Below are 47,648 nucleotides of genomic sequence, written 5' to 3'. Positions count from 1 at the left end.
ACGAGGCCCGTGGCACGGCGTCCATGGCCCGCCCCATCCTTCGAGACGAGCGCTGCGCGCTCTCCTCAGGATGAGGCTAAGGACACGGAATGGCCTAACGGCGACGCCAGGGGAGGGGAGAAGCCCCCCTAATCCCCGCTGGCGATGCGGTCGACCAGTTGGCCGACGGTGGGAATGAACCCATCCTTGTAGAACGGGTCGGAGCCGAAGCGGAAGGCGTTGTGGCCGGCGAACATCAGCTCGTGCTCGACGTCGCCGCCATGGCCGATGTTCTGCAGCGTCTTCTGGATGCAGAAGCTGCGCGGATCGGCCTTCTTGCCGTTGGTGCCGGCCTCGTTCTGCGCCCAGTTGGAGAAGGCGCACATGGACAGGCAGCCCATGCAGTCGACCTGGTCCTTGCGGATTTCCTCGGCCTTGTCGGGGGCGACGAAGACCAGGGTGCTGTCGGGGGTGCGCAGCGCCTCGGAGAAGCCCTCGGCGATCCAGCCCAGGGCCGCCGCCTTGTCGTGGGGGGTGACCCAGACGATGCGGCTGCGGGCGCCGATGGGCAGCTCGGCGACATGGTCGCCGACGCTTTCCGAGGAATAGGCGATCTGGCGGTCCGAGCGTTCCACCAGCTCGCGGATGAAGCCGTTCTTCACCGCCGACGAATAGAAGCCGGTGGGGCTGAAGCGGTGCAGCAGCACGTCGCCCGGGGTCAAGGTCAGCAGCCGCCGCTTCCAGGCCTCCGAGATCGGGCTTTCGCGGGTCAGCAGCGGCCTTGTGCCGAACTGGAAGGCGACGGCGCCCAGCTCGGGATTGCCGATCCAGTCGCTCCATTCCTTCAGCGCCCACACGCCGCCGGCCATGAAGACCGGAACGGAATCGGACACGCCGCAATCGCGCATGGTCTTGCGCAGCTCGATGACGCGGCCCATGGGCGGCTCGGGCTTTTCCGGGTCCTCGGAATTGGACAGGCCGTTATGGCCGCCGGCCAGCCACGGATCCTCGTAGACGACGCCGCCCAGCAACTCGCCGTGCTTGTGGTAGGCGCGCTTCCACAGGGCGCGGAAGGCCCGCGCCGAGGAGACGATGGGGTAGTAATAGACGCCGAACCCGGCCGCCAGCTCGGCGACCCGATAGGGCATGCCGGCGCCGCAGGTGACGCCGTGGATCAGGCCCTTGGCCCCCTCCAGCGCGCCGACCAGGATGTCCTCGGCGCCGCCCATCTCCCACAGCACGTTCATGTGGACGCGACCCTTGCCGCCCGAGATGTCGTGGGCGATGCGGGCCTGGGCGATGGCGCCCTTGATGCCGAACGCGATCAGCTCGCGGTGCCGCTCGGTGCGGGTCTTGCCATGGTAGACCATGGGGATCAGCTTGCCGGTCTCGTCGTAGGTGTCGGCGTTGACGCCCGAGAAGGTGGCTACGCCGCCGGCCGCCGCCCACGCGCCGGAGCTTTCGCCGTTGGACACGTTGATGCCCTTGCCGCCTTCGACGACGGGAAGAACCTCGCGACCGGAGATGACGATGGGGTCGAGTCTGAACAACTGAAACGGCCTTTCCTGCGGGGCGAACGCTGATGCGCCATAGTTCTAGCGGGCATTTCGCCGCTTTGCCACCTCGGACGTGAAAAATTCATTACATTGTATTTTGCGCCGCCGAAATCCGGCCCGGCCGGTCGGAAAACACCGCCGCCACGCCACGCCGCCACAGCACCGCCGCCCGACCCGGATCGTTGACGGTATAGGCCAGCACCGCCAGCCCGGCGGCGGCGATGCGGGCGATGGTGGCCGCCCCCAGCCGGCGGTGGTCGGCGTGGATGGCGACGCAGCCCAAGGCCTCCGCCGCCTGCCGCCAATCGGCCGGCAGCCCGCCCACCAGCAGGCCGCGCGGCCAGGCCGGCGCCACTTGGCGCGCCGTCGCCAGGGCGACGCGGCTGAACGAGGACACCAGCGGGGGCGGCCGGTCGGACGGCCAGGCCCCGGCGGCGACCTCCAGCGCGGCCGCGGCGGTGGCCCGCTCGTCGCCCCGGTCGGGCTTGATCTCGATATTGACCGCCAGGCCCAGCTCCAGGCACAGGGCCAGCACCTCGGCCAGGGTGGCGACGCCCAGGCGCTGCAGCTCGGCCAGGCCGCGCGCCTTCACCGGCCCGGTGGCACCGGTGCAGCGTTCCAGGGTGTCGTCGTGGAACACCACCGGCACGCCATCGGCCGACAGCCGCACGTCGAACTCGACCATGCGGCAGCCCAGGGCGGCCGCCGCGCGGAACGAGGCGGGAGTGTTCTCGGGGGCATGCCCGGCGGCGCCGCGATGGCCGATGACGGGGGGGAGAATTAAACTCCCTCCCCCCTGGTGGGGGAGGGTTGGGGTGGGGGGGAGAACCGCGTCGGACGGAATCATGTGCGGCCTCACCGGAATTCCGTCGTTCCCGCGAAGGCGGGAACCCAGGGCCACGGAACAACTGCCGGCGCACCCCCTGGGTCCCCGCCTGCGCGGGGACGACGAAAAAGCCGTGTCACAGCCCGTACTTCTCCGCCATGGCCTGGTCCTTGGCGGCGACGGCGCGGGCGAGGTCGACCATGACCTTGGCCTGCTTCCAGGTGGCGTCGTCCTGCATCTTGCCGTCGATCATCACCGCGCCCGAGCCGTCGGGCATGGAGTCCAGAATCTTCTTCGCGAACAGCACCTCGTCCACGTCGGGGCTGAACACCGTCTTGGCGATGGCGATCTGGCTGGGATGCAGGCTCCAGGCGCCGGCGCAGCCGAGCAGGAAGGCGTTGCGGAACTGCGCCTCGCACGCCGCCGAGTCGGAGAAGTCGCCGAACGGGCCGTAGAAGGCCTTGATGCCGGCCGACTGGCAGGCATCCACCATGCGGGCCACGGTGTAGTGCCACAGATCCTGCTGGAACAGGGTGCGGGGCGCGTCGCCCCTGGCATCTTCCAGCACGCCGTAGAAGGGATGGCCGCCGCCGACCCGGGTGGTCTTCATGCCGCGGCTGGCGGCAAGGTCGGCCGGCCCCAGGCTCATGCCGTGCATGCGGGGCGAGGCCTGGGCGATGGCCGCCACCTGCTCGACCCCCAGCGCCGTCTCCAGGATGGCATGGATCAGGATCGGCTTGGTGACGCCGTGCCTGGCCTCCAGCTGGGCCAGCAGCTGGTCGAGGTAATGAATGTCCCACGGCCCTTCGACCTTGGGCAGCATGACCACGTCCAGCTTGTCGCCGGCCGCCGCCACCAGGGTGGTGAGGTCGTCGAGGAACCACGGGCTGTTGAGGCAGTTGACCCGGGTCCACAGGCCGCAGCCCGAGGACGGGTCCCAGGCCTTGGCCACCTCGACCAGGCCGGCCCGCGCCGCCTCCTTGGCGTCGGCGGGGATGGCGTCCTCGAGATTGCCCAGCAGCACGTCCACCTGCCGGGCCATCTCCGGCACCTTGGCCCGCATCTTCTCCACATGCGGCGGGAAGAAGTGGATCATGCGCTCGAGCCGCACCGGCAGCTCGCGATAGGGGGCGGGAGCGCCGATGGCGAGCGGCTCGAAAAACTTGCGGGGCGGCTTGATGCTCATGGCGCGCAATCCTCTTTCGGGGACGTTAGGGTTGACGCAATAATGATGCGTTATGCTGCGCCGCACAAGGGAGAAGGTGGCGGCTGGAAAGCCGTCGCCTTCCAGCGGCCATTGAGGCCGCGGCCAAGCGCGCGGAGGCGCGCGCCCGGCGAGGGCAGACCAAGACTCTATACAAATAGCATCGCCCCGTCCTTGCTGGCATCGGCCAGGAAGGTGACGACGCCGCCCTTGGCCACCGGCACGTCGGGGCGCAGGCCGTCGGGGTCCATGCCCAGGGCCTTCAGCCCCATCTCGCAGACCATCACCGTGACCCCCAAAGCGACGCAGGCGGACAGCAGATCCTCGAAGGTGGCGACGCCGCGTTCCCTGAACTGGGCGTCCATGGCCTCGGCGGTCAACCCGCCCTCCGACACCGGCAGGCGCTTCCAGCCCTGGTCCTTCTCCAGCGCGCGGCCGGCCCACATGGTGAAGAACAGGGTGACCGGGGTGTTGGAGGCGATGGCGGCGGCGGCCATCACCAGGGCGTAGTGAACGCGGTCGAAGGCGCCCGAGAACACCACGATGGACAGCTTCCGGGGCTGCTCAGCCGCAGGCATGGGCGGTGCTCCCATGGGACGCGAGGTCGGTGATGGCGGGATGGTCGCCGCACAGCGGGCAGCCGGGATCGCGCGGCACGCGGACGGTGCGGAAGGTGGTGGACAGGGCGTCGACGATGAGCAGGCGGCCGGCCATGGTCTCGCCGATGCCCAGCAGCTCCTTCAGCACCTCGGTGGCCTGCAGCGAGCCCATCACCCCGGCGATGGCCCCCAGCACCCCGGCGGACGAGCAGGTGGGCACGGCGCCCTCGGGCGGCGCCTCGCGGTAGATGCAGCGATAGCAGGGGCCGCCCGGCCGGAAGGTGGCGAGCTGGCCGTCGAAGCGCAGGATGGCGGCCGAGACCAGGGTCCTGCCCTCCAGCCGGCAGGCGTCGTTGACCAGGAAGCGGGTGGGGAAATTGTCGGAGCCGTCGGCCACCACCTGGTAATCGGCCAGGATGGCGCGGATGTTGTCCTTGTCCAGCCGCGCCCGGATGGGCACCAGGCGGACATCCGGATTGATGGCCGCCACCGCGTCCGCCGCGCTGTCGACCTTGGGCCGGCCGACCCTCTCGGTGGCGTGCAGCACCTGGCGCTGCAGATTGGACAGATCGACCACGTCGTCGTCGATCACCCCGATGGTGCCGACTCCGGCGGCGGCGAGGTAAAGGATCACCGGCGAACCGAGCCCGCCCGCCCCCACCACCAGCACCCGCGAGTCCAGCAGCCGCGCCTGCCCCACCCCGCCGACCTCGGGCAGGATGATGTGGCGGGCATAGCGCCGGATCTGGTCCTCGGTGAAGGTCATGATCGCTTCCAGGTACTCCCCTCCCCTTGATGGGGAGGGCCCTCCTTTTTTACTCCCCTCCCCTCGATGGGGAGGGGTGGGGGTGGGGTGAGGTCCGCGACTCCGTCCGACGCGGTTCCCCCCCACCCTGGCCCTCCCCCGCAAGGGGGGAGGGAATAAGGGAGGGGGGTGTTCGTTATTCGAACAGCGCCGTCGACAGGTAGCGTTCGGCGAAGCTGGGCAGGATCACCACCACCAGCTTGCCGGCCATGTCGGGGCGGCCGGCCACCTCCATGGCGGCGGCCAGGGCGGCGCCCGACGAGATGCCGACCGGCAGGCCCTCCAGCCGGGCCGCCTTGCGGGCCATGACGAAGGCGGTCTCGTTGCCGATCTGCAGGATCTCATCGACCACCGAACGGTCCAGGTTCTTCGGCACGAAGCCGGCGCCGATGCCCTGGATCTTGTGCGGCCCGGGGGCGCCGCCCGACAGCACCGGGCTGTCCTCGGGCTCCACCGCGATGATGCGCACGCCCGGCTTCTTCTTCTTCAGCACCCGGCCGATGCCGGTGACGGTGCCGCCGGTGCCGACCCCGGCCACCACCACGTCGACCTTGCCGGCGGTGTCGGTCCAGATCTCCTCGGCGGTGGTGGTCTCGTGGATGGCCGGGTTGGCGGGGTTCTCGAACTGCTGGCACATGACCGCGCCGGGGGTCTCGGCGACGATTCGCTCGGCCTCCTTGACCGCCCCGGTCATGCCCTTGGCCGCCGGGGTCAGCACGATCTCGGCGCCCAGATGGGCCAGCATCTTGCGCCGCTCCAGGCTCATGCTCTCCGGCATGGTGAGGATCAGGCGGTAGCCCTTGGCGGCGCAGACGAAGGCCAGGGCGATGCCGGTATTGCCCGAGGTCGGCTCGACCAGGGTGGCGCCGGGCTTGATGCGCCCCTCGGCCTCGGCGGCGGCGATCATGGCCAGGCCGATGCGGTCCTTGACCGAGGCCAGCGGGTTGAAGAACTCGCACTTGCCGACCACGTCGGCGCGGGCGCCGGCCTCGGCCGCCAGCTTGGGCATGCGCACCAGCGGGGTGGCGCCGATGGTGTCGATGATAGACTCGTAGATGCGGCCGCGAAACTCGGTCATGCTATTCCCTCGCGCCGGGTGTGGAATTCAGCAAAAATACAGTCTTGCACCATCGCGGCGCCGCGGCAAGCCGTCAGATGATGAAATCCAGCTTGGCGTGGGCCTCGGACGGGATACCCGTCTTGTAGGAGCGCATGCACAGATCGTCGATGGTGATGGCGTCCAGGCGGGCCATGATCTCGTCGGACAGCTCGCCCCACATGGGCCGGATGACGTTCTTGCCCAGATCCGAGGCGGGGATGTCCTGGTAGGGGTCCTCGGCGGTTTCCAGCTGGCGCACCACCCGGACGATCTCGCCCACCGAGATGCGCCGGCGCTCGCGGGCCAGGCGGTAGCCGCCCCGGGGGCCGCGCACGCCGACCAGCACGCCGGAGCGCACCAGCTGCTGCAGGGTCTGTTCCAGGTAGCGGCGCGGGATGCCCTGGCGGCGGGTGATCTCGCGGCTCTGCACCGGCTCGCCGCCGGCGTGGTAGGCGATGTCGAGCACCGCCTCGATGGCGAACAGCATCTTCTTGGACGGGCGCAGCATGCTCTAGCCTCCCTGCCGGCCGCTGCCGGTCGATCCGAAACCGCCCTCGCCCCGCCCGGTTTCGGGCAGGGCCTGGCTTTCCACCCACTCGGCCCGCGCCACCGGCGCCACCACCAGCTGGGCGATGCGCATGCCGCGGCTGACGGTGAAGGGGGCGTCGCCCAGATTGATCAGGATCACCGCGATCTCGCCGCGGTAATCGGCATCGATGGTGCCGGGGCTGTTGAGCACGGTGATGCCGTGCCGCGCCGCCAGGCCCGAACGCGGCCGCACCTGGGCCTCGAAGCCCTCGGGCAAAGCGATGGCGAAGCCGGTGGCAACCATCGCCCGCCGGCCGGGCGCCAAAGCGATGTCGGCCGGGACGCAGGCCATCAGGTCGAGGCCGGCGGCATGGGCGGTCTCGTAGCGCGGCAGCGGCAGGTCCTCGGCATGGGCCAGGCGCAGGATGGGGATGGGGATGGTCACGGGTGTCCTCCGGTCAGGGCGTCGGCGATGCGCCAGGCCAGCCGCTCGGCGACGTCGGCCTTGGAGCAGCGCGGCCAGTCCTCGACACCGGCCTGGCTGATCAGGTGGACGGCGTTGAAATCGCCGCCGAACGTGCCGACGGCCGGCGACACGTCGTTGGCGACGATCCAGTCGCAGCCCTTGCGCGCCAGCTTGGCCTTGGCGTGCTCGACCACCGTCTCGGTCTCGGCGGCGAATCCCACCACCAGCTGCGGGCGGGCCGAGCCGCGTTCGGACAGGGTGGCCAGGATGTCGGGATTGGGCGCCAGCTCGATCACCGGCGGCGGGCCGCCCGGCTGCTTCTTGCGCTTCTCCTTCGAGGCGTTGGAGACCGTCCAGTCGGCCACCGCGGCGGCACACACCGCCACATCGACGGGCAGGCGCGCCAGCGCGGCGCCCAGCATCTCGCGCGCCGTTTCCACGTGCACGGTGGTCACCCCGGCCGGATCGGCCAGCGCCACCGGGCCGGAGATCAGGGTCACCTCGGCGCCCAGGCGGGCCAGCGCGGCGGCCAAAGCGTGGCCCTGCTTGCCCGACGAGCGGTTGCCGATGAAGCGGACCGGGTCGATAGCCTCGTAGGTGGGGCCCGAGGTGACCAAAGCCCGCAGGCCCTTGAGCGGCCCGGCGGCCAGCCGTCCCTCGATGGCGGCGGCGATCTCGGCCGGCTCGGCCATGCGGCCCACCCCCGATTCACCCTCGGCCAGCGGCCCGGCATTGGGGCCGATCACTGCGGCGCCGCGCGCCTTGACGGTGGCCAGATTGGCCTGGGTGGCCGGATGCCCCCACATGCGGAAGTTCATGGCCGGGGCCACCAGGATCGGCTTGTCGGTGACCAGCAGCGCCGTCGAGGCGAGGTCGTCGGCCAGTCCGGTCGCCATCTTGGCCAGCAGGTTGGCGGTGCACGGCGCCACCACCACCATGTCGCAGTCGCGCGCCAGGGTGATGTGACCGATCTCGTGCTCGTCGGTCAGCGAGAAGGTGTCGGCGTGGACGCGGTTGCCCGACAGGGTCTGCACCGACAGCGGCGTGACGAAATTCTCCGCGTTGCGGGTCAGCAGGCAACGCACATCGGCGCCGCTTTCGCGCAGCCGGCGGATCAATTCCAGGCTTTTGTACGCGGCGATGCCGCCGGAAATGACCAGAAGGATGCGCCGACCGTCGAGCACGGGGGTAACCTCAGGCTAAATACCCAGGATCGGGTGTGATTAACCTAATGCCGACGAAGAAAAGGCGCAAGAGGGCAGTGATATCACCGGCCCGGCCGCGAGCTCAGGCCGCCCCCACCCGGCATTCTTTCAGGATCGCCGCCATCAGCGCCGCCTTGACGCCGCCGGCATCGCCGGTGGCGCACCAGCAGGTGGCCGACACGTCCACCGTCTTCTCGCCGAACTTGGCCACCGCGACGCCGGGGGCGGGCTCGGCGGCGATGCGGGAATCGGCGGCCATCAGGGCGCGGATGCGGGCCATGGATGCCTCGACCTCGGCGCCGTAGGGCAGCGGCACCACCACCTCGACCTTGCGGGTCGGCAGGTGGCTGAGGTTGCGGATGGCGGCGCTCCACACCGCCGAATTGGGGGCGATGACGCGGATGTTGTCGCCGGTCACCAGGATGGTGTGGAACAGCGACACCTGCGCCACCGTGCCGGCCAGGGCGCCGGCCTCGATGCCGTCGCCGACCTTGAACGGGCGGAACAGCAGCAGCATCACGCCCGCCGCCAGGTTGGACAGGGTGCCCTGCAGGGCGAGGCCGATGGCCAGGCCGGCGGCGCCCAGGATGGCCACCAGCGAGGTGGTCTGCACCCCCAGCTTCTCGAGCACCGCCACGCCGGTGAAGGCCAGCAGCGCCCAGCGGGCCAGCGAGGCGAAGAAGCCGCGCAGCATGACGTCGGCGACCCTGACCCGGGCCAGGCCGGACTCGACCGCCCGCTCGGCCCAGCGCGCCAGCACCCAGCCGGCCAGCAGGATGACCAGCGCCCAGGCGCCGCTGATGCCCCAGTGCATGACCAGGGTGGTGACGTCCTCGAGGGACACGGTGGAAAACTCGGGCATGGCAGGGCCTCCGAAGGGAATGGTGCCTGCCTTTCGTCTATCACGCCATGCGTTGGTAGTACATATTCTGGACGTGGTTGCCCTGGGCGAAGAACACCCAGCGTTCCACCATCAGGCCCACGTACTGGACCAGCGCCGCCAGCAGCAGCATGGGGTGCTCGCCGGTGGCCCAGCCCGCCGCCACCAGCGCCGCCGGCAGGGCGAAGGCGAGGAACAGGAACAGCACCACCAGCCCCCGGACCACTTCGGACCCGATGCCGTGGCGGTATTCGGTGGTGTTGTAGGAGCCGCCGAGGAAGCCCTGGGAGATCTGGCGGATCTGGCCGTGATGGACGCCGATGGCGGTCTTCATGCTGGAGCGGCACTTGAGCCGGGTGTTGCGCCACAGCTGGAAGATGCGGGCGGCCATGGCCGCCAGGGTCAGCGCCAGCGCGTCGCCGGCGAAGAACTCGGTGAGGCTGGAGCCGGCCAGGCTGGCATAGGCGGCGGCGATGGTGAAGCCCGAGGCCAGGCCCATCAGGGTGTAGTTGACCACCGTCCACGAGCTGGCCCATTCGCGGATGAACTTCACCGAGGCGTAGATCATGGCGGTGCACAGGAAGAGGGCCAGCGCCGCCCCGGCGGCGGCGAAGCCCACCGCCATGGACAGGTCCAGGGACTTCTGGTTGCCGAAGGTCCACAGCACCGGGGTCCAGCCGAACCAATGCACCACGCCGTAGAGGAACGTCGCCCCCATCACCGCCGGCAGCACGATGACCTCGCGGCTGAGCCACGAGGTGCGCCAGCGGGTGGCGGTCCGCCACGCCCGCTGCGGGTTGGCCAGGTGGAAGAACGAGGCCACCAGCCCGAGCACCAGCAGCAGCTCGGCGATGGCGGCGCCGCCGGCATAGAAGGCGCCGCTTTCCTGGTCGGGGGTGGCGCCGATGACGAAGTACCACTGGCCGGTGACCAGGGCCAGCAGCAGGCCCTGGCCGGCGCCGATCAGGGTGGTGAGGAAGATGACGGAGAACGCGGGATGCATGGTTGTCGTCCCTTCCTTACCAGCTCGACATGTCGTCGATGGAGGGCGCGGTGAAGTTGGGCTTGGGCAGGTCGGCCTCGAACTTCAGCGGGTTGTCGGCGCGCACCAGCTCGTCCTCGTGCAGGCGCATGTAGGTCTTGCGCCGCGGCAGGTAGTGGTTGGCCGGGCTGGTGCCCCATTCCGGCATCAGCTGGTAGCCGGCATTCTCGCGGATGGCCCTGGCGGCCTCGGATTCGGGGTCGTTGACGTCGCCGAACAGGCGGGCGCCGGCCGGGCAGGCCAGCACGCAGGCCGGCTTGCGCCGCTCGGGCTCGAGGCTGGTGTCGTAGATGCGGTCGACGCACAGCGTGCACTTCTTCATCACCCCGGCGATGGGGTCGAATTCGCGGGCGCCGTAGGGGCAGGACCACGAGCAGTACTTGCAGCCGATGCACTTGTCGTAATCGACCAGGACGATGCCGTCCTCCTCGCGCTTGTACGAGGCCCCGGTGGGGCACACCGGCACGCAGGGCGGCTCCTCGCAATGCAGGCAGGATTTCGGGAAGTGCACCGTCTCGGTGGCCGGGAAGGTGCCGCACTCGAAGGTCTGGACGCGGTTGAAGAAGACGCCGTTGGGATCGGCGTCATAGGGGTTCTGGTCGGGCAGCGGCCCCGACCAGCCCGAGGTGTTCCACTGCTTGCAGCTGGTCACGCAGGCGTGGCAGCCGACGCAGACGTTGAGGTCGATGACCAGAGCCAGTTGCTTCTTCGCCATGGTCGTTTTCCTCACGCCTTGCGCTTGCCGGCGAAATACGAGCGCACACGGGCGCCGAAGCCGGTCTGCCCGGGCGCCTTGGCCAGCGGGTCGAATTGCGGGAAGCTCTCGGCCGGCTCGTCGGCGCCGGCCTTGGTGATGCGCACGCGCACGTCGTACCACGCCGCCTGCCCGGTGACCGGGTCGGAATTGGAAACGTGGCGGCCGCCGATCATGTCGGGCAGTTCCTCGGAAATGACGTGGTTGAGCAGGAAGCCCTTCTTCGCCTCGTTGGCGTCGGGTCCCAGGCCCCAGGCGCCGGCGGCCTTGCCGATGGCGTTCCAGGTCCACACCGTGCCGGGCTCGACCGCCTCGGTGAAGCGGGCCATGCAGCGCACCTTGCCCCACGGGCTTTCCACCCACACCCAGTCGCCGTCGTCGAACTTGCCGGCGGCGCCCACCGACGGGTGCACCATGATGTAGTTGTGGGTGTGGATCTGGCGCAGCCAGGCGTTCTGCGAATCCCACGAATGGTACATGGCCATGGGGCGCTGGGTGATGGCCGACAGCGGGAACTTGCTGGTGTCGGTCTTCTGCCATTCCAGCGGCGCGAAATAGAAGGGAAGCGGATCGAAGAACGCCTCGACCCGGTCGCGCATGTGCTCGGGCGGCTGCTTGCCCTTCCACCGGCCCATGGCGGCCAGGCGGAACTTCTGCAGCACCTCGGAGTAGATGTGGATGTTGATGGGGTCGAGATAGCGCACCAGGCGATGGCGCTGGGCCCAGGTCAGGTAGCCCTTGTTCCAGTTGCGCATGTACTGGTAGCTGCGCGGCAGCTCGTAATGGAAATGGTTGTTGTTGCGGGCGTACATCTCCCACTGGCTGGGATTGGGCTCGCCCACCAGGAACTTCTCGCCCGACTTGCCGCGCCAGCCCGACAGGAAGCCGATGCCCGACCCCGGTTCGGTCTCGAAATTGACGATGAAGTCGGGATAGTCGCGGAACTTGCGCACGCCGTCCTTGGTGACGAAGGCGGGCAGCTTCAGCCGGGTGCCCAGCTCGATCAGCACGTCCTGGAACGGCTTGCATTCGCCCAGCGGCGGCATGACGGGAACGCGCACCGAATCCACCGGCCCGTCGAATTCCGAGATGGGACGGTCGAGGATGCTCATGACGTCGTGGCGCTCGAGATAGGTGGTGTCGGGCAGCACCAGATCGGCGAAGGCCACGGTCTCGGACTGGAACGCGTCGGCGACGACGATGAACGGGATCTTGTACTCGCCGTTCTCGTCCTTGTCGGTCAGCATCTTGCGGATCTCGGCCGTGTTCATGGACGAGTTCCACGCCATGTTGGCCATGAACAGGAACAGGGTGTCGATCTTGTAGGGGTCGCCGCGCCAGGCATTGGTGATGACGTTGTGCATCAGCCCGTGCACCGACAGCGGGTATTCCCACGAGAACCCCTTGTCGATGCGCAAGGGCTCGCCGTTCTCGTCCACCGCCAGGTCGTCGGGCTCGGCCGGCCAGCCCAGCGGGGTGCCTTCCAGCGGGTGGTTGGGGCGGATGGCGTGATTGCCCTTGGGCGGCTTCGGGCAGGGCGGGATGGGGCGCGGGAACGGCGCCTTGTGGCGGAAGCCGCCGGGGCGGTCGATGGTGCCCAGGATGCTCATCAGGATGGCGAGCGCCCGGATGGTGTGGAAGCCGTTGGAATGGGCCGCCAGGCCGCGCATGGAATGGAACGCCACCGGGTTGCCGGTGATGCTCTCGTGCTCCTTGCCCCAGGCGTCGGTCCACGAGATCGGCAGCTCGATGCGCTGGTCGCGGGCGGTCACCCCCATCTCGTGGGCCAGCCGGCGGATGGTGGCGGCCGGAATGCCGGTGATCCCCTCGGCCCATTCCGGGGTGTAGTCCTTGACCCGGTCCTTCAGCAGCTGGAAGGCCGGCTTGACCGGGGTGCCGTCGCGCATCTTGTAGGCGCCGAGCAGGCGGCCCTCGGTGCCCTCGGTGCGGGCCAGCACCGGCTTGTCGCTGGCGATGTCCCACCACATGCGGTCGGGCACGTCGAAGGTGTCGGGCCGCACCGGCACGTTGGCGTCGCGCACGAACATGCCGAAATAGTCGCTGTCCTCGTTCAGGTTCACCAGCTCGGCCGAGTTGGAGTACTGCATCAGGAACTCGCGGTCGAACAGGCCCTTCTCGATGATCTCGTGGATGAAGGCCAGCAGCAGGGCGCCGTCGGTGCCGGGGCGGATGGGCACCCACTCGTCGGCGATGGCGGCATAGCCGGTGCGCACCGGGTTGATGGCGATGAAGCGGCCGCCGGCCCGCTTGAACTTGCCCAGCTCGATCTTCAGCGGGTTGGAATGGTGGTCCTCGGCGGTGCCGATCATGATGAACAGCTTGGCGCGGTCGAGATCGGGGCCGCCGAATTCCCAGAAGCTGCCGCCGATGGTGTAGATCATCCCGGCCGCCATGTTGACCGAGCAGAAGCCGCCATGGGCGGCGTAGTTGGGGGTGCCGTACTGCTTGGCGAACATGCCGGTCAGCGCCTGCATCTGGTCGCGGCCGGTGAACAAGGCGAGCTTCCTGGGATCGGTCTTGCGGATGTGCTCGAGCCGCCCGCCCAGCATGTCGAAGGCCTCGTCCCACGAGATCGGCTCGAAGGCGTTGGTGCCGCGCTCGGCCCCGGCGACGCGCCGCAGCGGCCTGGTCAGGCGGGCCGGCGAATACTGCTTCATGATGCCCGACGAGCCCTTGGCGCAGATCACGCCCTTGTTCAGGGGATGGTCGGGATTGCCCTCGATGTAGCGGACCTCGCCGTCGCGCAGATGGACGCGGATGCCGCAGCGGCAGGCGCACATGTAGCAGGTGGTGGTCTTGACCTCCGCTCGGCCGAGCTCGGAGTCGCGGGTGGTGACGGGATCCCTCATGGCCTGCTCCTGGACGCTGCCCTTTTTCCCGGCCGGGGGGCGGTGGCGGAGGCAGCGCGGCCGGAACCGCCCCGGCGCGCCTGGCCGGAGGGCGTCTCCCTCGCGTTCCCTGTCCCTGTCCCTCGGCCCTTGGGGCCTTTTGAAGAGGGACAGATTAGATAAGGGATGGCTAATAAATCAATGCTTGTTTCTGTGTGGGTATCGCCAGCCTATTCCAGCCCGCCGATATAGGCGGCCACCGCCTTGATCTCCAGCGTCGTCAGCTTGTTGGCGATGGCGTGCATGATCGACTTGTCGTTGGTGCGCGAGCCAGAGACGAACTCGCCCAGCTGGCCTTCCACATAGGACGGGTGCTGGCCGGCCAGGCGCGGCAGCTGGTCGGTGCCGTGTCCGGCCTCGCCGTGGCAGCTGGCGCACGGCGCGATGCCCGAGAACGGGTTGCCCTGGCGGAACACATAGCGGCCGACGGCGGCCAGTTCGGTGTTCAGCACCTTCTTCGACTTGGCCGGCTTGGCACTGAAATAGGCGGCGAGGCCGGCGATTTCGGCATCGCTCAGGTCCTTGGCCATCTCGTTCATGGTGCCGGTGCGCCGCCCGTCGCGGAAGTCGCGCAACTGCTTGATCAGGTAGGTCGCGTTCTGGGCCGCCAGGCGGGGATAGACGGCGGTCGCCGCCTCGCCGTCGACGCCGTGGCACAGCTGGCAGCGTTCCGAGACGATTTCCCTGACCCGGGGATCGGGTTCGGCCGCCGCGGCGGGGAGCCACATCAGGGTCACTGCCGCCGCCAGTGCGGCGCACCATCGCTTCGCCATCTCCGGACTCTCCCCCACACTCAGGCGGGAAAAGTCTAGGCAGACCCGGTGGCGCGGGAATTGACCGCCGTCAAGAGGCGGACGAGCCGCCGCGGCTGACCAGGACGTGGCTGATGACCAGACCCATATGGGCGATGGGGGCGGCGTTGAGGATGCCCAGGCGCATCTGGGCCGGCGGGCCGCAGGCGTAGTCGATGCTGAAGCGGTCGCGGCGGCCGGCCAGGATGTCGCTCATGCCCTCGGAGACGCGCAGGCCGGGATCGCCGCCCGCGCCGGGATAGTCGCGGCAGGCGGCCAGGAAATCCTGTCCCCGCGGAGTCCCGGCGAGGTTGACGAAGCCGGCCCGGGCGGCGGCGTCCCAGGCGGAGTTGGTGAAGGTGACGATACCGTTGGGATCGAGCACCGCGACCTGTTCGGGCAGCGCGTCGATGACCGCCTGCAGGCGCTGCTCGGCCTGCTTGACCTCGGTGACGTCGACGAAGGTGACCACCACGCCGGCCCGCTTCTCGTGGTCGCCGCCGGCATCGGTCAGGTACGGCAGCAGCCCGACCAGAACGAAGCGGTTGCCGGTCGCCCGCACCTCGTGCTGGGTCGCCCGGCCGGTGCGCAGCACCTCGCGGATGTCCTCCAGCATGCCGGGATATTGCAGGTTGGTAGACAGGTGCGCGAACGAGCGCCCGACATCGCGCGGGATCAGGTTGACGCAGGCGGCGGCGGCGGGAGTGAAGCGGCGCACGATGAGGTTGGTGTCGAGGAACACGGTGCCCAGGTCGGTGGCCCGCAGCAGGTTCTCGATATCGTCGGAAACCCGCGTCAGTTCCTCGATCTTCGCCTCGTACTGGGAATTGAGGGTGAACAGTTCCTCGTTGACCGATTGCAGCTCCTCGTTGGTGCTCTGCAATTCCTCGTTGGAGGCCAGCAATTCCTCGTTGGACGCCTGCAGCTCCTCGTTCGAGGTCTCCAGTTCCTCGACCGTGGCCTGCAGCGATTCCTGGCTGGTCTTGAGGTCGTGTTCGAGGGTGCGGATGCGGTCGCTGGCGTCCGCCCCGGCGTCGAACCGGGCCGGTTCATCCCCGGTCGTGGCGGCGGCCTGGGGAATGATGGCCAGCAGCGCGTAACGCTTGCCGCTCTGCTGCACGAACGGACGGACCTTGAGGGTGACCAGCTCGATGCCGCCCGGCGCGTTGTAGGGAACCGAGGCGTATTCGATCTCCTTGCCGTCGCGCAGCGCCTTGTGCAGGGCCGAGCCGGCCACCGTGGCCAGGGCGCTGGGCAGCAACTTCATGACGTCCAGGGTGGCGTGGCCGGGCGGCACCCGCAGGAAGCGGCTGCCGTCGCCGAACACATGCAGCAGGTCGCCACGGTCGTTGAGCAACAGCGCCGGCGGCGCGAAGGTCTCGATCAGCAGGCCCAGCCCCTGGTCGATGGCCATGTCCTCGTCGCCGCCCAGCCCGGGATGGCGCGGCCGCGGCACCGCCGCCGCCGCCGCCGACGCCGACGCCGACGCGGTGGGCAGGTTGCGGATGATGCCGTCGGGCAGGCTGGCGCCGGTGGAGACGGTGCGGAAGACCTTGTGCTTGACGTCGATCACCGCGTATTGCGCCGCCAGTTCGCCCAGGCTCTCGCTGGAGCCGAGGAACAGGAAGGCGCCGCGGTTGAGCGCGTAGTTGAACAGCGACAGCACCCGGCGCTGCAGCACCGGCTCCATGTAGATCAGCAGGTTGCGGCAGCTGACCAGGTCCAGCTTGGTGAAGGGCGGGTCCTTCAGGATGTTGTGGCGCGCGAACACGATCATCTGGCGGATCTGGCGGGCCACCGCCCAGCGGTCGCCGCGGGCGATGAAATAGCGTCCCTTGATGTCGGCCGGCACCTCGGCCAGGGCACTGTCCTCGTAGACGCCGAGCGATGCGATCTCGATGGCGTCGCGGTCGAGGTCGGTGGCGAAGATCTTCACCTCGACCAGCTTGCGGGTGCGGGCGATCTCCTCGGAGAACAGGATGGCCATGGAATAGGCCTCCTCGCCGGTGGCGCAGCCGCACACCCAGACCCGGATGGTGTCGCGCTCGCCGGCCCGCTCGACGATCTGCGGGATGACCTGGTCCTTCAACACCTGGAAGGCCTCGGCGTCGCGGAAGAACTTGGTGACGCCGATCAGCAGCTCCTTGTAGAGCTGGCTGGCCTCCAGCGGCGAGCGCCGCAGCAACTCCACGTATTCGGGCAGGGTCGCCACCCGGTTGATCTGCATGCGCCGTTCGACCCGGCGGTTGATGGTGCCGACCTTGTAATCGCCGAAATCGACGCCGGTCTCGCGCTTCAGCACCGAGGCGATCTCGGCGAAGGTCTCGGGCGGCACGTCCTCGCTGCGCGGCCGCGGCAAATGCGGCATGGAGCGGCCGGTATGCTCGACCAGCACTTCGGCCACCAGTTCGGGCGGCACGACGTGGTCGGCTCCGCCCGACTGGATGACCGAGCGCGGCATGCCGTCGAACTTGGCGGTGTCGGGGTCCTGCACCACCACCAGGCCGCCCGCCGCGCGGATGGCGGCGACGCCGCGGGTGCCGTCCGAGCCGGTGCCCGACAGGATCACCCCCGCCGAACGGGTGCCGCAGGACTCGGCCAGGGATTGCAGGAAGATGTCGATGGGCAGCGCCAGGCCGGCCATGGCGGTCGGCGTCTTGGCCGACAGATGCAGGCGGTTGCGGGCGATGGTGACGGTCTTGCCCGGCGGCAGCAGATAGACCACGTCCTCCTCGACCGGGGCGCCGTCGGCCATCTCGCGCACGTCGAGCACGGTGTGCTTGCCCAGCAGCTCGACCATCATGCTCTTGTGGTCCGGCGACAGGTGCTGGACGACGACGAAGCACAGCCCCGACGCCGCCGGCACCGGCTCGAACATCTTCTGCAGTGCCTCGAGGCCGCCGGCAGACGCGCCGACCCCCACCACCAAAGGTCCCTGTCGCTGCTTGCGCCGGGACGCCCCCTTCGCGGCCGTCATGCCCTTTTCCTTCCAGAAGGAAATGGAAAGCGGAACTCCCCCGTATTTAAGGCGCGCCGGGGTTGCTCTTCAAGCCATCCTGTAGTCGGATCAGCACCCGCGCCAGATCGGGGTGCGTTTTTCAAGGAAAGCATCGACGCCCTCCTTGGCGTCCTCGGCCATCATGTTGGCGGTCATGACCTCGGCGGCATAGGCATAGGCGGCATCCAGATCCATCTCTGTCTGGCGGTGGAACGCCTCCTTGCCCACCTTCAGCGTGTGCGCCGACTTGGACGCCAGCAGGTGCGCCGTCCCGGCCACCACCGCATCCAGCTCGGCCGCCGGCACCGCGCGGTTGACCAGTCCCCAGGCCTGGGCGGTGGCGGCATCCACGGCGTGGCCGGTCAGCAGCATCTCCATGGCCTGCTTGCGCCCGATCGCCCGCGACAGCGCCACCATGGGGGTGGAGCAGAACAGGCCGATATTGACCCCCGGCGTGGCGAACTTCGCCCCTTCGGCGGCGAAGGCGAGATCGCACGAGGCCACCAGCTGGCAGCCGGCCGCCGTCGCCATGGCGTGGACCCGCGCGATCACCGGCTGGCGCAGCCGCACGATGCGGGTCATCAGCCGCGCGCACCGGGCGAACACCGCCGCCACCTGGTCGCGGTCCTCCAGGGCCCGCATTTCCTTGAGGTCGTGGCCGGCGCAGAAGGCCGGGCCGTTGGCCGCCAGCACCACCACCCGCACCGCCGGATCGGCCTCGAGCCGGGCCAGGGTCTCGTCGAGCGCCGCCATCAGCGCCATGGACAGCGCGTTGCGGGCACCCGGGCGGTTGAGGGTGACGGTGGCGATTCCGTCGGCGATCTCGCTCAGCAGCATGGGCTCGGCGGCGGACATGGCGGCTCCCTTGAGTTCGGCTTCGTTCTGCCCGAAAGTGTGGCCCGCGCCGTCCCGCCGATCAAGCCGCGAGAGCCAGACCATGCCCGCCCTTACCGTCCAGTCCTTCAACGCCGACTTCCTGGCCAAGGTGCCGCTGGCGGTGCACCTCGCCATCCGCGCCGAAAGCCTGGGAAAAGGAGCGGCCCGCCTGGTGATGCCCTACGGGCCGCACCTCGCCCGGCCGGTGGAGACGGTCAGCGGCCCGGCCATGATGACCCTGGCCGACGTCGCCCTGTGGGCGGCGGTGCTGACCGTCGCCGGCCCCAAGGAGATGGTGGTCACCACCAACCTCAACGCCAACTTCCTGCGCAAGGCGGGAGCGTCGGACATGGCCGCCGAGGCCAGGGTGCTGAAGATGGGGCGGCGCCTGGCGGTGGCGGCGGTGGAGCTGATCGCCCTGCCGTCCGACGACCTGGTCGCCCACGCCACCGCGACCTACGCCATCCCGGAGTGACGACCCTTTATTCCAGTCCCTGCGGCCGCACCTGCAGGTGGCCGGGGCTGGCGGCGGTGAGTTGCAGCGCGATGGTGCCGTTGCCGCTGCGCACCAGCAGCTCGGCGCACCACGAGCCGTCCTCGAGCTGGATCGGCGCGCTGATCTCCACATGGCTGACCGCGTCCACGTCCATGCTGATGCTGTGGTTGTCGCGAAAGGAAATGGCGGCGACGGTCTTCATGCGCACTCTCCCCGGGGCAGGCCTACAGCGTCGCGCAACACCACCGGCGCGTCAACCGGCGTTCCCGGTGCCAACCATCATCCGGCTTCCCTTTCGCCGACGGGATGTGCGTAAATGAACGGCTTTTAAACCGGATGACAACATCTTGCGACAACGCCCGAGCATCAGCATCACCCGCTTCGTCCTGCTGCTGTCGGTCACGGCGACGCTGCTGGCCATCGGTGTGGTGACGCTGGTGTCCTCGCATGTCCGCGAGCGCTCCATCCACGACCTCGCCCGCGAGGAGGCGCGCCAGACCTCGACCCTGGTGTTCGAGGCGCTTTATTCCGCCATGCGCAAGGGCTGGAGCAAGCAGGAGGTGTCCGAGATCGTCGCCCGCCTGCAGGCGGCGCTGCCCGATCTTACCGTGCGGGTGGTGCGCGGCAGCCCGGTGATCGAGCAGTTCGGCGAGATCGACAACGACCTCGCCATCACCGCAGGCGACCCCCTGCTGCAGCGGACCTTCGCCGCCGCCACCGAGAGCTTCGTCACTCAGGACGACAGCATCCGCTACCTCTATCCCCTGGTGGTGCGCGAGGAATGCCTGGCCTGCCACACCCAGGCCAAGGCGGGCGACGTCAACGGCATCATCGACATCGTCTATCCGGTGCAGAACCTGAAGGTGTCGCTGGATTACCTGCTGGGCACGGTGCTGACCTATTTCCTGGTGATCCTGGTGCTGCTGTCGCTGGCGCTGTGGATCAAGCTGAAGCTGTTCGTCGCCCGCCCCATCGCCAACATGGTCACGCTGATGCAGGACATCATCCTGCGCACCGACCTCAGGCGGCGGGTCAAGACCACCGGCTTCATTTCCGAGGTCGCCGACCTCACCGAATACTTCAACCGCCTGCTGCGCACCGTCGAGGAATACCAGGCTCGGCTCGAGGATTTGTCCATCCGCGATCCGCTGACCCGCCTCTACAACCGGCGCAAGCTGGACGAGTTCCTCGACCACGAGATCGACCGCGGCGAACGCAACGGACAGGCCTTCTGCCTGGTGCAGATCGACCTGGACGACTTCAAGTCCATCAACGACACCTTCGGCCACCCGGTCGGCGATCTGCTGCTCAAGGAGCTGGCGAGCACGCTGCTGGCCGACACCCGGCGCACCGACGTCACCGCCCGCATGGGCGCCGACGAGTTCATGGTGCTGCTGCCCGAGACCGACCTCGCCGAGGGCCTGGCGGTGGCCGAGAAACTGCGCCAGGCCATCGCCGACACCACCCTGGGCCTGCCGGTGGGCGGCGTGCGCATCACCGCCAGCCTGGGTGTGGTGAGTTTCCCCGAGAACGGCGCCGACGCCCGCAAGCTGGCCATCGCCGCCGACGTCGCCACCTACAAGGCCAAGCGCGGTGGCAAGAACCAGTGCGCCAGCCTGGCCGGCGGCGATGATGCGACCGCCACCAGCTTCGACAAGGGCGAAATGGTGCGCACCGCCCTGGCGGAAGGTCGCCTGGTGCCGTTCTTCCAGCCCATCCTGGCGACCCGGGACCACGGTATCTTCGCCTACGAGGTGCTGGCCCGGGTGGTGGACGGCGAGCGCCAGGTCAGCGCCGGCGACTTCATCGAATCGGCCGAGGAACTGGGCCTGGCCGCCAAGATCGACGAGGCGGTGTTCTCGCGGGCGCTGAAGGTGCTGGCCTCCGGCGCCCTCGGCGACGCCCGCCTGTTCATCAACCTGTCGGCCCGCACCCTGGCCGACCGCGACCGCATGATGGGCATTCCGGCCCGCCTGAAGGCGGCCGGGGTGGCGCCGTCGCGCATCGTGCTGGAGATCACCGAGCGCGAGGCGCTGCCCCAGTTCGCCGAGGTGGTACGCCTGATCAACGACCTGCGCGCCCAGGGGCTGGCCTTCGCGCTGGACGATTTCGGCTCGGGCTTCTCGTCGTTCCTGTACCTGAAATACATCACCGTCGATTACGTCAAGATCGAGGGCTCGTTCATCCGCCACATGGTCACCGACGAACGCGACCGCATCATGGTCGAGCACATCCATTCCATGGCCCGGCGCTTCGGCCTGGTCACGGTGGCCGAGTTCGTCGAGGATTCGGAAACCATGGACCTGCTGAAGGCCATGGGCATCGACCTCGCCCAGGGCTACCACCTGGGCCTGCCGGTGGCGAAGGCGAGGTAGGCCCCGCCCCCTACTTGGTCAGGCTCAGAAACAGCCGGGTCAGCTTCTCGGGCAGGCGCTCGACCTGATCGACCACGGCGAAGCCGGAGGGGCCGAAGACGTCGGCGATGTAGGAATCGGCCTTGGCGTCCAGGGTCATGCACACGGTGGCGATGCCCTTGGCGCGCAGCTCGGTCACCGCCACGTGGGTGTCGGCCTTGAGATAGTCGTCGTCGTCGACGTCGATGTCGGCCGGCTCGCCGTCGCTGACCAGCAGCAGCAGCTTCTTTTCCTCGCGCCGCGCCGCCAGTTCGGCCCCGCCGTGGCGCAGCGCGGCGCCCATGCGGGTGGCGAGGCCGGCCTGCATGGCGGCCAGGCGGCCCTTGGGCAGCGCCCCCCACGGCTCGGCGAAGTCCTTGTAGTGGACGTAGCGCACCTCGTGCCGGCTTTTCGAGGCGAAGCCGGCGATGGCGAAGGAATCGCCCAGGGCGCCCACCGCCCAGGCCAGCAGGCTGACCGCCTCCTGCGCCACGTCCAGCAGCGTGCGCTCGCTTCCCGGCATCTTGTCGTTGATGGATTGCGACAGATCGAGCAGCAGCAGCACGGCGATGTCGCGGCCGTCCTTGATCTGGCTCTGATAGACCTTGAGATCGGGCACCGAGCCGGCCTTGAGGTCGACCAAAGCGGCGATCACCTGGTCGAAATCCAGCTCGTCGCCCTCGGGACGGCGGCGCACGCGGCGGCGCTGCTGCGGCTTCAGGCGATCGATGACGCGGCGGATGGCCTTGGCGGTGGCGGCGTGGCGCTCCAGCAGGCGGTCGATGGCGGTGCCGTCGCCGGGGGCCTGGACGGCCTGGTAGACGGTGGTCCAGTCGGGCCGGTAGTCCTTCGCCTTGTGGTCCCATTCCGGGTAATGGACCGGCAGGAACAGCCCGTCCTGGCGCACCGGGTCCTCGGTGCCGTGGTCGGAATGGAAGTCGTCGGCGGTCTCGATGCTTTCCAGGAAGCGCCAGATGTAGCGGTTGTCGTCGCGGTAGGGGACGATGGTGTCCTCGAACCAGATGCGCGGGCTGCCGAAATCGGGGGTGCGGATCTTGGCCAGGCAGATGCGCCCCAGCTCGGTGGAGATCTCGGGATTCTCGGGGTCGGCGGCGAAGCGGACATGGAACTGCCCGGCCCAGTCCAGCACCTTGGGATCGGCGTAGCCGTGGCCTTCGGGGTCGAGGATGGCGCGCGAGATCATCGCCAGACGGTGGCGGATCGGCGACCAGCCCTCGGGCACCGCGCCCTCCTTCGGGTGCGGATGCAGCGCCAGGAACAGCCGCTTGAGGCCGGGATGGCGGCGCATGGCCAGGGCCTCGACGCGGGAATCCTCGAACAGCTCCACCGCCAGGTGCTGCCACTGGCTGAAATTGTCGGCGATGTAGGGCCGGCTCCACAGCTTGTGGGCGGCCAGGTGGGCGAGCATGGCGCGGTAGCGGTCGATGGCCGAGACCCCGCCCGCATCCTCGAGCAGATCGGGCAGGTGCAGCCCCAGCTTGTCCAGGTGCGGCGCGGGCTGGCGGCTGGCGCCGTAGGGATGGATGTCGATCTCGAGATCCCAGAAGGCGCGCAGGGTCAGGCGCAGCTCGCGGTCGCGGTCGGCCAGCAGGGTGCCCTTGCGCTGGCGCTGCAGCACGGCATTTGAATCGGCGGTGCCCAGGGCGAAATAGGCGGCCGCCTGCCACGGCTGGTCGCGGTAGCCGGTGACGCCGAAATCGACCCAGGCGGCCAGGCCTTCCAGGTTGACCTGCTCCAGCACGTGGGGGGTGGCGGCCAGCAGCGGCGCGGTGCCGGGGCGGGCCAGGTTGGCCACCCGGGTGACCAGGCGGAACCAGGTGCGCATGGCGGCGCCGTCGTCCAGGCGCCGGGCCACCGCCGGCAGCACCGCCAGGAAATCGCGGTGGACACGGAGATCGGGCACCGCCGCCAGATAGAGGGCGGTATCGGCGGCGGCGGCGATCATCCCGGCGCCGGCGCGGCGGGCCAGCTCGGGCGTCGCCTCCAGGAAGGTGACCAGCACGTCGGCATCGCGCAGGGCGCGCCAGATGCGGCCGCCGGTGTCGAGCCAGGCCTCGACCTCTTCCGGGCGCAGCACCGCCTCGGCCGCGGCCAGGGCCGGCGCCAGCACGCCGGCCACCGCGTCGAGGTCGCAGCCCAGGCGGGCCTGGGCCGAGGCGGGGTCGAGAGCCATCGCCTGCGCCTCCGTCAGGCGAAGGCGAGGTCGAAGGCGTGCCCCAGCATGGCGCGGATGTCGGGATCGTCGGTCAGCGGCTTGGACAGCGCCATGGCGCAGGCCTGCTTCGGCGCAACACCTTCGGTGATCAGGCGGGCGGCGTAGACCACCAGGCGGGTCGAGGCGCCCTCGTCGAGGCCGTGACCCTTCAGCGCCCGGGTGCGCGCCGCCACCTCGACCAGGCGGCGGCAGGCGTCCATCTCGACCCCGGTCTCGCGGGCGACGATCTCGGCCTCGACCTCGGCGGCGGAGTAGTCGAAGTCCATGGCGGCGAAACGCTGCTTGGTCGACTGCTTCAGATCCTTCATCAGGCTCTGGTAGCCCGGGTTGTACGAGATCACCAGCTGGAAGTCGGGATGCACCTTGACCAGTTCGCCCTTCTTGTCCAGCGGCAGGACGCGGCGGTGGTCGGTGAGCGGATGGATCACCACCACGGTGTCCTGGCGGGCCTCGACCACCTCGTCGAGATAGCAGATGGCGCCCAGCCGGGCGGCCACCGTCAGCGGACCGTCCTGCCAGCGGGTGCCCTGGGAATCGATGAGATAGCGGCCGACCAGATCCGAGGCGGTGATGTCCTCGTTGCAGGCCACGGTGATCAGCGGGCGCTTGAGGCGCCAGGCCATGTGCTCGACGAAGCGCGACTTGCCGCACCCGGTCGGGCCCTTCAGCATCACCGGCAGGCGCTGGCGCCAGGCGGCCTCGAACAGGGCCACCTCGTCGCCGACGGCGCGGTAATAGGGTTCGGCGTCGATCAGGTACTGGGCGGCGGCGTTGGTCATGGCATCCTCGGTCGAAAATGGTAGCACCACCATACGCGAATCCGGGGTGCCTGAAACCTCCCTCGGTGGGCGGGTAGGTTCTACCCACCCGGCGGCGCCCGACGCCACTCCAGCACCACCACCGGGTGGGCTGGATCGCCGGTCAGACGCACCGTGGCGAAACGAACGAACTCGAGCCCGTCGCGGTCGCGCCCCGTCGAGCGGATGGCGAAGACCCGCCGGCGCGAGGGGCGGAACGGTCCCTCGGGCAGCAGCGCCGCCAGTTCCCGCGACACCGCCGGGTCGAAGCCGCGCAGGCGGGTATGGACGGTGAGCACCGGCGCCAGGCGCGCCGCCAGGCCCGGCGGCATGCCCAGCACCCGGTCCAGTTCCGCCACCATGGCGAAGGGGCGGTTGCCCGGCGGCGGCAGGCCGGCGCGCTGGTAGGCCTCGGCCTCGGCGCCCGAGGGCCGCGCCAGATCGTCGGCATCGGCCCAGTCGAGGATGCGCGCGGCCAGCGCCTCGGCCTCGGCGGGGGACAGCCCGGACGCCGTCAGCAGCCGGCGCCAGGTGTCGGCATCGGCGAAGTTGACGTCAAGGCGGCCGCCCTCGTCCACCGCCACCGCCTCGGCATGGCCGCCGTCGAGGTCGAGGCGCACCGGCTCGGCCTCGGGCCGGACCATGGCATCGGCGGCGGCGGCCACCAGCCGCGCCACCGCCAGATGGGCGCCGGCATCGGCCAGGGCCTCGGCGCGGGCGGCGGCGGCCAGGCGATGGGCGTGGCGCAGCCGGGTCTCGGCCACCATGCCGATGGCGGCAGCGAGCAGGCCCAGCACCGCCAGCCCGGCCAGCACCATCAGCAGGGCGAAGCCCCTGGCGTCATTGCCCCTTGCCATAGGCGCCCTCGACCGCGCGCATGCGCCGGCGCAGTTCCTCGGTGACGGCGCGCGCCTCGATGGGGCTGCGGATGATGCGCGGGGTCAGCATCACCAGCAGCTCGGTGCGGTCCACCGTCTCGTTGGTGGCGCCGAACAGGAACCCCAGCAGCGGGATGTCCTTGAGCAGCGGAATGCCGGAGCGGCCGTTGCGGGCGCGGTCGCGGATCAGGCCGCCCAGCGCCACCGTCTCGCCGGTATCCACCGCCACCCGGGTCGCCACCGCCCGCTGCTGGATGGTGGGGGCGTCGATCCCCGAGGTGCTGGTGGAGACCACGTCGCTGACCTCCTGGCGCACCTCCATGGTGACGGTCCCGGCCGAGCTGACATGGGGCGTGACTTCCAGGATGACGCCGGTGTCGCGGAACTGGATGGTGTTGACGATGGGCGCGCCGGGATCGGTGACCGAGACCGCCGACTGCACCGGCACCGGCACCTGGTCACCGACCTGGAGGCGCGCCGTCTCGTTGTCCAGCACCACCAGCTTGGGCGCCGAGACGACGTTGACGTTGGTGACGCTGGACAGCGCGTCCAGCACCACCCGGATGTCGCCGTTCACCGCCAGGGCGGCGAAGCCGGGGAATTCGGCCGTCACCGCGCCGGAATTGGCGCGGCTCAGGGTGTTCTGCAGCACGCCGGTCTGGAAGAACCATTGCAGGCCGTAGCGCAGCTGGTCGGTCAGGGTGACCTCGGCGATGGTGGCCTCGATCAGCACCTGCATGGGAACGCGGTCGAGCTCGCGCAGGGCCTCCTCGATCAGCCGGAAGTCGCGGGCCGAGGCGTAGATCACCAGCGAATTGGTCTTCTCGTCGGCGGTGACCCGCACCGGGCCGCCGCCCGTCACCTTCAGCTCGCGGGCGGTGGCCGCCGCCGCCGCCGGTGGCGGCGCCGGTTCCGGCAGGGACGAGGCGCGCATCTCGCCGCGCTGGGCGACGATCTGCACGTTGCGGGCGGCCGGCGCCACCGCCGCCACCACATCCACCGCCGGCTCGGGGCTGAAGATGTTGCCCAGCAGGCGGGCCAGCGGCCCGGCGCGGCCGTGCTGGACGCGGTAGACGAACAGGCGCTGCATCTCGTTGCGGCCGGTGCGGTCGAGCTGCTCGACCCAGTCGCGGGCCTGGGCCAGGCGGTTGGGCCGCGAGGCGATGATCATCACCGAGCCCAGCCGCTTCAGCGGCACGAAGCGGACGGTCCCCGCCAGGGCGCCCGTTTGGCCGCCGAACATGCGCTCCAGTTCTTCGACCATGGTGTCGGCGTCCACCGCCGTGACCGGCACCAGCCCGAAGGACATGCCCTGCAGCCAGTCGACGTCGAAGATGCGCACCGTCTCGACCATGTTGTCGAGCTCGGCCTCGGTGCCGGTCAGCAGCAGGATGTTGCGCCCGTCGCCCAGGGCGGTGACCTGATCGGCGGGCACCAGCGGCTCGAGGATGCGCCGCATCTCCTCGGCCGAGACGAAGTCCAGCGGCATCACCCGAAGGCCGTAGCCGCCGCCGGCATCGCCGCGCCGCCGCGCCATGGCGCGGATGCCGGTGCGCCCCTTGGCCTCGGCCAGCGGCACCACCCTGAGCACGCCGCCGCCATCGACCAGGGCGGCACCGTTCATGCGCAGCACCTCGCCCAGCAGGCGGGCCAGCTCGGCCTTCGGCACCGGGCGGGCGGTGCGCAGGGTGAGCGTGCCCTTGACCGCCGGATCGACCACGAAGGCGGCGCCCAGGATGTCGCCCAGCACCGTCTGCACCACCTCGCGGATGTCGGTGTCGGCGAAATCGACGCTGACCTCGCCGCCGCCCTCCTCGCGCACCGGCGGCGCGATGGCGGCGGGGGCGCGGACGAAGCGGCCGCTGCCGGGCTTCAGGATCGGCTCGGGCGCGGCCGGGCGCGGCGGCGGCGCCAGCACGGTGGCGGGCTCGGCCGTCACCGCGGAATCGGCGGTCGCGGCGGGCGGCGGCGGCGCTGGCGCCTCGGGCGGAGGGTGGCCGCCGCAGCCGGCGGGCAGCAGCAGCGCGAGCAGGAGAAGGCGACGCATCCGGTCTCGGGCGGTTCAGGTGGAACGGGCCCAGAGAGTACGGGGCATGGGCGGACGGCCCCAGCCGGCCATCGGCCCTAGGACCGACGGGCCGTGCGCGGCACGACCAAGGACAGGGTGAGCCCGTCCCGGCTCAGGGACGCGGTGCCGGGGGCGACGGCGTCGAGGCGCCAGCCGGCCAACGCGCCGCCCTCGGCCAGACGGTGGATGCGGGTCTCGCCCTTGCGCCGCAGCAGCGCCAGCCGCCGCTCCCCGGCCAGCGCCACCCCGACCAGCTCCAGCTCGACCGCGGCGGCGGCGGCGGCGGCCGGGGCGGCGGGGCGGCGGGTCGGCGCGAACAGGGGACGCTCCACCATGGCGGCGAAGCGCGCCGCCGGCGCCGTCTCGGGCCAGGGCAGCGGCGGCAGCGCCTGCGGCGGCGGGGCGCCCACCGGGTCCGGTGCGGGACCGCCGTCGTCGCGCAGCAGCAGGAAGGCGGCCAGGGCGGCGGCGAGGGTGGCCAGAACCGGCATGGTCTTCATGGCGTCGCCTCGGCGAAGCCGGCGACGTCCAGGTGGATGTCGAGGCGCCCGCCGCCGCCGGCCGGGGCGCGCACCTCCAGCCGATCCACCGTCAGCGGCGGACGGGCGGCATCGATGGCGTGCAGCACCGCGCGCAGGGCCGCCAGGTCGGCGCCCAGGCGGGCCCGCACGGCGATGCGCGTGAGGCCGCCGGTGGATGCGGCGGGCAGCGCCTGGGTGCTGATCAGGGAGCCGCCGGCCTCGGCCACCGCCGCCTTCAGGGTGTTTTGCAGGGCGGCGGCGGCCAGCGCCTCGCTGCCGCCGGGCAGCAGCAGGCCGCCGGCCCGGCGCCGCGCCGCCAGCGCCTCGCGCTGCTCCGCCAGCTCCGGCGCGGCGGCGGCGGCCGTCTCCAGGCGCCGGGCGGTGGCCTCGGTGGCGGCCAGCCGCGCCTCGCCGTCCCGCCACGCCGACAGCAGCGCCGCGCCCACCGCCAGCGGCAGCGCCGCCGCCACCACCGCCAAGGCCAACGCCGCCGCCGCCCGCGACCGAATCATGGTTTCTCCCCCTGCCAGCGGGCGGCCAGGGCGAAGCGGTCGCCGACGCCCGGGTCGCTGCTGACCGGGGCGCGGAAGACGGCAGCCTCGAACAGCGGCGAATCCTCGACCAGCCGCAGCACCTGGCCGGCAGCGGCGGCGGTGGCGGCGAATTCCAGGCCCTCGGCGGTAAGGGTCAGGGAGTGCAGCCAGCAATCGTCGGGCAGCAGGACGGACAGCGCCTCGACGGTTTCCAGCGCGGTGGGACGGCCGCCGCGCCCGACCGCCAGCCGTTCCGCCGCCAGCAGCCCGTCCACCTGGCGGCGCTGCCGCTCGGCGGCGGCGGCGGCGGCCCGCGCCGTCTCCAATTGCTGCTCGGCCGCCGCCTGCCGCCCCGCCTGGCGCTGGAACGGCAGCACCAGCGCCGCCACCGCCAGCGCCGCCACGACGGCGAGGGCAATGCCGGGCCGGCGGCGGCGGCCGCGCATCAGGTCGATGGCGGCGGGCAGCCCCTCGACGCCGAGTCTCCCCCGCCCGGCCGCCGCCTCCGCCCTTGCCCGGGGCGCCGCCGCCAGCAGCACGACCAGATGCCCGCGGGCGGGGTCGCGGCGCTCGACCAGGGCGTCGAAGCACAGCTGGTCGGCGGTGAACGGGGTAAGGCGGTCCATCTCGAATTCCAGCACCCGGCGCAGATCCTGTTCGGCGGCCAGCGGCAGGGTCAGGCGGCGCACCAGCGCGGAGTCGCGCGGCAGCAGCGGGCGGGTCCGCCCGAGACGCGCCAGGCCGGGCGGCACCAGCGCCGCCAGTTCGCCCTGCCACCAGGCCAGGAACCGGCGCAGATCGGCCCTCATGGCGGCACCAGGGCCGGCCATTCCACCACCGGAGCGGCCATCAGCTCGCGGCGCGGCAGGCGGGCATCGGCGAAGCCCAGCCCGACCCGCACCAGGCGCGGCAAATGGAGCGGATCGTCCCACGACCGCGTCCAGCCGGCGGCACCGAGATAGGCGAACTCCACCGCCCGCACGTCCTTGAGCAGACGGCGCTCGGCCGCTACCCCGCCCTCGGGCGGCACCGTGATCAGCACCAATGCGCCGCCGCGCCGCTCCACCGCGACCCGCACCAGCGGCGCGCCGGGGTCCGGCGACGCGGCGAGGAAATGCATGCTGTCCGGCCCGCCGACGAAGCCGGCCGCGTCGGGGGCCTCGGGCAGCATCTGGGCGAGGTGGCGGCGCAGACTCTCCATCGCCACCTCGGGGCCGTTGGCGGCCACCGCCCGCCAGCCCCGCTGCAGGGTGGCGGTGGCGGCGGCCAGGATCAGGCTGGCCAGGGCCGCCAGCGCCATGGCCGCCAGCACCTCGATCAGGGTGAAGCCGGCCTGCCTGGACATGGTCAGCCTCCCCGTCCGCGCCGCAGGGTGACCAGGCGCACCCGCCCGCCCGGGCCGGCATCGGCCACCACGGTGAGTCGCACCGTTCCGTCGGGGCCGGGCTCGGCCCGCAGGCTCCAGGCGGCACCGCCGGGCAGGCGGCCGCCGCGGCGGCCCTCCTCCGGCACCGCCTCGGCCGCCGCGGCGGCCAGCACCGAGCGCGCCGCCTCGACGGCGCGGCCCAAAGCGCGGGCACGGGCGACGCCGTCCAGCGCCCCGGCCGCCGCCTGCAGCACCGCCGCCAGCCCCGCCGCCAGGATGGCCATGGCGACCAGCGATTCCAGCACGGTGAAGCCGTCGCGGCCGGTCATGAAATTCATCCCGGCAGGTCGTAGACGGACAGCAACGCCGACAGCACGGCGGCGATGATGGCGGCGACGGCGGCGCCAAGGACCACCGTCAGCAGCGGCGTCGCCAGACCCACCAGCCGTGCCGTGCTCTCCTTCAGCTCGGCCTCCAGCATGTCGGCGGCGCGTCCCAGCATGGCATCCAGCCGGCCGGTCTCCTCGCCCAGGCGCACCAGCTGCAGCGCCATGGGCGGCAGCAAATCGAGGCGGGCCAGCGGCTCGGCCAGGCCCTGACCCTCCTTCAGCCCCGCCGCCAGCTCGTCCAGCCGGCCCCTCAGCGCCCGGTTGCCCAGCACGTCGGCGACGATGGCCAGTGCCGCCAGCGGCGTCACTCCGTTGCCCAGCAGCGCCGCCAGGGTGCGGGCGAAGCGGGCGGCCTCGGCGCGGCGGACCAGTCCGCCGATGCCGGGCAGGGTCAGCACCAGGGCGTCGAAGTGCAGGCGGCGGCCGGGATCGTCGAGGGCGCGCAAGGCCGTGACCGCCGCCGCCGCCAGGCCCAGCAGCGCCGCCCCGCCCCAGTCGCGCACCAGCTCGGAGCCGGCCATGGCGGCCCGCGCCGGCCACGGCAGGCGGTCGCCGGCCTCGGCGAACATCGAGGCGAATTGCGGCAGCACCACCGTCGCCATGACCGCCATGATGGCCACCGCGGTCGCCAGCAGCACCACCGGATAGATCATGGCGGTGGCGAGCTGGCGCCGCGCCGCCTGGACCCGGTCGAGGTATTCGGCGAGGCGGGCCAGCACCGGGGCCAGGGCGCCGCCGGCCTCGCCGGCCCGCACCATGGCGATGGCGGCGGCGGGAAACAGCCCCGGCTCGGCGGCCAGGGCATCGGCCAGGGTGGCGCCCCCCTTCAGGCGCTCGCGGGCCCGCGACAGGGCGGCGCGGGCGGCCTCGTCGGCGGCGCTGGCGGCGGCGAAGTCCAGCGCCCGGTCGAGCGGCAGCCCGGCCTCGGCCAGGGTGGCGAGCTGGCGCACCGCCAGCGGCAGGGCGCGCGGATCGGTGCGGCGCCCCAGCCCCGCCGCCAGACGCTGGATCACTCCGCCGGCCGGCCGCAGGGCCAGCGGCACCTGCCCCAGGGTGCGGAAATGGGCCAGCGCGGCGGCGCGGTCGGCGGCGTGCAGCACGCCCTCGCCCACCTCGCCCTCTTCGGTCAGCACGCGGTAGCGGAAGCCGGGCATCGGCTCAGGACTCCCCATCGCCGGTCAGGCGCAGCACTTCGGCCAGCGAGGTCACCCCCGCCAGCGCCTTGGCCAGCCCGTCCTCCAGGATCGGCCGCATGCCCTCGGCGGCGGCGGCGCGGGCCAGGGCGGCGGCGTCGGTGCGGGCCAGCACCAGCCGGCGCAGCGGCTCGGTCAGGGTCAGCACCTCGATCACCGTGGTGCGGCCGCGGTAGCCCGAACCGCCGCATTCGTCGCAGCCCACCGGGCGCCACAGGCGGACCGGCCATTCCAACCCGAGACGGGCCGCCAGCTCGGGCGCCGGCTCATAGGGCTGGCGGCAGGCCGGGCACAGGGTGCGCACCAGCCGCTGGGCGGCGATACCGCTCAACGCGCTGGCGATCAGGTATTCAGGCACCCCCATGTCGAGCAGGCGGGCGATGGTGCCGGCGGCCGAGCTGGTGTGCAGCGTCGACAGCACCAGATGCCCGGTCAGCGCCGCCTGCACGGCGATCTCGGCGGTCTCCAGGTCGCGGATCTCGCCGATCATCACCACGTCGGGATCGTGGCGCAGCACGCCGCGCAGCACGGCGGCGAAATCCAGCCCGATGCGCGGCTGCACCTGGATCTGGGTGATGCCGGCCAGGTGGTACTCCACCGGGTCCTCGACGGTCACCACCTTGGCCTCGCTGCGGTCCAGCTCGCTCAGCGAGGCATAGAGCGTGGTGGTCTTGCCCGAGCCGGTGGGGCCGGTGACCAGGGCGATGCTGTTGGGCCGGGCCAGCAGGGCGCGCCAGGCCGCCAGCGGTTCGCCGGCCAGGCCCAGCGCGGCCAGGTCGAGGGCCACCGCCGAACGGTCGAGGATGCGCAGCACCACGCTCTCGCCGTGGATGGCCGGCAGGGTCGAGACCCGCAGATCGACGTCGCGGCCGCGCACCGACAGCCGGGTGCGGCCGTCCTGGGGCAGCCGGCGCTCGGCGATGTCGAGGCGGGCCATGATCTTGATGCGCGACACCACCGCCGCCAGCAGCCGGCGCGGCGGCGCCTCGGCGGGGCGCAGCACGCCGTCGACGCGCAGGCGCACCACCGGCTCGGATTCGGTGGGCTCGATGTGGATGTCGCTGGCCCGCTGGTCCACGGCGCGGGCGATCAGGGCGTTGACCAGGCGGATCACCGGCGCCTCGGCGGCCAGGTCCTTGAGGCGGGCGACGTCCTCGATCTCGGCGGCGGCATCGGCCGCCTGGACCGGCGCGGTGCCGCCGTAGAGGCGCTCGATGGCGGCCTCGATGTCGGTGGGGGTGGCGACCAGGGAGACCACCGGGCGGCCGGTGGCGTGGGCGATGGCGGCCACCGGATAGTCGTCGGCGGGGTCGGCCACCGCCACCAGCAGCACGTCGCCGTCCTCGCCCACCGGCACCGCCCGGACCTCGCGCAGGAAGCGGGCGGGCAGCGGCACCACCGGCGCCTCGGGCCAGGTCCGGGCCAGCTCGAGGCGGTGCAGCCGGGCGAGCAGGCGGGCGGTCTCGGGCTCGGGCACCAGCCCCAGGCGGGCCAGCACCAGCGGCAGCGGCTCGCCGCTCTCGGTGGCCAGCAGCATGGCCCGCTCCAGCCGGGCGGCATCCAGGCAGCCGGTCTCGATCAGCAGGCGGGCGAGGTCGGCATGGGCGGTCATGGCGCTCCCGGCGGCAGGTGACGACCGCCCCAGGCTAGGGGAAGCGGCGCCCGCCGGGGGAGGCGCAGAGGGGGTGGCGGCGGCGCCGGAGGGGGTAGGGGCGCGGGCTTGCGGCCGGAGCGGGGGAACCCTATTCTATGTCAAGGTTTGACATATGAGGCTGCCATGGCGACCAACGTTCATCTCACGCCGGATCTCGAGGCTTTCGCGCGGGCCTGCGTCGAGGGCGGGCGCTACAACAACGTCAGCGAGGTGGTGCGGGCCGGCCTGCGCCTGCTGCAGGACGCCGACGAGCAGCGCCGCCGCTTCAACGCCATGCTCGACGCGGTGCGCGACGAGGCGGTGCGCGACGGCAGCCATGACCTGGCCGACGTGCTGGCGGCGATGGACGGGGCCATGGGCGGGACCGCGGAGTGAAGCCGGCGGTCTTCGCGCCCCAGGCCAAGCGCGACCTGGTCGAGGCGGTGGGCTGGATCGCCCGCGACAATCCGGCTGCGGCGTTGGCGCTACGGGAGAGTGTGGCCCGGGCCGCCCACCGGCTCGGCGAGCACCCCGAATTGGGCGCGGAGCGCCCGGCCCTGGCCGATCCGCCGGTGCGCTTCCTGGTCCTGGCCGGATTTCCCTATGTCCTGGTCTACGATGCGGCCCCTCGCCCGCCTTTGGTCTTGAGGGTCCTGCACGGCGCGCGCGACTTGCCCGAAGCCTTGCGCGAAGGGTGAGTCCGCTTGACTCCCGTCACCGATGTTCCTAGAACATTCTTCGAACATAGGGAGCCCGGCCATGTCCGCATCGCCCGCCTTGCTTGCCCGTCTGCGCTCGCGCGTCGCCGCCCTGGAAGGAATCGGCCGGGGCGCGGCCGGCGGCGTGGTGGCGTTGGGGGTGGCGGCGCTGGACCGGGTGCTGCCGTGGGGCGGGCTGCCGCTGGGCTGCCTGCACGAGGTGGTGGCGGCTCCCGTCGATGGCGTCGAGGACGGCGCCGCCACCGCCTTCGCCGCCGCCTTGCTGGGGCGGGTGGCGGGTGCGCGCGGACGCCCGGTGCTGTGGGTGGCGGCGCGGCCCGACCTTTACGCTCCCGGCCTGGCCGCCTTCGGCCTGACCCCGGAGCGGCTGGTGGTGGCGCTGGCCCGCAGACCGGCCGAGGCCCTGTGGGCCATGGAGGAAGGGGCGCGCTGTTCCGGCCTGGCGGCGGTGCTGGGCGAGGTGCGCGGTCTCGATCTTACCGCCGCCCGCCGGCTGCAGCTGGCGGCCCGGGGCTCGGGCGTCGCCGTGCTGGCGCTGGGGGCGGCCTCGGCCTCGGGGCCGGCGGTGACCCGCTGGCGGGTGGCGGCCGCCCCCAGCACGGCGCCGCCCCGGCTGGGCGTCGGCGCCTGGCGCTGGCGGGTCGAGCTGCTGCGCTGCCGCGGCCGCGGACTGGGCGAAGAGGGAACGGCCTGGGAGCTGGAGTGGGATGATGCGACGGGTGGTTTCGCTGTGGCTGCCGCGCCTGCCGACCGACCGGCTGCACCGCCGCTGCGCCACGCCGGGTGAGGGCCAACGATACGGGCGCCTCAAGGCGCCCGCAGCCGCCATTGAGGCGGCGGCCAAGCGGCCGGAGGCCGCGCCCGGCGAGGGCCAACAAAAGCCCTTGGTGACCACCGTCACCAATGCCGGCCTGCGGCGGCTGGCGGCGGTGGACCGGGCGGCGGCGCAGGCCGGGCTGGGGCCGGGGATGAGTCTGGCCGATGCGCTGGCGCTGGTGCCGGAGGTGAAGGCGGTGGCGGCCGAGCCCGAGGCCGACCAGGCCCTGCTGGCGGCCCTGGCCGAACGCTGCGGCCACTACACCCCGTTCACCGCCCTGGACGGCGCCGACGGAGTCTGGCTCGACATCGCCGGCTGCGACCATCTGTTCGGCGGCGAGGCGGCGCTGCTGGAGCACCTGCTGGCCCGCATGGCGCGCCTGGGCCTCGCCGCCCGCGCCGGGCTGGCCGACACGCCGGGGGCGGCCTGGGCGGTATCGAGGTTTGGCAATGGCCGCACCATCGTTCCGCCGGGGGCTCAGCGTGGGATGCTGGCGCCGCTGCCGCTGGCGGCGCTGCGGCTGCCGGCCGCCGTCCTGGCCACCCTGGACGGGCTGGGGCTGCGCCGCATCGGCGACCTTTACGCCATTCCCGCCGCCACCCTGACCGCCCGCTTCGGCCCCCAGGTGGCGCGCCGGTTGGGCCAGGCGCTGGGAAGCGAGGGCGAGCCCATCTCGCCCATCCGGCCGCCGCTGCCGCACCGCCTGCACGCCGCCTTCGCCGAGCCCATGGGCCGGCGCGAGGACGTGGCCGAGGCGACCCGGCGCCTGGTGGCCCGCCTGTGCCGCCGCCTGGGGGCCGAGCATCTGGGGCTGCGCCGGCTGGAGGTGGCGGCCTTCGGGGTGGATGGCGGCGTGCAGCGGGTCGAGGCCGGCACCGGCCGGCCGGTGCGCGACCCGCGGGCGCTGATGCGCCTGCTGGCGGAAAAGCTCGACCGCCTGAACACCGGCTTCGGCATCGAGATGCTGTCGGTGGCCGCGCCCGAGGTGGCGCCGCTGGCGCCCGAGCAGGGCGGAATGGAGGCGGCCCAGGAGGATACGACGTTGGCACCCCTGCTCGACAGCCTGGGCAACCGGCTGGGCTTCGACAAGGTGGCCCGCCTGGCGCCCCATCGCAGCCACCTGCCGGAGCGGGCGGTGCGGCCCCAGCCGGCGGCAGCCGCGCCGCCGCCCGAATCCTGGCCCGAGGCCCGCCGCCCGCTGCGCCTGTTTTCCCACCCCGAGCCGGTGGAGGCGGTGGCGCCGGTGCCCGATTCGCCCCCCGTGCTGTTCCGCTGGCGCCGGCGCACCCACCGCGTCGCCCGCGCCGACGGGGCCGAGCGCATCGCCTGCGAATGGTGGCGCCGCGCCGCGCCGGAGCGCGACTACTACCTGGTCGAGGACCAGCAGGGGCGCCGCTTCTGGCTGTTCCGCCAGGGCCTGTTCGGCGCCGACCCGCCGCCGAAATGGTTCATTCACGGGGTGTTCGGGTGAACATAATAAAGAAGAAGCAACACGGATGAACGCAGATGAACTGGATAAACGCAGATTGATTTTTTCATCCATGTCCATCCGCGTTCATCCGTGTTGATTGACATCGTCTCATGACCAACTACGCAGAACTTCACATCACCACCAATTTCACCTTCCTGGACGGCGCCTCCCATCCCGAGGAGCTGGCGGTGGCGGCGGCGGCGTTGGGGTTGTCGGCCTTGGCGGTGACCGACCGCAACAGCCTGGCCGGGGTGGTGCGGGCCCATGGCGCGGCCAAGCGGGCCGGCATCCGGCTGGTGGTGGGGTGCCGGCTGGTGCCCGAGGACGGCGCCGAATGCCTGTGCTTCCCCACCGACCGCGCCGCCTATGGCCGGCTGTCGCGGCTGCTGACCCTGGGCAAGCGGCGGGCGGAGAAGGGGGAATGCCGCCTGACCGGCGCCGACATCGCCGCCCAGGCCGAGGGCCAGCTTTTCATCGTGCTGCCGCCCGATCGCCCGGACGATGGCTTCATCGCCGAGCTGGCCGGGTGGGCGCGGCGCTGTCCCGGGCGGGTGTGGCTGGCCGCCGCCTGGCGCTTCGACGGCGGCGACCGCCGCCGGCTGGCGGCGCTGGCCGGACTGGCGGCCGGGGCCGGCATCGGCCTGGTGGCCACCAACGACGTCCGCTACCACGTTCCCGAGCGCCGCCCCCTGGCCGACGTGCTGACCTGCGTGCGCGCCGGCTGCACGGTGGGCGAGGCCGGCTGGCGCCTGGCCGCCAATGGCGAGCGCCACCTGAAGCCGCCGGCCGAGATGGCGCGGCTGTTCGCCGAGTATCCGCAGGCGGTGGCCAACACCCTGGACATCGCGGCGCGCTGCCGCTTCAGCCTGGACGAGCTGCGCTACGAATACCCGGCCGAGGCCGAGGAGGGCGGGCGGTCCCCGCAACAGCGGCTGGAGGACTACACCCGCGCCGGCGCCGCCGGGCGCTATCCCGCCGGTGTGCCGGCCAAGGTCGAGGCGGCGCTGGCGCACGAGCTGGCGCTGATCGCGCAGCTCGCCTATGCCCCCTATTTCCTGACGGTCCACGACATCGTCGGCTTCGCCCGGTCGCAGGGCATCCTGTGCCAGGGCCGTGGCTCGGCGGCCAATTCGGCGGTGTGCTATTGCTTAGGGATCACCAATGTCGATCCGGCGGTGTTCGACCTGCTGTTCGAGCGCTTCATCTCGGCCGAGCGCGGCGAGCCGCCCGACATCGACGTGGATTTCGAGCACGAGCGCCGCGAAGAGGTGATCCAGTACATCTATGCCCGCTACGGCCGCGACCGCGCCGGGCTGACGGCGACGGTGATCCACTACCGCTCGCGCTCGGCCATCCGCGACGTCGGCAAGGCGCTGGGCCTGTCCGAGGACACCGTCGCGGCGCTGGCCCGCACCCATTGGGGCTTCTCGTCGCGGCCCATCGACGAGGCGCGGGTGCGCGAGCTGGGCTTCGACCCCAGCGAGCCGACCCTGCGCCAGGCCCTCGACCTCGCCGCCGAGCTGACCGGCTTTCCCCGCCACCTGTCGCAGCATGTGGGCGGCTTCGTCATCTCGCGCGGGCCGCTGGACGAGCTGGTGCCCATCGAGAACGCCCGCATGGAAGGGCGCACGGTGATCGAGTGGGACAAGGACGACCTCGACGCGCTGGGCCTGATCAAGGTCGACGTGCTGGCCCTGGGGATGCTGTCCTGCGTGCGCAAGGCCTTCGACCTGCTGCAGGCGCAGGGGCTGGCGATCGACCTCGCCACCGTCCCGCGCGAGGACCCGGCGGTCTACGAAATGCTGTGCGCGGGCGATTCGGTGGGCGTGTTCCAGGTGGAAAGCCGCGCCCAGATGACCATGCTGCCGCGCCTGAGGCCGCGCTGCTTCTACGACCTGGTGATCGAGGTGGCCATCGTGCGCCCCGGCCCGATCCAGGGCGACATGGTCCACCCCTATTTGCGCCGGCGCGACGGCAAGGAGGCGGTGGAGTACCCCAGCAAGGATCTGGAACGGGTGCTGGGCAAGACCCTGGGCGTGCCGCTGTTCCAGGAACAGGTGATGCAGATCGCCATCGTCGCCGCCGGCTTCACCCCGGCCGAGGCGGATTCCCTGCGCCGTTCCATGGCCGCCTTCCGCCGCACCGGCCGGGTCGGCGAGTTCCGCGACAAGCTGATCCGGGGCATGCTGGAACGCGGCTACCGGCCCGATTTCGCCGAGCGGGTGTTCAGGCAGATCGAGGGCTTCGCCGAATACGGCTTTCCCGAATCCCACGCCGCCAGCTTCGCCCATCTGGTCTATGTCTCGGCCTGGCTGAAGCGCCACCATCCGGCACTGTTCGCCTGCGCCCTGCTGAACAGCCAGCCCATGGGCTTCTACGCCCCGGCCCAGATCGTCCGCGATGCCCAGAGCCACGGCGTGCGGGTGCTGCCGGTGGACGTCAACGCCAGCCATTGGGATTGCACCATCGAGGCGAAGCCGGGCGAGGTGGGGGCCCTGCGCCTGGGCCTGCGGCAGGTGCGCGGCCTGCAGGAGAAAGCCGCCCGCCGCCTGGTGGAATGCCGCGGCGCCGGCTATCCCTCGCCGCAGGCGCTGTGGCGCCGCGCCGGGCTGGAGCCGCGCGCCCTGGAACTGCTGGCCGAGGCCGATGCCTTCGCCGCGCTGGGCCTGCCGCGCCGCCAGGCGCTGTGGGCGGTCAAGGCGCTGTCGGCACCGCCGCCGCCGCTGTTCGCGGGGCTGGAGGAGCCGGTGCGGGAACCCGAGGTGGCGCTGCCCGAAGCCAGCAAGGGCGAGGAGGTGGTCAGCGACTACCGCGCCCTGAAACTATCCCTGAAGGCCCATCCGCTGGCCCTGCTGCGCCCCGAGCTGGCCGCCGCCGGCATGGTTCCGGCCAGCCGGCTGACAACCGCCAAGGGCAAGGTCGCGGTGGCCGGGCTGGTACTGGTGCGCCAGCGCCCCGGCACCGCCTCGGGCGTGGTCTTCGTCACCCTGGAGGACGAGAGCGGCACCGCCAATCTGGTGGTGTGGCCGCAGGTGTTCGAGGCCCACCGCAAAACGGTGATGCGGGCCGGGCTGATCCGGGTCGACGGCAGGGTCCAGCGCGAGGGCAAGGTGGTGCACGTGGTCGCCGACCGCCTGACCGACCTCTCCTTCCTGATCCGCCGCCTGGCCGGACCGGAGCTGCGGCTGGAATCGCGGGATTTCCACTGACCAGAACTGGCTGCGGAACAGCTCGACAATCGCCTCATGCTGCACACTTGGTCATCGCCGGGCGTGACCCAGTGCAGCCTCTAATTTATTGATTTAGCAGGGTGCGGAAATACTCTGCTTGCCACCCTCTGATCCGTCACCCCCGCGAAGGCGGGGGTCCATGCAGGGGCAATATGGCGTTCTGGCCGCAATATATTGTGTGCTGAGGCATGGATTCCCGCCTTCGCGGGAATGACGAAAGAAAAACAGGGGTTTTTCCGCAGCCTGCTAGAGGCGGATTCAGCTATCAGGCTGGATCGCCTCGCGATTCAACCTGATAGCATCCGGCTAGCTGCGCGAGCCCTTGCGCGACGACGAGCTGGCGTCCTGGGCCTCGTAGCGGGGCCAGGCGCCGGCCGCCACCGCGTCCAGCGACGGCGAGGTCTGGCCCAGGCGGGCGCGGTAGATCCAGTAATTGGTCATCACCCGCTCGACGAAGCCGCGGGTCTCGCGCGACGGCAGGCTTTCGATGAACATCAGCGGATCGTTGCCGTGGCGCATGCCGGCCAGCCACTGGCCCAGCTTGCCCGGGCCGGCATTGTAGGCAGCCGCCAGCATCAGCAGGTTGCCGTTGACCGGTGCCTCGGACAGCAGGCGGGACAGGTACCTCTGGCCCAGAGCGAGGTTGTATTCGGGGTCGCCCAGGCGGTCGCGGGCCTGCTTGCCGGCGATGGCGGCGGCGGTGGCGGGCATGATCTGCATCAGGCCGGCGGCGCCGGCGCGGCTGCGGGCCGCCGGATTGAACGAGGATTCCTGGCGCACGAAGGCGAACACCAGCGCCTTGTCCATCTGCCAGCCGCCCTTGGGGTTCCATTCCGGCACCGGGAAGGCGGCGGCGTCGCCCATGCGGCCGGGGGCCATGCCGCCCAGGCGCACCGCCAGGCCGGGCATGTCGCCCAACTGGGCCAGGGTCAGCATGGACTGCCGCACCGCCTTGGTGGCGCGGGGATAGGCCTTGCGCAGCTCGTCCTCGGCGGCGTCGCGCCGTCCCAGCTGCAGCAGCGCCAGGGCGCGCTTGGCCCCGGGCACCCGCGACAGCACCTCGGCATCGGCGTCGGTGAAGGGCGGGATCTCCCACGAGAACAGGGTCTCGTAGCCCAGCGTCTGGCGGGCCAGCAGGCCGTAGAAGGTGCGCGGGAAGGTGGCGGCGATTTCCAGCCAGTGGTTGACCAGTTCGGGCCGGCGCGACACCAGGTTGGCGCGGGCCGCCCAGAAGGCGCCGGCCGATACCATCCACGGCGAAGCCTCGTCGGTATTGGCCACCGCCTCGAAATGGGTGCGCGCCAGTTCGGGCTTGCCCTGGCGCCACTGGGCCAGGCCGGCGATCCAGTGAGCGGCCGGCAATTCGTCGCCCGACCGCTCGGCGGCCTGCAGCGCCCACGCCACCGCCTCGGCGTCGCGGCCGCCGGCGAAGTGGTCCGAGGCCAGCGCCGCCTTCATCTCATCGACGTCCAGGCGGTCGAGCGACCGCGCCTCGGGGCCGGTGAGGATGGCCAGCGCCTGCGCCGCCTTGTCCTGGCGCAGCAGGGACCGGAACCGGGATTTCAGCGCCTGCGCCTTGGCCGAGCCGCGGTCGGGGAAGAAGGCTTCCTCTTCCCAGTTGGCGCCGTCGTCGGTGGTGTCGATGCCGCTGCCCTTGAGGGCGCCCTTCACCGGCGCCTTGATCGAACCGAAGCCCTTCACCCCCTTGGTGGTGGCGAGCCTGTAGATGGCCTCGGCCTGGGGATGGTCGGAATATTCGGCCATCCAGGCGCGCAGCTCCTGGTATTTCGGCTTGTAGCCGGACGCGAGGAAGCGCTGCGCCAGGGCATGGCCCATCAGCACGTCGCTCTTCACCCGGCCGAGCTCGCGGTCGGCGGCGGCCCACTGGCCCTCGGCCTGCAGCTTGAAGACGCGCGCATAGGTATCGGCATCCGCTGCCGAGAGCGGCCGAGGCAGCGGAGCGACGCGAGCTTCGCGTCCGATGCCGGGCATCACCGCGGCGGTCATGGTTCCCCCGCCGCCGGAGGCCGCCGCCACCTGAGTGCCGATCGCCCCCTTGCTGGGGCCGGAATCGGCGGCAAGTGCCGGTGAGGTCGCGGCCATGATTGCCAACATCAGGGCCGGGAGGAGCCTGTCGCGCAAGGCTGTTCTCCTCTAGAGTTAATCGAAAATGCCGAACTGTCTGGACGATTTTATAAATCACCAAAGCCGTTCAGGCAACCCCCGAAAGGTGTGAAACCCCTGGGGCAGGCGGATAGTCCTTTGGAATCAAGGCAATAAAATGGCACGTTGAAATGGGGGGTGAGGCGTTGCCGCCGGCCGGGGCTAAGCCCCGCCGCTCAGGCGCTTCTTCACCTGCAGCAGGTCGCGCCAGGCGTCGCGCTTGGCGGCGGGGGTGCGCAGCAGGTAGGCGGGGTGGTAGGTGGCCATGGCCGGCACCGGGCGCGGCAGGCCCGGCGAGGAATAGTCGAACCAGCGCCCGCGCAGCCGCATGATGCCCTCGTGCCGGGCCAGCAGCGCCGAGGCCGAGGCGCCGCCCAGCAGGATCAGCAGCTGCGGGTCGACCAACTCGATGTGGCGGGCGACGAAGGGCATGCACACCGCCACCTCGTCCGGGCTCGGCTTGCGGTTCTCCAGCGGCCGCCACGGCACCACGTTGGTGATATAGGTGGTCGAGCGGTCGAGCCCGATGCTGGCCAGCATGCGATCGAGAAGCTTGCCGGACCGGCCGACGAAGGGCAGGCCCTGGCGGTCCTCGTCCTGCCCCGGCGCCTCGCCGATCACCATCACGTCGGCCTCGGGGTTGCCGTCGGCGAACACGGTGGACTGGGCGGTGCGCTTCATGGCCAGGCCGTCGAAGGCCTCCAGCGCGGCGCGCAGCGCCTCCAGCGTCGTGCATTCGGCGGCGATGTGGGCGGCGGTGCCGGCCGATTCGCGGGCCGGTGCCGGCGGCGGCGCCTCCGTCGGGGCGGCAAAGGCCCGTGCCGGCGCCGCCGGCCGATTGGCAGGCGGGGGCGCCGCTTCCCGCGGCGGTGGGGCAGGCTTGGGCGCGGCGAAGCGGTCCACCGGTTCCTCGCCGACGCATGCGTCGATTCCGGCGTCGATGTACCAGCGCAAAAGTTGGTCGGGGGCGAGGTCGATGGTCATTCCGGCTAACAAAATAACACGCCCCACCCCTGCATTTGAATGATTCGTGTGGCCGCTTCATGCTGTGCTATTAACTGCGCCCTTGAATGGAACGTGCCGCCCTTGTGCTGGAGAATCAAGGGCCGAAGGGGGTATGGATGGAACGCGAAGCGATGGAATTCGACGTGGTGGTGGTGGGCGCCGGCCCCTCGGGCCTGGCCGCCGCCATCCGCCTCAAGCAGCTCGACGGCGCACTCTCGGTCTGCGTCATCGAGAAGGGATCGGAGGTCGGCGCCCACATCCTGTCGGGCGCGGTGTTCGAGACCCGGGCGCTGGACGAGCTGATCCCCGACTGGTTCGACCGCGGCGCGCCGCTCAAGACCCTGGCCACCGACGACCGCTTCCTGTTCCTGACCGAGGGCCGGGCGCTGCCGCTGCCGACGCCGCCCTCCATGCACAATGCCGGCAATTACATCATCAGCCTGGGCAATCTGTGCCGCTGGCTGGCCGGCCAGGCCGAGGCGCTGGGGGTCGAAATCTATCCCGGCTTCGCCGCCGCCGAGGTGCTGTTCGACGATGACGGCAGCGTCAAGGGCGTCGCCACCGGCGACATGGGCATCGGCAAGGACGGCCAGCCCACCGCCAACCACACCCCCGGCGTCGAGCTGCACGCCCGCCAGACCATCTTCGCCGAGGGCTGCCGCGGCAGCCTGACCAAGACCCTGTCCGAGCGCTTCGACCTGCGCCGGGACTGCGATCCGCAGACCTACGGCATCGGCATCAAGGAGCTGTGGGAGATCGACCCGGCCAAACACGCCCAGGGCCGCATCGTCCACACCGTCGGCTGGCCGCTGGACAGCCAGACCTATGGCGGCTCGTTCCTCTATCACCTGGAGGACAACCAGGTGGTGGTCGGCTTCGTGGTCGGGCTGGACTACGCCAACCCCCATCTGTCGCCGTTCGACGAGTTCCAGCGCTTCAAGACCCACCCCGCCATCCGTTCCACCTTCGAGGGCGGCCGGCGCATCGCCTATGGCGCCCGGGCGCTGTCGGAAGGCGGCTTCCAGTCGATCCCCAGGCTCACCTTCCCGGGCGGCGTGCTGGTCGGCGACACCGCCGGATTCCTCAATGTGCCCAAGATCAAGGGCAGCCACACCGCCATGAAGTCGGGCATGGTGGCGGCCGAGGCGGTGGCGGCGCTGCTGTCCGAGCAGTCCGGCACCGAGGCCCACGGCTACCCGCGCGAGCTGAAGAAAAGCTGGGTCTGGGACGAGCTTTACACCGCCCGCAACATCCGCCCCAGCTTCCACAAGGGGCTGTGGGCCGGCATCGCCTATTCGGCGCTGGACACCTATGTGCTGCGCGGCCGGGCGCCGTGGACCTTCCGCAACCACGCCGACCATGCCTGCCTGGGCAAGGCCGCCGATTTCCCCAAGATCGCCTATCCGAAACCGGATGGTAAGGTTTCCTTCGACAAGCTGTCCTCGGTGTTCATCTCCAACACCAACCACGAGGAGAACCAGCCCGCCCACCTGACGCTCAAGGACCCGTCCGTTCCCATAGCGGTCAATCTGCCCCTGTACGATGCCCCCGAGCAGCGCTATTGTCCGGCCGGCGTGTACGAGATCGTGCGGGACGACGACGGGAGCAATCCGCGGCTGCAGATCAACGCCCAGAACTGCGTGCACTGCAAGACCTGCGACATCAAGGACCCGACCCAGAACATCAACTGGGTGGTTCCCGAAGGTGGCGGCGGGCCGAATTATCCCAATATGTGAGAGGGTGGGGGCGCCACCTTCAAGCGTTGTTGGGCAGGCCGGCCTCCGGCCGGACAGGTGGCGGCGGGCCGAATTATCCCAATATGTGAGAGGGTGGGGGCGCCACCTTCAAGCGTTGTTGGGCAGGCCGGCCTCCGGCCGGACAGGTGGCGGCGGGCCGAATTATCCCAATATGTGAGAGGGTGGGGGCGCCACCTTCAAGCGTTGTTGGGCAGGCCGGCCTCCGGCCGGACAGGTGGCGGCGGGCCGAATTATCCCAATATGTGAGAGGGTGGGGGCGCCACCTTCAAGCGTTGTTGGGCAGGCCGGCCTCCGGCCGGACAGGTGGCGGCGGGCCGAATTATCCCAATATGTGAGAGGGTGGGGGCGCCACCTTCAAGCGTTGTTGGGCAGGCCGGCCTCCGGCCGGACAGGTGGCGGCGGGCCGAATTATCCCAATATGTGAGAGGGTGGGGGCGCCACCTTCAAGCGTTGTTGGGCAGGCCGGCCTCCGGCCGGACAGGTGGCGGCGGGCCGAATTATCCCAATATGTGAGAGGGTGGGGGCGCCACCTTCAAGCGTTGTTGGGCAGGCCGGCCTCCGGCCGGACAGGTGGCGGCGGGCCGAATTATCCCAATATGTGAGAGGGTGNGTGAGAGGGTGGGGGCGCCACCTTCAAGCGTTGTTGGGCAGGCCGGCCTCCGGCCGGACAGGTGGCGGCGGGCCGAATTATCCCAATATGTGAGAGGGTGGGGGCGCCACCTTCAAGCGTTGTTGGGCAGGCCGGCCTCCGGCCGGACAGGTGGCGGCGGGCCGAATTATCCCAATATGGTGCCGGGGCTCGAACGGCGGGCTCCTGGAAATCAGGAACCTGAACGAGTGAGCATGGCGAGTAGAAGGCTGGCGGGGTCCCTGGCCCTGGTTCTGGTGGCGGGTGTGGCGGCGGGGTGTTCGCCCCGCCCGGACGAGAGCGCGCAGGCGGGCAAGCCGGCGCCCGGGCAGATGGAGGAGACGCGCACCGCGCTGTCGGCGTTCCTGGCCGGGCGCCTCGCCCAGGGCACCGGCGATTCGCGGGCGGCCGCCGATTACTACGCCGCCGCCCTGAAATACGATCCCGACAACCTGGACCTGCTGCAGCGCGCCTTCACCCTGGCGGTGGCGGAGGGGCGCATGGCCGCCGCCGCGCCCATGGCCGAGCGGCTGCTGTCCTTCGATTCCGATGCCGCCGTGCCGCTGCTGGTGAACGGCCTGAAGGCCGCCCGCGAGAACCGCTTCGAGCAGGCCGAGGCGGCCTTCGCCGCCCTGCCCAAGCGCGGCATCAACAGCTTCCTGGGGCCGCTGATGATCGCCTGGGCCCGGGTCGGGGCCGGCCGCACCGATGCCGCGCTGGAGACCCTGGCGACGTTGTCCCAGAGCAACGGCCTCGATGCCCTGCGCAGCTTCCATGCCGGGCTGATCAACGACCTCGCCGACCGCCACGACGCCGCCGAGGCCAATTACCGGGTCGCCCTGGCCGGCCAGCTGTCCATCCGCCCGGTCGAGGCCGCCGGCATCTTCTACCAGCGCACCGGCAAGGAAGGGCAGGCCCGCGAGCTGTATGCCCGCTACCAGGCGGAGCACCCCCAGACCATGCTGTTCGACGGCGACCGCCTGCTCGCCGGGGCGCCGGTGCGGCCGGTGGCCGATGCCCGGGCCGGCATGGCCGAGGCGCTGTTCGACATCTCCACCCTGATGCGCCAGGGCAACGCCGCCGACGCCGCGCTGATCTTCGCCCGCCTCGCCCTCGACCTCGATCCCGGCTTCGCCCTCGCCCGCATGACGGTGGCCGACATCCTGGCGGCGCAGGAGCGCCTGGACGACGCCAACGAGATGTACCGCTCCATCCCCGCCGACAGCCCGGCCCACGCCTATGGCCGGCTGCGCATCGCCATGAACCTGGACGAGCTGGGCGACACCGAGGGGGCGCTGAAGGCGCTGGACGCCCTTGCCGCCGAACGCCCCGCCGACGTCGATGCCCTGGTCACCAAGGGCGACGTGCTGCGGCGCAAGAAGCGCTTCGCCGAGGCGGCCACCGCCTATGACGCGGCGCTGGCCCGCATCGGCACGCCGCAGCGGCAGCACTGGCCGCTGCTCTACAGCCGCGCCATCGCCTTCGAGCGCTCGAAGCAATGGCCGAAGGCCGAGGCCGACTTCCTCAAGGCGCTGGAGCTCAATCCCGACCAGCCCGACGTGCTGAACTATCTCGGCTATTCCTGGGTCGACATGGGACTGCACCTCGAGCGCGCCCGCAAGATGATCGAGAAGGCGGTGGAGCTGCGCCCCAAGGACGGCGCCATCGTCGATTCCCTGGGCTGGGCGCTGTACCGCATGGGCGAGTACCAGGCGGCGGTCAAGCACCTGGAGCGGGCGGTCGAGCTGAAGGCCGAGGACCCCACCGTCAACGACCACCTGGGCGACGCCTATTGGCAGGTCGGGCGCAGCGCCGAAGCCATGTTCCAGTGGCGCCGCGCCATGTCGCTGGACCCCGAGCCGGAACAGATCGAGCCGCTGAAGGAAAAGATCCGCACCGGCACGCTGCCGGCGCCGCCGCTGGCGAAATGACGGCGGTTTCGGTCTTCGCCCCGGCCAAGCTGAACCTGTACCTGCACGTCACCGGCAGGCGGGCGAACGGCTACCACGAGCTCGATTCCCTGGTCGCCTTCGCCGCTGTCGGCGATACCGTCACGGCGCGGCCGGCCGATACCCTGACCCTGGCGGTGGACGGCCCGATGGCGCCGCTGCTGGCCGATGCCGGCGACGACAACCTGGTGCTGCAGGCGGCCCGCGCCCTGGCGGCGGAAGCCGGTGTGGGGACGGGGGCGGCGCTGACCCTGACCAAGCGGCTGCCGGTGGCCTCGGGGATCGGCGGCGGCTCGGCCGACGCGGCGGCCACCCTGAAGGCCCTGGCCGAATTGTGGCGGCTGTCGCTGCCGGCCGAGCGGATGCAGGCCCTGGCCCTGGGGCTGGGCGCCGACGTGCCGGTCTGCCTGGCCGGAACCCCCGCCCGCATGGCCGGCATCGGCGAGCGCCTGAGCCCGGTGCCGCCGCTGCCCGCCGCCTGGGTGGCCCTGGCCAATCCCATGAAGGGCCTGTCGACGCCGGCGGTGTTCAAGGCCCGACGCGGCTGCTTCTCGGACCCTGCGCCGCTGGAGGCGGCGCCGCGCGACGCCCGCCACCTGGCCGAATTGCTGGCGGCCCGCCGCAACGACCTGGAAAAGGCGGCCGCCTCGCTGGTTCCCGAAATCTCCAACACCCTCGATCTGCTGGCGGCGCAGCCGGGCTGCCTGCTGGCCCGCATGTCCGGCTCGGGCGCCACCTGCTTCGCCCTGTTCGCGGCACAGCCAGAGGCCGAGAAAGCCGCCGCCGCCCTGACCACCGCCCGCCCCGGCTGGTGGTGCGCGGCGGCCGGGGTGATGCCAGGCTGACGACGTTTCATTCGGGCCTCACCCTGAGGAGGCCGCTTGAGCGG

Annotated in this window: 40 protein-coding genes; 10 read left to right on the top strand and 30 right to left on the bottom strand. The window is 71.1% G+C overall.

The annotated features are described in order from the left end of the window. Window positions 1-128: 128 nt before the first annotated feature. The 16 genes from MTBUT4_RS09100 to MTBUT4_RS09025 all read right to left on the bottom strand — a co-directional run bounded on the left by MTBUT4_RS09100 (window position 129) and on the right by MTBUT4_RS09025 (window position 18,496). On the bottom strand, window positions 129-1,529 hold the full coding sequence (locus tag MTBUT4_RS09100) for a nitronate monooxygenase family protein (protein WP_173979365.1): 1,401 nt from the start codon (window positions 1,527-1,529) through the stop codon (window positions 129-131). A 91-nt stretch (window positions 1,530-1,620) separates the two neighbouring features. Then, window positions 1,621-2,382 (bottom strand): glycerophosphodiester phosphodiesterase family protein, encoded by a 762-nt coding sequence (locus MTBUT4_RS09095; protein WP_173979364.1) that lies wholly within the window; start codon window positions 2,380-2,382, stop codon window positions 1,621-1,623. Window positions 2,383-2,497: 115 nt separating this feature from the next. Next, window positions 2,498-3,547 carry a CoA ester lyase gene (locus tag MTBUT4_RS09090; RefSeq protein WP_217424140.1) on the bottom strand — a complete coding sequence of 350 codons (1,050 nt, stop codon included), beginning with the start codon at window positions 3,545-3,547 and terminating at the stop codon, window positions 2,498-2,500. 167 nt (window positions 3,548-3,714) lie between these two features. Next, window positions 3,715-4,143 carry a DsrE/DsrF/DrsH-like family protein gene (locus MTBUT4_RS09085; RefSeq protein ID WP_173979363.1) on the bottom strand — a complete coding sequence of 143 codons (429 nt, stop codon included), beginning with the start codon at window positions 4,141-4,143 and terminating at the stop codon, window positions 3,715-3,717. Continuing rightward, entirely contained in the window at window positions 4,130-4,930 is an 801-nt protein-coding gene (locus MTBUT4_RS09080; protein ID WP_173979362.1) for a molybdopterin-synthase adenylyltransferase MoeB, read from the bottom strand. The genes MTBUT4_RS09085 and MTBUT4_RS09080 overlap by 14 nt, the downstream gene beginning before the upstream one ends. A gap of 175 nt (window positions 4,931-5,105) precedes the next feature. Beyond that, entirely contained in the window at window positions 5,106-6,047 is a 942-nt protein-coding gene (cysK, locus tag MTBUT4_RS09075; protein WP_173979361.1) for a cysteine synthase A, read from the bottom strand. Window positions 6,048-6,120: 73 nt separating this feature from the next. After that, a complete protein-coding gene (locus MTBUT4_RS09070; RefSeq protein ID WP_173979360.1) occupies window positions 6,121-6,576 on the bottom strand; it encodes an Rrf2 family transcriptional regulator in 456 nt (151 codons plus the stop codon). 3 nt (window positions 6,577-6,579) lie between these two features. Continuing rightward, window positions 6,580-7,041, bottom strand: coding sequence for a dUTP diphosphatase (dut, locus tag MTBUT4_RS09065; protein WP_173979359.1), 462 nt, complete (start codon window positions 7,039-7,041; stop codon window positions 6,580-6,582). Further along, window positions 7,038-8,246, bottom strand: a complete 1,209-nt coding sequence (gene coaBC / locus MTBUT4_RS09060; protein WP_173979358.1) for a bifunctional phosphopantothenoylcysteine decarboxylase/phosphopantothenate--cysteine ligase CoaBC — start codon at window positions 8,244-8,246, stop codon at window positions 7,038-7,040. Before coaBC ends, dut begins: the two co-directional genes overlap by 4 nt. Before the next feature lie 103 nt (window positions 8,247-8,349). Next, the gene (locus tag MTBUT4_RS09055) at window positions 8,350-9,129 is read right to left on the bottom strand and encodes a mechanosensitive ion channel family protein (protein WP_173979357.1); all 780 of its coding nucleotides are present in this window, start codon (window positions 9,127-9,129) and stop codon (window positions 8,350-8,352) included. A 40-nt stretch (window positions 9,130-9,169) separates the two neighbouring features. Further along, window positions 9,170-10,150: a DmsC/YnfH family molybdoenzyme membrane anchor subunit gene (locus MTBUT4_RS09050; RefSeq protein ID WP_173979356.1), complete on the bottom strand. Its 981-nt coding sequence runs from the start codon at window positions 10,148-10,150 to the stop codon at window positions 9,170-9,172. 16 nt (window positions 10,151-10,166) lie between these two features. Further along, window positions 10,167-10,904 (bottom strand): 4Fe-4S dicluster domain-containing protein, encoded by a 738-nt coding sequence (locus MTBUT4_RS09045; protein ID WP_173979355.1) that lies wholly within the window; start codon window positions 10,902-10,904, stop codon window positions 10,167-10,169. 11 nt (window positions 10,905-10,915) lie between these two features. Then, on the bottom strand, window positions 10,916-13,813 hold the full coding sequence (locus tag MTBUT4_RS09040) for a molybdopterin oxidoreductase family protein (RefSeq protein WP_173979354.1): 2,898 nt from the start codon (window positions 13,811-13,813) through the stop codon (window positions 10,916-10,918). Between the two features lie 209 nt (window positions 13,814-14,022). Further along, complete coding sequence (locus MTBUT4_RS09035) at window positions 14,023-14,625, bottom strand: cytochrome c (protein WP_173979353.1); 603 nt, start codon at window positions 14,623-14,625, stop codon at window positions 14,023-14,025. Window positions 14,626-14,695: 70 nt separating this feature from the next. Further along, window positions 14,696-17,620 carry a chemotaxis protein CheB gene (locus tag MTBUT4_RS09030; RefSeq protein ID WP_173979352.1) on the bottom strand — a complete coding sequence of 975 codons (2,925 nt, stop codon included), beginning with the start codon at window positions 17,618-17,620 and terminating at the stop codon, window positions 14,696-14,698. A 90-nt stretch (window positions 17,621-17,710) separates the two neighbouring features. Next, on the bottom strand, window positions 17,711-18,496 hold the full coding sequence (locus tag MTBUT4_RS09025; protein ID WP_173979351.1) for an enoyl-CoA hydratase: 786 nt from the start codon (window positions 18,494-18,496) through the stop codon (window positions 17,711-17,713). An 82-nt stretch (window positions 18,497-18,578) separates the two neighbouring features. Between MTBUT4_RS09025 and MTBUT4_RS09020 the strand changes: the two genes are divergently transcribed. Further along, window positions 18,579-18,992 (top strand): PaaI family thioesterase, encoded by a 414-nt coding sequence (locus MTBUT4_RS09020; protein WP_173979350.1) that lies wholly within the window; start codon window positions 18,579-18,581, stop codon window positions 18,990-18,992. Window positions 18,993-18,999: 7 nt separating this feature from the next. Here MTBUT4_RS09020 and MTBUT4_RS09015 read toward each other — a convergent pair whose 3' ends face one another. After that, complete coding sequence (locus MTBUT4_RS09015) at window positions 19,000-19,215, bottom strand: hypothetical protein (RefSeq protein WP_173979349.1); 216 nt, start codon at window positions 19,213-19,215, stop codon at window positions 19,000-19,002. Window positions 19,216-19,360: 145 nt separating this feature from the next. Here MTBUT4_RS09015 and MTBUT4_RS09010 point away from each other — a divergent pair, with 145 nt between their 5' ends. Then, the gene (locus MTBUT4_RS09010; RefSeq protein ID WP_254434797.1) at window positions 19,361-21,388 is read left to right on the top strand and encodes a bifunctional diguanylate cyclase/phosphodiesterase; all 2,028 of its coding nucleotides are present in this window, start codon (window positions 19,361-19,363) and stop codon (window positions 21,386-21,388) included. Between the two features lie 10 nt (window positions 21,389-21,398). Here MTBUT4_RS09010 and MTBUT4_RS09005 read toward each other — a convergent pair whose 3' ends face one another. The 11 genes from MTBUT4_RS09005 to MTBUT4_RS08955 all read right to left on the bottom strand — a co-directional run bounded on the left by MTBUT4_RS09005 (window position 21,399) and on the right by MTBUT4_RS08955 (window position 32,999). Continuing rightward, window positions 21,399-23,600 carry a nitric oxide reductase activation protein NorD gene (locus tag MTBUT4_RS09005; protein ID WP_173979348.1) on the bottom strand — a complete coding sequence of 734 codons (2,202 nt, stop codon included), beginning with the start codon at window positions 23,598-23,600 and terminating at the stop codon, window positions 21,399-21,401. A 14-nt stretch (window positions 23,601-23,614) separates the two neighbouring features. Further along, window positions 23,615-24,421: a CbbQ/NirQ/NorQ/GpvN family protein gene (locus MTBUT4_RS09000; protein ID WP_173979347.1), complete on the bottom strand. Its 807-nt coding sequence runs from the start codon at window positions 24,419-24,421 to the stop codon at window positions 23,615-23,617. An 80-nt stretch (window positions 24,422-24,501) separates the two neighbouring features. Beyond that, on the bottom strand, window positions 24,502-25,296 hold the full coding sequence (locus MTBUT4_RS08995) for a general secretion pathway protein GspK (RefSeq protein WP_173979346.1): 795 nt from the start codon (window positions 25,294-25,296) through the stop codon (window positions 24,502-24,504). After that, window positions 25,280-27,364 carry a type II secretion system secretin GspD gene (gene gspD, locus MTBUT4_RS08990; protein WP_173979345.1) on the bottom strand — a complete coding sequence of 695 codons (2,085 nt, stop codon included), beginning with the start codon at window positions 27,362-27,364 and terminating at the stop codon, window positions 25,280-25,282. Before gspD ends, MTBUT4_RS08995 begins: the two co-directional genes overlap by 17 nt. A gap of 77 nt (window positions 27,365-27,441) precedes the next feature. Continuing rightward, a complete protein-coding gene (locus MTBUT4_RS08985; protein WP_173979344.1) occupies window positions 27,442-27,885 on the bottom strand; it encodes a hypothetical protein in 444 nt (147 codons plus the stop codon). Beyond that, a complete protein-coding gene (gspM, locus tag MTBUT4_RS08980; RefSeq protein ID WP_173979343.1) occupies window positions 27,882-28,418 on the bottom strand; it encodes a type II secretion system protein GspM in 537 nt (178 codons plus the stop codon). The genes MTBUT4_RS08985 and gspM overlap by 4 nt, the downstream gene beginning before the upstream one ends. Then, on the bottom strand, window positions 28,415-29,248 hold the full coding sequence (locus tag MTBUT4_RS08975) for a PilN domain-containing protein (RefSeq protein WP_173979342.1): 834 nt from the start codon (window positions 29,246-29,248) through the stop codon (window positions 28,415-28,417). Before MTBUT4_RS08975 ends, gspM begins: the two co-directional genes overlap by 4 nt. Then, a complete protein-coding gene (locus tag MTBUT4_RS08970) occupies window positions 29,245-29,784 on the bottom strand; it encodes a prepilin-type N-terminal cleavage/methylation domain-containing protein (protein ID WP_173979341.1) in 540 nt (179 codons plus the stop codon). Before MTBUT4_RS08970 ends, MTBUT4_RS08975 begins: the two co-directional genes overlap by 4 nt. Before the next feature lie 2 nt (window positions 29,785-29,786). Further along, complete coding sequence (locus MTBUT4_RS08965; protein WP_173979340.1) at window positions 29,787-30,134, bottom strand: prepilin-type N-terminal cleavage/methylation domain-containing protein; 348 nt, start codon at window positions 30,132-30,134, stop codon at window positions 29,787-29,789. Between the two features lie 5 nt (window positions 30,135-30,139). Then, complete coding sequence (locus MTBUT4_RS08960) at window positions 30,140-31,348, bottom strand: type II secretion system F family protein (RefSeq protein WP_173979339.1); 1,209 nt, start codon at window positions 31,346-31,348, stop codon at window positions 30,140-30,142. Window positions 31,349-31,352: 4 nt separating this feature from the next. Then, window positions 31,353-32,999, bottom strand: a complete 1,647-nt coding sequence (locus MTBUT4_RS08955) for a GspE/PulE family protein (protein ID WP_173979338.1) — start codon at window positions 32,997-32,999, stop codon at window positions 31,353-31,355. Between the two features lie 165 nt (window positions 33,000-33,164). Between MTBUT4_RS08955 and MTBUT4_RS08950 the strand changes: the two genes are divergently transcribed. From MTBUT4_RS08950 to MTBUT4_RS08930, 5 genes are all read left to right on the top strand, one after another. Beyond that, window positions 33,165-33,416 carry a type II toxin-antitoxin system ParD family antitoxin gene (locus tag MTBUT4_RS08950; RefSeq protein ID WP_173979337.1) on the top strand — a complete coding sequence of 84 codons (252 nt, stop codon included), beginning with the start codon at window positions 33,165-33,167 and terminating at the stop codon, window positions 33,414-33,416. Further along, the gene (locus MTBUT4_RS08945) at window positions 33,413-33,718 is read left to right on the top strand and encodes a type II toxin-antitoxin system RelE/ParE family toxin (protein ID WP_173979336.1); all 306 of its coding nucleotides are present in this window, start codon (window positions 33,413-33,415) and stop codon (window positions 33,716-33,718) included. The genes MTBUT4_RS08950 and MTBUT4_RS08945 overlap by 4 nt, the downstream gene beginning before the upstream one ends. 61 nt (window positions 33,719-33,779) lie before the next feature. After that, on the top strand, window positions 33,780-34,526 hold the full coding sequence (locus tag MTBUT4_RS08940; RefSeq protein WP_254434796.1) for an ImuA family protein: 747 nt from the start codon (window positions 33,780-33,782) through the stop codon (window positions 34,524-34,526). Then, window positions 34,450-36,027 (top strand): DNA polymerase Y family protein, encoded by a 1,578-nt coding sequence (locus MTBUT4_RS08935; RefSeq protein ID WP_173979334.1) that lies wholly within the window; start codon window positions 34,450-34,452, stop codon window positions 36,025-36,027. The genes MTBUT4_RS08940 and MTBUT4_RS08935 overlap by 77 nt, the downstream gene beginning before the upstream one ends. 110 nt (window positions 36,028-36,137) lie before the next feature. Then, entirely contained in the window at window positions 36,138-39,236 is a 3,099-nt protein-coding gene (locus tag MTBUT4_RS08930) for an error-prone DNA polymerase (RefSeq protein WP_173979333.1), read from the top strand. Window positions 39,237-39,563: 327 nt separating this feature from the next. Here the strand turns inward: MTBUT4_RS08930 and MTBUT4_RS08925 are convergent, their stop codons facing one another. Together MTBUT4_RS08925 and MTBUT4_RS08920 are read right to left on the bottom strand one after the other, a co-directional pair. Continuing rightward, window positions 39,564-41,360: a lytic transglycosylase domain-containing protein gene (locus MTBUT4_RS08925; RefSeq protein WP_254434795.1), complete on the bottom strand. Its 1,797-nt coding sequence runs from the start codon at window positions 41,358-41,360 to the stop codon at window positions 39,564-39,566. Window positions 41,361-41,582: 222 nt separating this feature from the next. Then, on the bottom strand, window positions 41,583-42,404 hold the full coding sequence (locus MTBUT4_RS08920; protein WP_173979332.1) for a uracil-DNA glycosylase family protein: 822 nt from the start codon (window positions 42,402-42,404) through the stop codon (window positions 41,583-41,585). A gap of 137 nt (window positions 42,405-42,541) precedes the next feature. Here MTBUT4_RS08920 and MTBUT4_RS08915 point away from each other — a divergent pair, with 137 nt between their 5' ends. The 3 genes from MTBUT4_RS08915 to MTBUT4_RS08905 all read left to right on the top strand — a co-directional run bounded on the left by MTBUT4_RS08915 (window position 42,542) and on the right by MTBUT4_RS08905 (window position 47,604). Beyond that, window positions 42,542-44,161, top strand: coding sequence for an electron transfer flavoprotein-ubiquinone oxidoreductase (locus MTBUT4_RS08915; protein ID WP_173979331.1), 1,620 nt, complete (start codon window positions 42,542-42,544; stop codon window positions 44,159-44,161). An 864-nt stretch (window positions 44,162-45,025) separates the two neighbouring features. Then, window positions 45,026-46,741, top strand: a complete 1,716-nt coding sequence (locus MTBUT4_RS08910) for a tetratricopeptide repeat protein (RefSeq protein ID WP_254434794.1) — start codon at window positions 45,026-45,028, stop codon at window positions 46,739-46,741. Next, window positions 46,738-47,604, top strand: coding sequence for a 4-(cytidine 5'-diphospho)-2-C-methyl-D-erythritol kinase (locus MTBUT4_RS08905; protein WP_173979330.1), 867 nt, complete (start codon window positions 46,738-46,740; stop codon window positions 47,602-47,604). Before MTBUT4_RS08910 ends, MTBUT4_RS08905 begins: the two co-directional genes overlap by 4 nt. The last annotated feature ends 44 nt before the right edge of the window (window positions 47,605-47,648 follow it).

Source organism: Magnetospirillum sp. UT-4 (genome assembly GCF_902729435.1).
In the GTDB taxonomy this organism is placed as follows: Bacteria; Pseudomonadota; Alphaproteobacteria; order Rhodospirillales; family Magnetospirillaceae; genus Magnetospirillum.
The sequence above is the reverse complement of the archived record's forward strand: the minus strand, read 5'-3'. Positions and strand labels throughout refer to the sequence as shown.

Bases quoted from the DNA above. Each gene is read 5' to 3' on its own strand.
- MTBUT4_RS09095 (WP_173979364.1), bottom strand. From the start codon at position 2,382: ATGATTCCGTCCGACGCGGTTCTCCCCCCCACCCCAACCCTCCCCCAC.
- MTBUT4_RS09090 (WP_217424140.1), bottom strand. From the start codon at position 3,547: ATGAGCATCAAGCCGCCCCGCAAGTTTTTCGAGCCGCTCGCCATCGGC.
- MTBUT4_RS09085 (WP_173979363.1), bottom strand. From the start codon at position 4,143: ATGCCTGCGGCTGAGCAGCCCCGGAAGCTGTCCATCGTGGTGTTCTCG.
- MTBUT4_RS09080 (WP_173979362.1), bottom strand. From the start codon at position 4,930: ATGACCTTCACCGAGGACCAGATCCGGCGCTATGCCCGCCACATCATC.
- cysK (WP_173979361.1), bottom strand. From the start codon at position 6,047: ATGACCGAGTTTCGCGGCCGCATCTACGAGTCTATCATCGACACCATC.
- MTBUT4_RS09070 (WP_173979360.1), bottom strand. From the start codon at position 6,576: ATGCTGCGCCCGTCCAAGAAGATGCTGTTCGCCATCGAGGCGGTGCTC.
- MTBUT4_RS09055 (WP_173979357.1), bottom strand. From the start codon at position 9,129: ATGCCCGAGTTTTCCACCGTGTCCCTCGAGGACGTCACCACCCTGGTC.
- MTBUT4_RS09050 (WP_173979356.1), bottom strand. From the start codon at position 10,150: ATGCATCCCGCGTTCTCCGTCATCTTCCTCACCACCCTGATCGGCGCC.
- MTBUT4_RS09045 (WP_173979355.1), bottom strand. From the start codon at position 10,904: ATGGCGAAGAAGCAACTGGCTCTGGTCATCGACCTCAACGTCTGCGTC.
- MTBUT4_RS09040 (WP_173979354.1), bottom strand. From the start codon at position 13,813: ATGAGGGATCCCGTCACCACCCGCGACTCCGAGCTCGGCCGAGCGGAG.
- MTBUT4_RS09035 (WP_173979353.1), bottom strand. From the start codon at position 14,625: ATGGCGAAGCGATGGTGCGCCGCACTGGCGGCGGCAGTGACCCTGATG.
- MTBUT4_RS09030 (WP_173979352.1), bottom strand. From the start codon at position 17,620: ATGACGGCCGCGAAGGGGGCGTCCCGGCGCAAGCAGCGACAGGGACCT.
- MTBUT4_RS09025 (WP_173979351.1), bottom strand. From the start codon at position 18,496: ATGTCCGCCGCCGAGCCCATGCTGCTGAGCGAGATCGCCGACGGAATC.
- MTBUT4_RS09020 (WP_173979350.1), top strand. From the start codon at position 18,579: ATGCCCGCCCTTACCGTCCAGTCCTTCAACGCCGACTTCCTGGCCAAG.
- MTBUT4_RS09015 (WP_173979349.1), bottom strand. From the start codon at position 19,215: ATGAAGACCGTCGCCGCCATTTCCTTTCGCGACAACCACAGCATCAGC.
- MTBUT4_RS09005 (WP_173979348.1), bottom strand. From the start codon at position 23,600: ATGGCTCTCGACCCCGCCTCGGCCCAGGCCCGCCTGGGCTGCGACCTC.
- MTBUT4_RS09000 (WP_173979347.1), bottom strand. From the start codon at position 24,421: ATGACCAACGCCGCCGCCCAGTACCTGATCGACGCCGAACCCTATTAC.
- MTBUT4_RS08995 (WP_173979346.1), bottom strand. From the start codon at position 25,296: ATGGCAAGGGGCAATGACGCCAGGGGCTTCGCCCTGCTGATGGTGCTG.
- gspD (WP_173979345.1), bottom strand. From the start codon at position 27,364: ATGCGTCGCCTTCTCCTGCTCGCGCTGCTGCTGCCCGCCGGCTGCGGC.
- MTBUT4_RS08985 (WP_173979344.1), bottom strand. From the start codon at position 27,885: ATGAAGACCATGCCGGTTCTGGCCACCCTCGCCGCCGCCCTGGCCGCC.
- gspM (WP_173979343.1), bottom strand. From the start codon at position 28,418: ATGATTCGGTCGCGGGCGGCGGCGGCGTTGGCCTTGGCGGTGGTGGCG.
- MTBUT4_RS08975 (WP_173979342.1), bottom strand. From the start codon at position 29,248: ATGAGGGCCGATCTGCGCCGGTTCCTGGCCTGGTGGCAGGGCGAACTG.
- MTBUT4_RS08970 (WP_173979341.1), bottom strand. From the start codon at position 29,784: ATGTCCAGGCAGGCCGGCTTCACCCTGATCGAGGTGCTGGCGGCCATG.
- MTBUT4_RS08965 (WP_173979340.1), bottom strand. From the start codon at position 30,134: ATGACCGGCCGCGACGGCTTCACCGTGCTGGAATCGCTGGTCGCCATG.
- MTBUT4_RS08960 (WP_173979339.1), bottom strand. From the start codon at position 31,348: ATGCCCGGCTTCCGCTACCGCGTGCTGACCGAAGAGGGCGAGGTGGGC.
- MTBUT4_RS08955 (WP_173979338.1), bottom strand. From the start codon at position 32,999: ATGACCGCCCATGCCGACCTCGCCCGCCTGCTGATCGAGACCGGCTGC.
- MTBUT4_RS08950 (WP_173979337.1), top strand. From the start codon at position 33,165: ATGGCGACCAACGTTCATCTCACGCCGGATCTCGAGGCTTTCGCGCGG.
- MTBUT4_RS08940 (WP_254434796.1), top strand. From the start codon at position 33,780: ATGTCCGCATCGCCCGCCTTGCTTGCCCGTCTGCGCTCGCGCGTCGCC.
- MTBUT4_RS08935 (WP_173979334.1), top strand. From the start codon at position 34,450: ATGCGACGGGTGGTTTCGCTGTGGCTGCCGCGCCTGCCGACCGACCGG.
- MTBUT4_RS08930 (WP_173979333.1), top strand. From the start codon at position 36,138: ATGACCAACTACGCAGAACTTCACATCACCACCAATTTCACCTTCCTG.
- MTBUT4_RS08925 (WP_254434795.1), bottom strand. From the start codon at position 41,360: ATGGCCGCGACCTCACCGGCACTTGCCGCCGATTCCGGCCCCAGCAAG.
- MTBUT4_RS08920 (WP_173979332.1), bottom strand. From the start codon at position 42,404: ATGACCATCGACCTCGCCCCCGACCAACTTTTGCGCTGGTACATCGAC.
- MTBUT4_RS08915 (WP_173979331.1), top strand. From the start codon at position 42,542: ATGGAACGCGAAGCGATGGAATTCGACGTGGTGGTGGTGGGCGCCGGC.
- MTBUT4_RS08910 (WP_254434794.1), top strand. From the start codon at position 45,026: ATGGCGAGTAGAAGGCTGGCGGGGTCCCTGGCCCTGGTTCTGGTGGCG.
- MTBUT4_RS08905 (WP_173979330.1), top strand. From the start codon at position 46,738: ATGACGGCGGTTTCGGTCTTCGCCCCGGCCAAGCTGAACCTGTACCTG.